The 57,671-nt window shown below is 44.1% G+C and carries 56 protein-coding genes and 1 other RNA gene (2 of these 57 cut by a window edge); 45 read left to right on the forward strand and 12 right to left on the reverse strand.

Going from position 1 to position 57,671, the window contains the following annotated elements; translation table 11 throughout:
- Positions 1-1,940: the 3' portion of a DEAD/DEAH box helicase gene (locus ACFPTP_RS08640; RefSeq protein ID WP_381443640.1), read on the forward strand. It extends 325 nt beyond the left edge of the window; only the last 1,940 of its 2,265 coding nucleotides appear in the window; the start codon falls outside the window, past its left edge; its stop codon occupies positions 1,938-1,940.
- Between the two features lie 138 nt (positions 1,941-2,078).
- On the opposite strand, the gene ACFPTP_RS08645 is transcribed toward ACFPTP_RS08640, so the two are convergent.
- On the reverse strand, positions 2,079-3,014 hold the full coding sequence (locus tag ACFPTP_RS08645; RefSeq protein WP_381443642.1) for a hypothetical protein: 936 nt from the start codon (positions 3,012-3,014) through the stop codon (positions 2,079-2,081).
- Positions 2,995-3,519, reverse strand: a complete 525-nt coding sequence (locus tag ACFPTP_RS08650; RefSeq protein ID WP_381443643.1) for an RNA polymerase sigma factor — start codon at positions 3,517-3,519, stop codon at positions 2,995-2,997. Before ACFPTP_RS08650 ends, ACFPTP_RS08645 begins: the two co-directional genes overlap by 20 nt.
- Before the next feature lie 173 nt (positions 3,520-3,692).
- Between ACFPTP_RS08650 and ACFPTP_RS08655 the strand changes: the two genes are divergently transcribed.
- From ACFPTP_RS08655 to ACFPTP_RS08695, 9 genes are all read left to right on the forward strand, one after another.
- The gene (locus tag ACFPTP_RS08655; RefSeq protein ID WP_381443644.1) at positions 3,693-4,319 is read left to right on the forward strand and encodes a histidine phosphatase family protein; all 627 of its coding nucleotides are present in this window, start codon (positions 3,693-3,695) and stop codon (positions 4,317-4,319) included.
- A gap of 110 nt (positions 4,320-4,429) precedes the next feature.
- Positions 4,430-5,686 carry a ribonuclease H-like domain-containing protein gene (locus ACFPTP_RS08660; RefSeq protein WP_381443646.1) on the forward strand — a complete coding sequence of 419 codons (1,257 nt, stop codon included), beginning with the start codon at positions 4,430-4,432 and terminating at the stop codon, positions 5,684-5,686.
- A 107-nt stretch (positions 5,687-5,793) separates the two neighbouring features.
- Complete coding sequence (gpsB, locus tag ACFPTP_RS08665) at positions 5,794-6,090, forward strand: cell division regulator GpsB (protein ID WP_381443647.1); 297 nt, start codon at positions 5,794-5,796, stop codon at positions 6,088-6,090.
- 72 nt (positions 6,091-6,162) lie between these two features.
- Positions 6,163-6,547: RNase P RNA component class B (gene rnpB / locus ACFPTP_RS08670), an RNA gene on the forward strand.
- Positions 6,548-6,866: 319 nt separating this feature from the next.
- The gene (locus ACFPTP_RS08675; protein WP_381443649.1) at positions 6,867-7,994 is read left to right on the forward strand and encodes a THUMP domain-containing class I SAM-dependent RNA methyltransferase; all 1,128 of its coding nucleotides are present in this window, start codon (positions 6,867-6,869) and stop codon (positions 7,992-7,994) included.
- 67 nt (positions 7,995-8,061) lie between these two features.
- The gene (locus tag ACFPTP_RS08680) at positions 8,062-9,978 is read left to right on the forward strand and encodes an ATP-dependent DNA helicase (RefSeq protein ID WP_381443650.1); all 1,917 of its coding nucleotides are present in this window, start codon (positions 8,062-8,064) and stop codon (positions 9,976-9,978) included.
- A gap of 141 nt (positions 9,979-10,119) precedes the next feature.
- Complete coding sequence (locus tag ACFPTP_RS08685) at positions 10,120-13,710, forward strand: dynamin family protein (protein ID WP_381443651.1); 3,591 nt, start codon at positions 10,120-10,122, stop codon at positions 13,708-13,710.
- Positions 13,711-13,725: 15 nt separating this feature from the next.
- Positions 13,726-14,547 (forward strand): sulfurtransferase, encoded by an 822-nt coding sequence (locus ACFPTP_RS08690; protein ID WP_381443652.1) that lies wholly within the window; start codon positions 13,726-13,728, stop codon positions 14,545-14,547.
- Positions 14,548-14,569: 22 nt separating this feature from the next.
- On the forward strand, positions 14,570-15,166 hold the full coding sequence (locus ACFPTP_RS08695; protein WP_381443653.1) for a metallophosphoesterase family protein: 597 nt from the start codon (positions 14,570-14,572) through the stop codon (positions 15,164-15,166).
- Positions 15,167-15,202: 36 nt separating this feature from the next.
- On the opposite strand, the gene ACFPTP_RS08700 is transcribed toward ACFPTP_RS08695, so the two are convergent.
- Positions 15,203-15,595, reverse strand: a complete 393-nt coding sequence (locus tag ACFPTP_RS08700) for a ribonuclease HI family protein (RefSeq protein ID WP_381443655.1) — start codon at positions 15,593-15,595, stop codon at positions 15,203-15,205.
- Between the two features lie 79 nt (positions 15,596-15,674).
- Between ACFPTP_RS08700 and ACFPTP_RS08705 the strand changes: the two genes are divergently transcribed.
- The gene (locus ACFPTP_RS08705; protein ID WP_381443656.1) at positions 15,675-15,863 is read left to right on the forward strand and encodes a zinc-finger domain-containing protein; all 189 of its coding nucleotides are present in this window, start codon (positions 15,675-15,677) and stop codon (positions 15,861-15,863) included.
- 51 nt (positions 15,864-15,914) lie between these two features.
- Here ACFPTP_RS08705 and ACFPTP_RS08710 read toward each other — a convergent pair whose 3' ends face one another.
- Positions 15,915-16,118, reverse strand: a complete 204-nt coding sequence (locus ACFPTP_RS08710) for a cold-shock protein (RefSeq protein WP_381443657.1) — start codon at positions 16,116-16,118, stop codon at positions 15,915-15,917.
- 275 nt (positions 16,119-16,393) lie between these two features.
- Here ACFPTP_RS08710 and ACFPTP_RS08715 point away from each other — a divergent pair, with 275 nt between their 5' ends.
- Positions 16,394-17,029 carry an HD domain-containing protein gene (locus ACFPTP_RS08715; RefSeq protein WP_381443659.1) on the forward strand — a complete coding sequence of 212 codons (636 nt, stop codon included), beginning with the start codon at positions 16,394-16,396 and terminating at the stop codon, positions 17,027-17,029.
- Between the two features lie 29 nt (positions 17,030-17,058).
- On the opposite strand, the gene ACFPTP_RS08720 is transcribed toward ACFPTP_RS08715, so the two are convergent.
- Entirely contained in the window at positions 17,059-17,598 is a 540-nt protein-coding gene (locus tag ACFPTP_RS08720) for a transcription repressor NadR (protein WP_381443660.1), read from the reverse strand.
- An 89-nt stretch (positions 17,599-17,687) separates the two neighbouring features.
- Between ACFPTP_RS08720 and ACFPTP_RS08725 the strand changes: the two genes are divergently transcribed.
- From ACFPTP_RS08725 to ACFPTP_RS08770, 10 genes are all read left to right on the forward strand, one after another.
- Complete coding sequence (locus ACFPTP_RS08725) at positions 17,688-18,791, forward strand: branched-chain amino acid aminotransferase (RefSeq protein ID WP_381443663.1); 1,104 nt, start codon at positions 17,688-17,690, stop codon at positions 18,789-18,791.
- Between the two features lie 75 nt (positions 18,792-18,866).
- The gene (gene menC, locus ACFPTP_RS08730; protein WP_381443664.1) at positions 18,867-19,976 is read left to right on the forward strand and encodes an o-succinylbenzoate synthase; all 1,110 of its coding nucleotides are present in this window, start codon (positions 18,867-18,869) and stop codon (positions 19,974-19,976) included.
- A 144-nt stretch (positions 19,977-20,120) separates the two neighbouring features.
- The gene (locus ACFPTP_RS08735) at positions 20,121-20,921 is read left to right on the forward strand and encodes a DUF6612 family protein (protein WP_381443665.1); all 801 of its coding nucleotides are present in this window, start codon (positions 20,121-20,123) and stop codon (positions 20,919-20,921) included.
- 188 nt (positions 20,922-21,109) lie between these two features.
- Positions 21,110-22,363 (forward strand): Y-family DNA polymerase, encoded by a 1,254-nt coding sequence (locus ACFPTP_RS08740; RefSeq protein WP_381443667.1) that lies wholly within the window; start codon positions 21,110-21,112, stop codon positions 22,361-22,363.
- Between the two features lie 18 nt (positions 22,364-22,381).
- Positions 22,382-22,714 carry a YolD-like family protein gene (locus ACFPTP_RS08745; protein WP_381443668.1) on the forward strand — a complete coding sequence of 111 codons (333 nt, stop codon included), beginning with the start codon at positions 22,382-22,384 and terminating at the stop codon, positions 22,712-22,714.
- A gap of 74 nt (positions 22,715-22,788) precedes the next feature.
- The gene (locus ACFPTP_RS08750; RefSeq protein WP_381443669.1) at positions 22,789-24,543 is read left to right on the forward strand and encodes an ABC transporter ATP-binding protein; all 1,755 of its coding nucleotides are present in this window, start codon (positions 22,789-22,791) and stop codon (positions 24,541-24,543) included.
- A 5-nt stretch (positions 24,544-24,548) separates the two neighbouring features.
- Positions 24,549-26,330 carry an ABC transporter ATP-binding protein gene (locus ACFPTP_RS08755; protein WP_381444228.1) on the forward strand — a complete coding sequence of 594 codons (1,782 nt, stop codon included), beginning with the start codon at positions 24,549-24,551 and terminating at the stop codon, positions 26,328-26,330.
- 155 nt (positions 26,331-26,485) lie between these two features.
- On the forward strand, positions 26,486-27,196 hold the full coding sequence (locus ACFPTP_RS08760; RefSeq protein ID WP_381443670.1) for a cytochrome c biogenesis CcdA family protein: 711 nt from the start codon (positions 26,486-26,488) through the stop codon (positions 27,194-27,196).
- Between the two features lie 44 nt (positions 27,197-27,240).
- The gene (locus tag ACFPTP_RS08765) at positions 27,241-27,597 is read left to right on the forward strand and encodes a thioredoxin family protein (RefSeq protein WP_381443672.1); all 357 of its coding nucleotides are present in this window, start codon (positions 27,241-27,243) and stop codon (positions 27,595-27,597) included.
- Entirely contained in the window at positions 27,590-28,102 is a 513-nt protein-coding gene (locus ACFPTP_RS08770; RefSeq protein WP_381443673.1) for a CcdC family protein, read from the forward strand. Before ACFPTP_RS08765 ends, ACFPTP_RS08770 begins: the two co-directional genes overlap by 8 nt.
- 223 nt (positions 28,103-28,325) lie before the next feature.
- On the opposite strand, the gene ACFPTP_RS08775 is transcribed toward ACFPTP_RS08770, so the two are convergent.
- Positions 28,326-28,748, reverse strand: a complete 423-nt coding sequence (locus ACFPTP_RS08775) for a DUF2621 domain-containing protein (protein ID WP_381443674.1) — start codon at positions 28,746-28,748, stop codon at positions 28,326-28,328.
- Between the two features lie 118 nt (positions 28,749-28,866).
- Here ACFPTP_RS08775 and ACFPTP_RS08780 point away from each other — a divergent pair, with 118 nt between their 5' ends.
- The 5 genes from ACFPTP_RS08780 (at position 28,867) to ACFPTP_RS08800 (ending at position 31,135) form a co-directional block, all read left to right on the forward strand.
- Positions 28,867-29,085 carry a DUF1659 domain-containing protein gene (locus ACFPTP_RS08780; protein WP_381443676.1) on the forward strand — a complete coding sequence of 73 codons (219 nt, stop codon included), beginning with the start codon at positions 28,867-28,869 and terminating at the stop codon, positions 29,083-29,085.
- 20 nt (positions 29,086-29,105) lie between these two features.
- Positions 29,106-29,324 (forward strand): DUF2922 domain-containing protein, encoded by a 219-nt coding sequence (locus tag ACFPTP_RS08785; RefSeq protein WP_381443677.1) that lies wholly within the window; start codon positions 29,106-29,108, stop codon positions 29,322-29,324.
- Between the two features lie 286 nt (positions 29,325-29,610).
- A complete protein-coding gene (locus tag ACFPTP_RS08790; RefSeq protein ID WP_381443678.1) occupies positions 29,611-29,739 on the forward strand; it encodes a YvrJ family protein in 129 nt (42 codons plus the stop codon).
- Between the two features lie 109 nt (positions 29,740-29,848).
- Positions 29,849-30,448 carry an SCO family protein gene (locus tag ACFPTP_RS08795; RefSeq protein WP_381443680.1) on the forward strand — a complete coding sequence of 200 codons (600 nt, stop codon included), beginning with the start codon at positions 29,849-29,851 and terminating at the stop codon, positions 30,446-30,448.
- A 27-nt stretch (positions 30,449-30,475) separates the two neighbouring features.
- The gene (locus tag ACFPTP_RS08800) at positions 30,476-31,135 is read left to right on the forward strand and encodes a lytic transglycosylase domain-containing protein (RefSeq protein WP_381443681.1); all 660 of its coding nucleotides are present in this window, start codon (positions 30,476-30,478) and stop codon (positions 31,133-31,135) included.
- A gap of 172 nt (positions 31,136-31,307) precedes the next feature.
- Here ACFPTP_RS08800 and ACFPTP_RS08805 read toward each other — a convergent pair whose 3' ends face one another.
- Positions 31,308-31,562 (reverse strand): GlsB/YeaQ/YmgE family stress response membrane protein, encoded by a 255-nt coding sequence (locus ACFPTP_RS08805; protein ID WP_381443682.1) that lies wholly within the window; start codon positions 31,560-31,562, stop codon positions 31,308-31,310.
- A 108-nt stretch (positions 31,563-31,670) separates the two neighbouring features.
- On the reverse strand, positions 31,671-32,219 hold the full coding sequence (locus tag ACFPTP_RS08810; protein WP_381443684.1) for a cysteine hydrolase family protein: 549 nt from the start codon (positions 32,217-32,219) through the stop codon (positions 31,671-31,673).
- A gap of 280 nt (positions 32,220-32,499) precedes the next feature.
- Between ACFPTP_RS08810 and acnA the strand changes: the two genes are divergently transcribed.
- The 13 genes from acnA (at position 32,500) to ACFPTP_RS08875 (ending at position 48,090) form a co-directional block, all read left to right on the forward strand.
- Complete coding sequence (gene acnA, locus ACFPTP_RS08815; RefSeq protein WP_381443686.1) at positions 32,500-35,214, forward strand: aconitate hydratase AcnA; 2,715 nt, start codon at positions 32,500-32,502, stop codon at positions 35,212-35,214.
- 145 nt (positions 35,215-35,359) lie between these two features.
- Positions 35,360-37,591 (forward strand): YcdB/YcdC domain-containing protein, encoded by a 2,232-nt coding sequence (locus ACFPTP_RS08820; protein WP_381443687.1) that lies wholly within the window; start codon positions 35,360-35,362, stop codon positions 37,589-37,591.
- Positions 37,592-38,176: 585 nt separating this feature from the next.
- The gene (gene thrS, locus ACFPTP_RS08825) at positions 38,177-39,379 is read left to right on the forward strand and encodes a threonine--tRNA ligase (RefSeq protein WP_381443689.1); all 1,203 of its coding nucleotides are present in this window, start codon (positions 38,177-38,179) and stop codon (positions 39,377-39,379) included.
- A gap of 253 nt (positions 39,380-39,632) precedes the next feature.
- Complete coding sequence (locus ACFPTP_RS08830; protein ID WP_381443690.1) at positions 39,633-39,935, forward strand: DUF3221 domain-containing protein; 303 nt, start codon at positions 39,633-39,635, stop codon at positions 39,933-39,935.
- Positions 39,936-39,979: 44 nt separating this feature from the next.
- Entirely contained in the window at positions 39,980-40,822 is an 843-nt protein-coding gene (locus ACFPTP_RS08835; RefSeq protein WP_381443691.1) for an alpha/beta fold hydrolase, read from the forward strand.
- A gap of 5 nt (positions 40,823-40,827) precedes the next feature.
- Entirely contained in the window at positions 40,828-41,250 is a 423-nt protein-coding gene (gene fosM / locus ACFPTP_RS08840; protein WP_381443692.1) for a FosM family fosfomycin resistance protein, read from the forward strand.
- Between the two features lie 94 nt (positions 41,251-41,344).
- A complete protein-coding gene (locus ACFPTP_RS08845; protein WP_381443693.1) occupies positions 41,345-41,914 on the forward strand; it encodes a DUF2441 domain-containing protein in 570 nt (189 codons plus the stop codon).
- A 15-nt stretch (positions 41,915-41,929) separates the two neighbouring features.
- On the forward strand, positions 41,930-43,066 hold the full coding sequence (locus ACFPTP_RS08850; RefSeq protein ID WP_381443694.1) for a DUF4362 domain-containing protein: 1,137 nt from the start codon (positions 41,930-41,932) through the stop codon (positions 43,064-43,066).
- A gap of 284 nt (positions 43,067-43,350) precedes the next feature.
- On the forward strand, positions 43,351-43,776 hold the full coding sequence (locus ACFPTP_RS08855; RefSeq protein ID WP_381443695.1) for an acyl-CoA thioesterase: 426 nt from the start codon (positions 43,351-43,353) through the stop codon (positions 43,774-43,776).
- Positions 43,776-44,093, forward strand: a complete 318-nt coding sequence (locus ACFPTP_RS08860; RefSeq protein WP_381443696.1) for a hypothetical protein — start codon at positions 43,776-43,778, stop codon at positions 44,091-44,093. Before ACFPTP_RS08855 ends, ACFPTP_RS08860 begins: the two co-directional genes overlap by 1 nt.
- Positions 44,094-44,159: 66 nt before the next feature.
- Complete coding sequence (locus ACFPTP_RS08865) at positions 44,160-45,374, forward strand: ATP-grasp domain-containing protein (protein ID WP_381443697.1); 1,215 nt, start codon at positions 44,160-44,162, stop codon at positions 45,372-45,374.
- 35 nt (positions 45,375-45,409) lie between these two features.
- Positions 45,410-45,820: a hypothetical protein gene (locus ACFPTP_RS08870; RefSeq protein WP_381443699.1), complete on the forward strand. Its 411-nt coding sequence runs from the start codon at positions 45,410-45,412 to the stop codon at positions 45,818-45,820.
- Positions 45,821-45,924: 104 nt separating this feature from the next.
- Positions 45,925-48,090 (forward strand): YheC/YheD family protein, encoded by a 2,166-nt coding sequence (locus ACFPTP_RS08875; protein ID WP_381443701.1) that lies wholly within the window; start codon positions 45,925-45,927, stop codon positions 48,088-48,090.
- A gap of 38 nt (positions 48,091-48,128) precedes the next feature.
- On the opposite strand, the gene ACFPTP_RS08880 is transcribed toward ACFPTP_RS08875, so the two are convergent.
- Positions 48,129-49,346, reverse strand: coding sequence for an ATP-grasp domain-containing protein (locus ACFPTP_RS08880; RefSeq protein WP_381443703.1), 1,218 nt, complete (start codon positions 49,344-49,346; stop codon positions 48,129-48,131).
- Between the two features lie 178 nt (positions 49,347-49,524).
- On the opposite strand from ACFPTP_RS08880, the gene ACFPTP_RS08885 reads away from it, so the two are divergent.
- From ACFPTP_RS08885 to ACFPTP_RS08900, 4 genes are all read left to right on the forward strand, one after another.
- Positions 49,525-50,910: a Mur ligase family protein gene (locus ACFPTP_RS08885; protein ID WP_381443705.1), complete on the forward strand. Its 1,386-nt coding sequence runs from the start codon at positions 49,525-49,527 to the stop codon at positions 50,908-50,910.
- Between the two features lie 126 nt (positions 50,911-51,036).
- Positions 51,037-51,480 carry a hypothetical protein gene (locus ACFPTP_RS08890; protein WP_381443706.1) on the forward strand — a complete coding sequence of 148 codons (444 nt, stop codon included), beginning with the start codon at positions 51,037-51,039 and terminating at the stop codon, positions 51,478-51,480.
- Between the two features lie 70 nt (positions 51,481-51,550).
- Positions 51,551-52,849, forward strand: a complete 1,299-nt coding sequence (locus ACFPTP_RS08895; protein ID WP_381443708.1) for a YheC/YheD family protein — start codon at positions 51,551-51,553, stop codon at positions 52,847-52,849.
- 29 nt (positions 52,850-52,878) lie between these two features.
- Positions 52,879-54,261, forward strand: a complete 1,383-nt coding sequence (locus tag ACFPTP_RS08900; protein WP_381443709.1) for a UDP-N-acetylmuramoyl-tripeptide--D-alanyl-D-alanine ligase — start codon at positions 52,879-52,881, stop codon at positions 54,259-54,261.
- 50 nt (positions 54,262-54,311) lie between these two features.
- Here ACFPTP_RS08900 and ACFPTP_RS08905 read toward each other — a convergent pair whose 3' ends face one another.
- From ACFPTP_RS08905 to plsY, 3 genes are all read right to left on the reverse strand, one after another.
- Complete coding sequence (locus tag ACFPTP_RS08905) at positions 54,312-55,709, reverse strand: C40 family peptidase (protein WP_381443710.1); 1,398 nt, start codon at positions 55,707-55,709, stop codon at positions 54,312-54,314.
- A gap of 203 nt (positions 55,710-55,912) precedes the next feature.
- Positions 55,913-56,206 (reverse strand): HesB/YadR/YfhF family protein, encoded by a 294-nt coding sequence (locus ACFPTP_RS08910; RefSeq protein WP_381443712.1) that lies wholly within the window; start codon positions 56,204-56,206, stop codon positions 55,913-55,915.
- A gap of 38 nt (positions 56,207-56,244) precedes the next feature.
- Positions 56,245-56,847, reverse strand: coding sequence for a glycerol-3-phosphate 1-O-acyltransferase PlsY (gene plsY / locus ACFPTP_RS08915; RefSeq protein WP_381443714.1), 603 nt, complete (start codon positions 56,845-56,847; stop codon positions 56,245-56,247).
- A 254-nt stretch (positions 56,848-57,101) separates the two neighbouring features.
- Between plsY and parE the strand changes: the two genes are divergently transcribed.
- A protein-coding gene (parE, locus tag ACFPTP_RS08920) for a DNA topoisomerase IV subunit B (protein WP_381443716.1) crosses the window boundary here: on the forward strand, positions 57,102-57,671 show its 5' portion. 1,401 nt of this gene lie beyond the right edge of the window; the window shows 570 of its 1,971 coding nt (coding positions 1-570); its start codon is at positions 57,102-57,104; its stop codon lies off the right edge, out of view.

The following is a 57,671-nucleotide window of genomic DNA, read 5'->3' on the forward strand; positions in this document are numbered from 1 at the left end:
TGTTTCCGACAAAGGCGCTTGCACAAGACCAGTTGGCGGATTTGCATGAATTAATCGAGGCGAGCGGGGAGACGATCCTCAGCTACACATATGACGGGGATACGGCGCCTGGATTGCGTACGAAAGTCCGGAAATCGGGCCATATCGTTTTGACCAACCCGGATATGCTGCACTCGGGCATTTTGCCACATCATACGAAATGGGTTTCCCTTTTCGAAAATTTGAAGTATATCATCATTGATGAATTGCATACGTATAAAGGGGTTTTCGGAAGCCACGTTGCCCATGTAATCAGAAGACTGAAGCGCATTTGCAATTATTATGGATGCGATCCGACCTTCATTTGCACATCAGCAACGATCGCCAATCCGAAAGATCTTGCCGAGACGTTGACTAATTCACCGATGCGTCTCATTTCCAAAAACGGCGCTCCTTCAGGCGTCAAGCATTTCATTTTCTACAATCCGCCGATTGTCCATAAAACATTCGGTATCCGGCGAAGCGCAATTCTTGAAGTGAGGGATATCGCGTCGTTTTTGTACCGGGAAGGGGTTCAAACGATCATCTTTGCAAAGAGCAGAGTGCGCGTTGAAATGCTCGTTACGTATATGAAGGAATTGACGAAGAAAAAACTGTTTGATCAGACGATAATGGGCTACCGGGGCGGCTATTTGCCATCAGAACGGAGGAAAATCGAAAAAAGGCTTCGGGATGGGGAGATTAAAACTGTGGTGAGCACAAATGCGCTTGAGCTCGGCATCGATATCGGCCAATTGCAAGCTTGTATCATGACCGGCTATCCGGGGAACATCGCAAGCGCCTACCAACAGGCAGGAAGAGCGGGAAGAAGGCAGGATGATGCACTAATCATCTATGTCGCGCAATCGATGGCACTCGACCAATACATTATTCAGCATCCTGAATACTTGTTAGGCCAAACGCCGGAAGAAGCGAGGATTCATCCTGACAATATGCTCATCCTCATGGATCATCTGAAATGTGCGTCCTTTGAATTGCCGTTCACGATGACGGAAACATACGGGGAATTCGAAGTCCAAGAGCTGCTCGCTTTTTTGGAAAGCGAAGGGGTGCTCGTCAAAACATCCGACAAATGGCATTGGATGACGGATCGATTCCCGGCTAGCGAGATCAGTCTCCGTTCGGCTTCCCAAGAAAATGTCGTAATCATCGACAAAACGATTCCAAAAGGAACCGTTGTAATCGGGGAAATGGATCGCTATAGCGCAATGACGTTGCTGCACGAAGAGGCGATTTATATTCATCAAGGCAAGCAGTACCAAGTCGAAATGCTTGATTGGGAAGAAAAAAAGGCATACGTCACGGAAGTCGATGTCGATTATTATACCGATGCAAATTTGGCTGTGGAATTAAAAGTGATCAGTGAAGACGAAAGTATGCAATTAGGGGAAGCAGAAGTTGCGTTTGGAGATATTGCAGTTTTGGCGATACCTACGATTTTTAAAAAGATCCGTTTCGATACACACGACAATATCGGATCGGGTCCAATTTCGCTGCCCGCTGAGGAATTGCATACATCATCGACCTGGTATTCATTCGAGGCACCTGACGGATGGAAGGAATCCGATCTGACGGACGCGCTGACGGGCGCTGCTTATGCAATCCAATCATTCATTCCGTTATTTGTCCGTTGCGACCGGTCGGACATCCATGTCGTTCCACAAGTGAAAGCGATCCATACGGGCAAACCGACAATTTTCATTTATGACAGTTATCCTGGAGGCATAGGGTTAAGCGAGAAGCTTTACGGTAGGTGGAGTGAGCTACTAAACCGAACTGCTCAACATGTTGCAGGCTGCGTCTGTGAATATGGCTGTCCGGTGTGTATTGGCGCCCAAGAAGAAGGTGTTAAAACGGTTAAGAAGAGCGTTAGTGCATTACTGCACGCATTCGCGAATTAAAAAGGGGGATTGGAGCTCTGTCACCATGGCTTCAATCCCTCTTCTTCATTTAATTATGTTTTTCTACTATAAGATAACCGAACCCCTAACCAGGTAACACCGCCTTAACTTAATTTACTAATATGCAGTAGGCAAAGATTACTTCACGTCAATCTGTACTGATTGATTTAGAACGGTAATTCGATATTTACCGCTTTTCTTCAAAACGATGTCACCTGTAAAAATACTTACTTTTTTTGCAGTTGAGGACTCTATAAAATCTGTTCTATCAGAAAATGTAAATACTTTTTCAGTACCATCTTCTAGATTATACAAGCTAAGCTCTACTTGCTCAGGCAGATTTTCTCCTTCAACTTCAAGGTTCACATCCTCAAAAGTCCCTGCCACCAAATCTTCCTTCGATATCATTAGTGTGGCCTTATCAATCTCCACATAAGGTTCCTTCACATAGACTGAGAATTCTCCAAAGGTTTCATCCTTGTATATGAACTTCAGATTCCAATATCCTTGCTTCACAAAAGGCTTAAAACTTGTTAAAGCGTGAGCATCAGAGCCGTACATTCCATTACTTAATGTGAAAGAAGCCATTTCCTGAGTATAGCCGCTGTCAACATGCACACCCTCAATTTTCATATCCTTATTAACAAGATCATCCGGATTGCCCCAAAGATAAACCATTATTTTTGCTACACCTCTATAATCTTCTGCAACCAAGTCAACTGGTAGTAATAAACTCACTTTTCCAGGTATCCCATAGTTTGAATCTAGATATATTGGCTGTCCTGCTTCGTTAAATAGAGCGAAATATTCACCGATCTCGGCTTTTTCAACACCTGCCGAGAAATGAGTTTCAGGCAGTTCCATATTCACTAAAAATAACACAGGAGCAATCATCAATATTGTAAATAGAGCCCCCAACAAACCAACCCGCTGAAAAGGAAAGCTAAATCTTCTACTAGGATCTTTTTGCTCCCGAATCCTCTTAATAATGTTGTTTTTTTGCTCCCCGTTCAGTTCATAAGCAGGGAATTCCTTTATCTTCATAAGAAGCTCTTTATCTGAAAGATGGGTCAACTGGTTCATCCTCCTTTAAAGTTAAATTTAGTTTCTTCAATGCACGATGAAAAGTGACATTTACTTTATTATCAGTCCATCCCAATACTTGGGCCGTCTCCTGGGCAGACAAATCGGCAATCCCTCTAAGGAGGATCACATCACGGTAATTTTTTTTCAATGCATTGATAGCCTCTAATAATCGGGCGGATTCTGCCTTTTGGATAATAATCTCTTCCGTGATTGCTAATTCGCTTCCGGAAGTTTGCCGTAACAGCTTATCCTTAAGGTTATGCCAAACACTTCTTTTTCTAGAAAAATCAATAGCTGTGTTACGAGCAATACTGATTAGCCATGTCTTTGGGTTAGATTCGAACTTAAAGCTCACGAAGGACTGAAAAGCCTTTAAAAATGTTTCCTGTACTAGATCCTCCACATCTTTAGATCCTGTGTAATACACCAAATAATTGGTAATGTCTTTTTCATATTCATGAAACCATAGTTCCACTTGCCGGCCGGCATCCATCGCTTTACCTCCTTTTATAATAAGACGGAGTTTTAAAGTCTATCTTACAGTTTTACTGAGAGTATTTTAAGATAATTCGATCACATAGATATAATGAAAAATCACTATTGGATTAATAGTGGTATAGTTTAGGAGTAGCGTTTTAAGTGATTATTAAGTATATGGAGGAAATAATGAGTACACATTTGTATTTAACAAGACACGGAGAAACTGAGTGGAACCAAAAAAGGCTTATGCAGGGGTGGAAGGATTCGCCGTTAACAGATAAGGGAATAGCACAAGCAAGTCAGTTAGCGCGAAGATTGTCTACTGTGAGATTCCATGCTGTCTATTCAAGTACAAGTAAAAGAGCCATCCAAACAACTGAAATAGCAAAAGGTGAAAAAAACCTTGAGGTTATTAAATATGATGATCTAAGAGAAATGTCTTTTGGCAAATGGGAAGGCAAGACTCAGGAAGATAACGAAAAGGAGAATCCGGCAGAGTGGATGACTTTTTGGGAAACTCCACACTTGTTCAGTAATGAATCAATAGAGCCTTTTTTAAAAGTTCAAGAAAGAATGGTTGCCACAATCAATAAGATAGTGAAACAGCATCCATGTGAAAATATACTTGTCGTTACACATTCTATTGCGCTCAATTTACTGATGGATTACTTCGAAAAAAACGAACTGAAAGATTTATGGTCAACTCCAGCTATCCCTCCAACAAGCTTAACTTTGGTAGAATTTCAAGAAAACAATCAGCAAGAGGTAATATTTAAGTATGATACCTCACATTTAGACGAGTTCTCGCGTTAATCTATTGATCATCGTAATCGTCGTAAAAAGTCTCAAATCAATACTTCATCCAAATAATTTATTTCTATGTTACGATATCGATAAAAGAAAGAATAGAAGGGGGGAAACCGATGTCGTATGAAGCGAAGATGATGGAAATGAAGAAGCTGCTGAAAAAGAAAGCACCTAAAGCCGAAGAAAAGGCCCAAGCTCCGAAGCGTGAAACGCCTCCGTCGCCTCCTTATGAAAACAGATGGCTCGCAGCTGGACTGACAAAGGAAGAAAATGAATTTGGCGTCGTCTATAAAAAGACTGTCGTCTATGAACCGGATCATCGACATGGAAATTATGCACTTTCTGGTTTATTGGACACAGTGGAAAGATGGCGTGAATCAGAGGAGATCCATCCTCTTGCGCCGGATTTTACGCGACCTCTCGTATTTTTCGATACAGAGACGACCGGCTTGAAAGGCGCTGGCACGCTCATTTTTCTTATGGGCTTCATTGAATATACGGACGAAGCGTTTACATTGACGCAATATGTGCTGCCTGGACCTGATCATGAAGCGGCGTTCCTCTATGCTTCCGACCTGTGGAAGACACCGATGTCGATTGTCATGTATAACGGAAAAAGCTTCGATATGCCGCAAGTGCAGACGAGATGGACGATGAATAGAAATGTGCTGCCGCAATTGCTGAAGCATACCGAAATCGATCTGCTGCATGGATCGAAAAGGATCTGGAAAAATGAAATGGACACCTTTAAATTGACGGCGGTTGAGGAGGAGCAGCTCGACTTCTTCCGTGAAGGCGATATTCCCGGACATATGGCGCCGATCATCTACCAAGATGCAGTGAAAAACGGCCGGGCCGAGTTGCTGATGAAAGTCTTGCTTCATAATGAATGGGATATCCTTTCCCTCGTCACTCTGTATATTCGTTCAACGGATCTTCTATTACAAGGCGATACGCTTTCATCTGCAAATGCGCAAACGAATATCGGGAAATGGTATACGGACTTGAAATCGTTTAGCCGAAGCAAAGATGTCCTTATGGATGTCATAGCAGAATACGGGTCGGAGGAACCCAAGGCGCATTTTCATATCGGTTTCCTTCTGAAAAAGGAAGGGCTGCATGCGGAAGCTATCGAATCATTTACAATTGCCGCTGATGGTTTGGAGGGAAGGGAAAAAATCATCGCCTTTGAGGAATTGGCGAAGCTTTTCGAACATAAAATGAAAGAGCCGGAAAAAGCCCTTCATTACACAAAAGAAGCAATCCGCAATCTGTATCAAGAGGAGGACGTGACAAACCGTTTCAAAGTACGGATGGGAAATGAATTTGCTCATAGGGAAATAAGATTGAATAGAAAGCTATTTCCCGGGTAAGCGCAGTAACCGACAAAATCCTGCTTTACAGCCGAAATAGAAAGACAAAGTTGTACAAAATATGCTATACTTGCGACATGTAAACATAGATGGAAGGGCGTCATTAGATGGAAATAAAACTTGATTCTAAATCGATACTTGAAAAGGAATTTAAAACAGGTTTACGCGGATATAATCAAGAAGATGTGGATCTTTTCCTGGATCAAGTCATCCAGGACTATGAAGCTTTCAAAAAAACGATATCAGAGTTGCGTATGGAAAATGAGAAGTTGAGGGATGAACTTGCTTCAGCCTCCAAACGTCCAGCGGCAACGAATGCCAATACTACAAACTTTGACCTGTTAAAAAGGATTTCCAATCTGGAGAAGCATGTATTCGGCAGCAAATTGTACGACCACGAATGATTTCATCAATTGCGTAGAAGAAATACGTTGATATTTGTCGAAAATTGCAGTATACTATTATAACCATAGCGTGAATTCAGGTAATCGCTGCAACGACAGTTGTAGAGGAAAGTCCATGCTCGCACGGTTCTGAGATGACCGTAGTGTCCGTGCTCGGTGAAAAAATAAGCCGAGGCTTTGCGCATTGCGCATTGACGGCGGGGATAAGTCCTAAGTGTGCTTTGCACATATGGGCGAGGTCCCCTGAAAAGTGCCACAGTGACGTAGCTGATCCGGAAACGGATCAGGTGGAACGCGGTAAACCCCACGAGCGAGAAACCCAAATTATGGTAGGGGCACTCTTCTGAAGGAATTGAACGGATGAAGGGACAGACATTGTCTGTAGATAGATGATTACCACCCTAAGTACGAGGCGCAAGCCGTTTGAGTACACGGGAACAAAACATGGCTTATCGAATTTACGATGGTTCAACATAACAATCAATGCTCTCCTACTCGTTTGGAGAGCATTTCTACGTTATTGGGATATGAATTGATTATTAAGTCATAACACAAACTACATAAGATTAGATTACTAATTGTGGTTGCTGTTGCTTGGAGTGAAAGCGCGAGACTCCTGCGGGAATAGCGTTAGTCGAAGACCCCGCAGGAGCGTAGCGACGAGGAGGCTGAGGCAACGCCCGCGGAAAGCGAGTGCTGGAACGGAAAGCAACAGCCTTTTCCATTAAGATATTCAGACTACATATAGACATGATCAGAATTGGAGTTGGTAATGCATGACAAATTATAAATTGGTCGCCACATCCGCCATGGGGCTTGAATCGATTGTTGCGGATGAAGTGAAAGAACTCGGCTTCCAGACGAAAACCGAAAACGGGAAAATCTATTTCGAAGGCGATGAAACAGCAATCGCCAAAACAAATATGTGGCTTCGTGTTGCGGACCGCGTACGCATCATCGTTGGCGAATTCACAGCGACTACATTCGATGATCTTTTTGAACAGACGAAATCCCTTCCGTGGGAACAATATTTACCCGTAGACGCTAAATTCCCTGTATCGGGCAAATCGGTGAAGTCGACATTGTACAGCACACCGGACTGTCAGGCAATCGTAAAAAAAGCAATCGTAGAACGGTTAAAATCAGCATATAATCGAATCGGCTTTCTCGATGAAACAGGTCCTCTTTTCAAACTTGAAGTATCCATATTGAAAGATAAAGTCACATTGACTATCGATTCAAGCGGAGCGGGCTTGCATAAACGCGGCTACCGAGTCGGTCAAGGTGATGCGCCAATCAAAGAAACGATGGCTGCAGCACTCGTTAAATTGACGCGTTGGAATCCCGACAGACCGTTCGTTGATCCGTTTTGCGGTTCCGGAACGATTGCAATCGAAGCGGCCATGATCGGGCAGCAAATCGCGCCTGGCTATAACCGCGATTTCAGCAGTGAACAATGGCCTTGGATGGAACAGGCGATTTGGGACCGTGTCAGGGAAGAGGCGGAAGATCTTGCGAAATATGACCAGCCTCTTGATATTCAAGGTTTTGACGTTGATCCGAAGATGATCAAGATTGCCCAGCAAAACGCAGTGGAAGCGGGCTACATGGATTTGATCCGGTTCGAACAGCGCGATGTTAAAGATTTGACTGTTGAAGGTTTGAACGGCGTGCTTGTCGGAAATCCTCCTTATGGGGAGCGATTGGGTGAAATTGAAGAAGCCGAGGAACTTGCACGGGTCGTCGGCCATATAATGGATAGGTATCCATCATGGTCTGTCTACATGCTTTCTTCATTGGAAAACTTTGAGACGATGTACGGGAAAAAAGCGACGAAGAAACGAAAGTTGTTCAATGGTTTCATCAGAACGGACTTTTATCAGTTTTGGGGTCAGCGAAAATAAGAAACAGATTTGACGGAAGAGGTCCTGCCTCTTCCGTTTCCATGTGCGAAAGGAAAGGGGAGCGCAAATGAAAAGGAAAATGCCATTTTCATTAACTAAAGAAAAATCATTCTATGAATCCTTGAATGACTGGATTGGCGATACATTATATGACGATTTGACCGAAAAGGGATTCGAATGCAGAGATGAACAAATCTATATGGCATTTCAAATTGAACAAGCGCTGAAAGAAAAAAAGGTCTTGCTTGCAGAAGCAGGCGTCGGAACAGGGAAGACAATCGCCTATTTATTGCCTGCAATTGCTTACGCGAGATATACAGGCAAACCTGCCCTCATTTCCTGTGCGGATGAAACGTTGATCGATCAGCTTGTGAAAGAGGAAGGCGATATCCGCAAAATCAGTGACGCATTGCAAATTGATATTGACGTCCGTCTTGCTAAAGCTAGGGATCAGTATTTATGCCTGAAGCGATTGGATGAGGCTGTAGATGCCTCAATGGAGGACTTTGCAGAAAATGTCCATAGCAGCTTGCCGGATTTCGTCAACGGCAACGTCTCGCTGCAATCGGTCTTCCCGTATGGAGAACGATCGGACTATCCTCACTTGAACGATGAACAATGGAAAACGATGAATTTCCATCCTATTCAACAATGTGCGGCATGCGATATCCGAAATCGATGCGGCCAGACGATCCACCGGAATCATTATCGCGAAGCGGCAGATTTGATCATTTGCTCGCATGACTTCTATATGGAGCATATTTGGACGAAGGAATCGCGGAAGCGCCAAGGCCAATTGCCATTGCTTCCAGATGTATCGATGATCGTGTTCGACGAAGGGCATCTGCTCGAGTATTCCGCTCAGCGTGCGCTAACGTATGAAGTGCAAAATCATACGTTGCTTAATTTATTGGAGAGGATTATGGTCGACGGTGTCCGGGAAGAGACGTTGCAGTTGATGGAACGACTAATAGATGTTCACGAACATTTTTTCCGTCTGCTGAAATCGGCAACGAATGATAGCGCGGATGAACGGAAAGCGATCCGGAAAAGCGGGGAAATCCTTTCTGTCGGTAGGGAAGCGATCTCCATCTCGACCGCTTTGCTGGAAGAATTCGTGTTTGAAGGCGAATTATATATCATTCCGGAATATGATTTGAAAATGGTCGAAGAATACTTGGAGCAGTATATATATTCCATGGAATTATTCGTGTCTGAGAATGATGCTGTCGACTGGCTGGAAATGGGCAAAGATGGGATGACACTGATCATCATGCCGCGTCTCGTCACGGATATTTTGAAAGAAAAGCTGTTTTCCGCCAATATGCCGATTGTTTTCTCGTCAGCCACACTTTCAGTCGGACAGGATTTCTCCTATATATTGGATAGTCTTGGCATCGAAGACTTCCTTTCGTTTTCAGTGGAATCGCCTTTCGATTACGAAGAAAAAATGGAAGTCATCGCCGCTGATCTCGGCGAAGGAGAAAAGCCGAACTATGTGCTCGACTTGCTGAAGGACGGCCAACAGACTTTGCTGCTGTTCAAATCGGAACAATCGATGAAGGAATTCCAAGCAGAGTTGAATGAAGAACAAAGAAAAGGAATCGCATTTGAAGGCGAACGGGAGTTGTCGTCAATCATCCGTGAGTTCCAACAGAAGGAAATTTCCGTGCTTTGTTCGTATCATCTATGGGAAGGCCTGGATATTCCGCAAGATGCCCTGACTCGGGTCATCATTTACGATCTGCCGTTTCCTCCTCACGACCCTTTATTCGACGCACGCAGGAAACATGCGGAAAATCCATTTGAAGAAGTGGATTTGCCGTTCATGCTGCTTCGACTGAGACAAGGGGCCGGCCGACTCATTCGGACTTCGGAAGACTATGGTAGTGTGCATATCCTGTTGGAAGGCCTTGAACAGGAAATGAAAGAAGTGATCGACGGAATTTTTCCGGTAGATCTTCAGACGTTCGTTAAGAAATAATAACTATAAGCTGTCTTTTTCATCGGGAATCCTCGATTAAAGACAGCTTTTCGTATACATAAACTTCGAATTTTCAATATAAATCGATTGATTAAGAAAAATGGTATAGTGGATAGAGAATGTTAGGAAGGATCGAATATTATGTTTGATAATAAAGAGATTTTGGAACGAACAGCTATTTACGGTCATTTATTCAACAATAATCACGATGAAGAACGTTTAAGAAAAGCAGCTTCTTTAGCTCGGAAATTAGTGGATGAAGAGTTTGTCATAGGATTCGCAGGTCATTTCTCCGCCGGCAAATCCTCTATGATCAATGCGTTGACAGGCGAAGACTTTTTACCGACAAGTCCAATCCCGACGAGCGCCAATATTGTCAAAGTGAAGAAGAGCGATGAAGAATTTGCGATTATCCATCGGACAGACGGCTCTTTAGTGAAATATAAAGGCCCTCACTTCTTCGATGCCATCAAGTCTTTCAGTAAAGATGGAGCAGAGATTTCCCTTATCGAAATCGGACATCCAGCATCCAAATTACCAGAAGCGATAACGGTCATGGACACACCTGGAGTCGATTCGACGGATGATGCCCACCGCCTGTCGACGGAATCGGCTCTGCATCTCGCCGATCTCGTTTTCTACACGATGGACTATAACCATGTCCAATCGGAGCTGAATTTCAAATTCACGAAAGAATTATTGCGTTATAACGCCAATGTCTATCTGATTATTAACCAAATTGACAAGCATCGGGAAAGCGAATTGCCTTTCGAGGACTTCAAAAAATCCGTTGAAGATTCTTTCAAGCTATGGGGCGTCGAGCCGAAAGGGATCTTCTACACATCCTTAAAGTCCGATCACCTTCCATTCAATGATTTTGAAAAGGTGAAAGGCATTGTCGAAGGCTCGATTGTCAATTGGCAGGATCATTTTCTGGAAAACGCCGAACAATCGCTTTTGAAATTGAAAGAGGAACATATGGCATTTTTGGAAGAGGAGAAAGCCGATTGCAAATCGGCCTATGCCGACATCGTTTCGGACGTTGAATGGAATGATTACGAAGAACTTTCCGTGGAATTGAGCGAGCTGAAGAAGCGTGCGTCCCTTCTTTCGGGAGATGAATTTTATGCCACTTTCGAACGGGAACGAAATGATTTGCTGCGCAACGCTTCCGTCAGCCCTTTTGAAACGAGGGAGCTGCTGAAGGACTATTTGGAGTCGAAATCTTCGCGATTCAAGGTTGGCCTATTATTTGGCGCCAAAAAGACTGCGGAGGAGAAAGCGAGGAGAAGGGATTCCCTTGCTTCCAACCTGTCAAACCTGATACATACACAGATTGAAGTACATTTGAAGGCACTAATGAAAAAGTCGCTCAAAGATGCCGGGCTGATGACGGATGAGCGTTCCATTGAGATCGACGAGATGGATATGGCAATGCCTTTCGAAGTGATTGACGCTCAGTTCAATGTTTCGGATGTTGTCACGGGAGAAACTGTTTTAAATATGGCAGACCAGATGAAAACAGCCATCCAGCAATTTTTACGCAAACGGACCGATGATTGGAAACAAGAAATGTCCGATTTGGCCGCATCCGCAGGCAATGAACAATCGGAGCCGCTGCTTCAAACGATTCAGTCGCTTGAACAAAAGTTGTCTGCCATTGCCCAAGTGAATGAGATCGAACGTAAACAGGCTGAATTTATTGATAGCCTAGCCGCTCCAACTGCCAAACTGAAAGCGGCAAGCGAATCTTTGCTTAAGCATTGGGAGAAAAAAGCGGATATCGAAACGATTGAACTCGATGACCTGGAAACGGCAGCAAGCGTCACAGAAACAGTGGCGGTTAAACAAGAACAGACAAATGATCGTGAAGTTCATCCGACCCGGTCTGACGCGGAAAGTGTCATCGAAAATGCATTGCATATTGCGCAGTCGGTAATGGATATCCCTGGATTTTCAGAGATGGCCGATTATTTGCGGAATAAAGCGGAACGTCTTTCCGATCAGGAATTCACAGTCGCTTTATTTGGAGCATTTAGTGCTGGAAAATCATCATTCTCCAATGCCTTGATTGGCGACCGGGTATTGCCGGTTTCACCTAATCCAACGACAGCTGCCATCAACCGGATCAGACCTGTAGCGGCAGGGAAAGAGGATCGAACAGCGGATGTTCATTTGAAAACGGCCGGCCAGATGACCGAGGACGTTGCATTTTCATTCGAAGCGCTCGGAATGCCGATTTCATCGTTGGAAGAAGCGTTCAGGAAAGCTCATGACGTCTTAGGGAAAGAGCTGGAAAACGAAGGCCTGCACATCCATAAAACATTCATCCGTGCATTCCAGACGGGCTACCCGGTCTATAAGGATAGACTCGGAACCGTCATGAACGTCGAACAAACCGAATTCACCCGATTCGTGGCGGAGGAGGAAAGAAGCTGTTTCGTCGACTCCATCGATTTGTATATCGACTGTCCTTTGACGAGGCAAGGCATCACTTTGGTCGATACACCGGGAGCGGACTCCATCAATGCCCGGCATACCGACGTTGCGTTCGATTATATTCGGAATGCGGATGCAATCCTTTTCATCACTTATTATAATCATGCCTTTGCACGAGCTGACCGTGAATTCCTGATCCAGCTCGGTCGGGTGAAAGATGCATTTGAATTGGATAAGATGTTCTTCATCGTCAATGCAATTGATTTGGCGAATAATGAAGAAGAAGCGCAAACGGTCCTTTCATTCGTTGAGCAGGAATTGGCTGCTTTTGGAATCCGCCATCCTCGTGTTCACGGTATTTCCAGTTTGCAGGCATTGGAAGCGAAGCTTGGTGGCCGTCAGGATAGCTCCATGGAAACTTTTGAACAGCACTTCAGCCATTTCTTGAAGGATGACTTGAAAGGGCTTGCCGTCCAGGCATTGGAAGAAGAGGCGGCTAAAGCCGTCAATCGCTTATCGATATTGATTGAACGTGCGGAAGTGAACAGGACACGTAAGGCAGAGCGCCTAGTGGAGCTTGATCGCTTCGAACAGGAGGTACGGGCACGTTATGCAAACGGTTTTGCAGAAGTGATCCGTAAAGCTTCCAACAATGAATTGAATGAATTGGTTTACTATATTTTACAGCGGGTATTCCTTCGTTTCGGGGACTTCTTCAAGGAAGGCTATAGTCCTTCGACATTCGCCAATCATCCTGCCGACAAGGCGCTCATGATGGCACTTTCCGAAACAGTACAGATGGTCGGCTTCGATTTGACACAAGAATTGAAAGTGACCAATTTACGTATGCTGAATTTCATGAATAAGTTATTGAAGGAGCGGGAGCGTTCGGAAGTGCGGTTCCTTTCGGAAAAAGACAGTTCCATTTCCCCGTCTCCGTATGAGCCGGACGATGCTGAGATGCTGTCATTTGCTGCACCTTTTGATAATCCCGCCCATTATAGAGATGTCAACCGTTCATTCAAAAACCAGAAGTCGTTTTTCGAAAAAGGGGATCGTCTCGTATTGAAAAACAATCTGGAAGAACGTTTGAAACAAGATGCTTCTATCTATTTGGGCAAGGAAAAAGAACAAATCGAGCTTTGGGCGGAGCAGTGGATCGAAGCGGAAGCGGAAGGGCTGAGGCTGCATTTATTGAAACAAAGCATCAAACAGATCGATTCAGAACGATCTCTCCTGCAGGATACGGAGCAGCTGGACGAATGGCGCTCAATTCATGAAAAAATCAACTAAAGGGGATGAGTTGAAATGAGTGAAGTTTTCAAGTCGATCAATGAAGTAGATGTTCAAGACATAAAATGGATCGATGCACGTTTTTCATTACAGGACAACGAATTGGGGAGAAAAAAGTTTGAAGAAGGGCATATTAAAGGTGCAATGTACTGGGACCTCGAGGATGACCTTTCTGATATGACGAAGAAAACCGGAAGGCATCCATTGCCCGATAAGGAGACGTTGACAGCATTATTCCGGCAAAGCGGTTTGGAGCTCAATGACCGGATATTTGTCTACGATGATGGCGGCAGTCCTTTTGCGGCAAGGGCATGGTGGGTGCTCCAATACGGCGGATTCAAAAACTCCTTCATTCTAAAGGAAGGCTTTGCGGAATTGGCAGCGATGGGGATTCCAGTCTCTGAAGAAGCGGATGTCCCTGAGCAATCGAATTTCGTCCCCATCTGGGATGAATCGATTTTTGCTCCCCGAGAATACGTCGAAAAGACGGTCGCCGGGGAAACCGGCACCGTATTGTTAGACGCTCGTTCTGCTGAACGGTACCGCGGCGAAGTCGAGCCGATTGATCCGATTGCTGGTCATATTCCGGGAGCGCGAAATTTCGACTGGGAACAGTTAAAAAAAGATGGCTCCTTCAACTTGGATAGTGAAGTGGGCAAACAATTATCAGAAGTCGTTCAGCATGATGATGCAGTTGTCGTGTACTGCGGAAGCGGTGTAACAGCCGCTCCGTTATATGCGATGCTGAAGCAGCATGGCTATGAACATGTGAAGCTATATGTAGGTAGTTACAGCGACTGGCTTTCAAGGGAAGTCGTTGAAGTGGAAAAAGGGTAAACGAAGGCGGTGCGGCAGTACAATGCAATATGCAATTTTTGGGGATGTTCATTCTTCCAAAGCGGATTTGGAGGACGTTCTTTCCGATATTAAAGAACGGGCTCCCGAGGCTGTTTTGATCAGTACCGGGGACCTGTTCGAATGCACGATCAGCAAGCGCTTTGTGAATGAGCGCACGTATAGCAGTTTTGACGAAGTGATGATATTGCCTGAAGGTTTTGTGGAGTTGCTTACTTTCCCGTCAGTGAAAGGGAACCAGGAAGAACGGATACTGCTCATTACGGAAACGGATGACCCTTTGCTCGGAATGCTTTCCGCAATGCCGGAAAGAATCGAACTTGGCGAAGTGGAAGTGATCCATGGCCATCAGTGGAAGTGGGGAGGGGAACCGTGGTCGTTAATAGAAGCGGAAGTATCGAAAAACCTGACATTTTACGGTCACAGCCATCGTTCGGGGATGCTGCGCAATGGCATTGAAAATGAGACCATCCTTTTTGATCAACCATATGATGTGAAGGACGGTCAAACGCTTATCAATGTCGGTGCTGTCGTTTTCGATAAGGAATGGGTACTCTACGACGACATGCAGGATACTGTTACTTTTATGAAGGTGAAGTAGGATAAGGAGCATTTGCCGGCCGGTGAATGCTTCTTATCAATTCCCTTGTTTTTGAATAGCTTCCCTGGCAAGGGCATCCGCGGCGCGATTTTCGGTGTCCGGTATCCACTTAATGAAAAAGAAGTCGAATGTTTTGGCGATGGATAGGATTTTATCCAAATAGACTTTATGGATTTCGTTTTTGACATATTCATTTTCCACTGCGGAGACGACGGCTTTTGAATCCGAACGGGCAGAAACGATTCCCGTTGTCAGTTTTGCTGCTTCCTCCATTCCGCGTAGAAGGGCAAGGAATTCAGCTGTATGGTTGTTCGTCGGCTCGATTGGTTCGGAGAGTTTGACTATTTTACCCTCACCTTTGATGTATATTCCGATGCCGCTTTTGCCCGGATTTCCGGCACTTGCGCCATCTACGTACAATTCGATCATATCCCATCTCTCCTTATGTTTGTTGCAACCCGCTGAAAAGCATATTAAAATGAATAAACGACTTTACTGGGAGGCTGCTATGGATAAATTGACAGTCATGAATGAAATCAATGAAGTGCTTGATACGTATTGTGAAGGATGTTTTGTCAAAAGGCAACAGGCGAAGGACCTCGGAAAAACCGGGGCTCATCAGTTTTGCATTCAGACATGCACAATCGGGGAACAACTTCAATTTCTAGGAAATGAAATGAATAAATTGACAAAATAATATCCCGCCAGGATTACCTCGGCGGGATATTGCTCGTATACATATTCATATTCATGTTATAGTCAAGACATTTGCAGCTTGGGGTCCGCGGTTACCTTCCACGATTTCGAAGGATACGGTCTGGCCTTCATCCAATGTCTTGAACCCATCTGACATAATGCCGGTATAGTGGACAAACACGTCTTCGCCGTTATCCGTTTCAATGAAACCATAACCTTTTTCATTGCTGAACCATTTTACTTTACCTTGGTACATGCTTATTCCTCCCTCGGCATTTCAATGTCTTTCCCATTATTAACATGGTTGCATTAACTATACATGAATCGACATTATACGTCAATGACATGCCTAAATTTTCAGTCGAATCAGGTATACCGGATTTCCGCTTCAGGCGACGCTTTCCGCGGGCACGGCTTCAATCTCCTCGCCACTTCGTGTCTGCGGGGCTTTCAGCTCGCGCTATTCCCGCTGGAGTCGCGCCTTACGCTTCAATCCTTATATAGGTAAATTAAAAATGAGAAGGTGTTCAAATGAATAAAATAATTGAAAGATGTACAGAGCAAGTGATCGAAATATATGAGCGGTTCGATGCGAGCCATGATTATGATCATATTTTGCGGGTTATGAAAAATGCCGAGGATATTGCGCGGGTGATGCCAGATGCGGATATGACCGTCGTTCGGCTTGCCGTCCTCTTGCATGATATCGATGACCCGAAATATAAAGAGGCCGGCAGCGTGTCCGCTCTTGAGCTGCTTGATGCAGCTGGAGCAGAGGACGGGTTGGCGACTAAGGTTCTTGAAACGATCAAAAGCGTTTCATTCAATGGCGGAAACGAAGAAGAGATCGTTTCGATTGAAGGGGCGATTGTGAGGGATGCCGATCGGCTTGACGCTATCGGTGCAATCGGCATTGCTCGAACTTTCGCTTTCGGAGGGGCAAGGGGAAGAAAATTATATGATGCGGATGAAATTGCAAGAACGCAAATGTCCGAGGATGAGTACCGTTCCAAAAATACGGCTTCTGTGACACATTTTTATGAAAAACTCCTTTTGTTGAAGGATTTGATGGTGACCGAGGAAGGAAAACGTCTCGCGAAGGAACGCCATGATTTCATGGTCTCTTTTTTAGATCAGTTAAATGCGGAAATCGGAGCTGCAAAATGAGCATTGAAAAATAGGAAAGCGGGCATCCTTCACTCGACAAGGATACCCGCTTTTTTCAATGCAATTTCTGCATTGTCAATTTGATATTGGTCGTCGGCGATGACTGTGTGAAGATGGATGCCTCCCTCAGCTAGATTGGAAAGGTATACCGCATTCGCTTCATTGACCCGCCTTATGAATTCCTTCACTTCCAGACGGTTTGCCACCATGATGGAAGCACTCAAGTCGCCGTAGACAGGGTGTTCGACTTTCACATCCTTCACAGTCAGTCCATGATCGACGAGAATATTCAACTCTTCCTCCGTCTGTTCGGGAGTATGGTAGCAGACGAGCACCTTCTCGATCTTCTCCGGTCCAGCAGACGTGTGCATATAGATGTACCCTTGACTCGTCGCAAGGATTGGTTCCTTCTTCGCTTTTAATAAGGTAATATCACCGACGATGACTTGGCGGCTGACATTCGTCATTTCACCAAGCTCTTTGCCTGTCAACGGGCTATCGGCTTTCTGCAATGTTTCCAAAATCACTTGCCGGCGCTCTTCTCCGGGCATTTTCTCAGTTCCAGTCAATATCATCACTCCATTTCAACCATTTTAACATATCTGTCTTCACAGTTTCGTGTATAATGAAAAAATACATAACAGAAGGGGGATTTACAATGACAAATTCAGTAGTCCAAGTTGAAAAGACCTTGAATCCGAAAATGAAGCCGGCGTTCGATCAGCTTTCATTCGGAACTGTTTTTACTGACCATATGTTTACGATGGAGTATACGGAAGAGCAGGGCTGGCATGACCCGAAGATTGTTCCGTATGAACCGATCTTGCTCGATCCCGCGGCAATGGTATTCCACTACGGACAAACAGTGTTCGAAGGGTTGAAGGCATATGTGACGGAAGATGAGGAAGTGCTTCTTTTCAGACCCGAAGAGAATATGAAAAGATTGAACCGTTCGAATGACAGGCTTTGCATCCCGGCTTTCGACGAAGAACTTGCCCTTTCCGGCCTTCGGAAACTGATTCAAGTCGATAAAGATTGGATTCCGAACATCGAGGGGACGTCCCTTTACATCCGTCCTTTCATCTTCGCGACACAGCCGTATCTTGGGGTTGCTCCGTCAAAAACATACCGCTTCATGATCATTCTTTCACCGGTCGGCGCCTATTACAAGGAAGGCATCAACCCTGTCAAGATTGCGGTCGAATCTGAATTTGTCCGTGCAGTGACAGGCGGGACAGGCAGTGCAAAAACGGCAGGAAACTATGCCGGTGCGATGAAAGCTCAGGAAGTGGCGGAAGCGAAAGGCTATTCACAAGTACTCTGGCTCGATGGGAAGGAGCACCGATACATCGAGGAAGTCGGTGCGATGAACGTCTTCTTCAAATTGAACGGGGAAGTTGTCACACCCGAACTCAATGGAAGCATTCTGGAAGGGATCACACGAAAATCCGTCATTGAATTGCTGCAGCACTGGGACATCCCTATCACAGAACGGAAGATTTCGATGGAAGAACTATACGAAGCTTATCAGTCCGGGAAATTAGAGGAAGCTTTCGGGACGGGCACAGCAGCGGTCATCTCTCCAATCGGGGAACTTTATTGGAACGATAAGAAAATCACTATCAATAACGGAGAGATTGGCGAATTGGCGCAAAGGGTGTATGACACGATGACGGGCATCCAAACTGGAAGAACGGAAGATCCGTTCGGATGGCGGATGACTGTGGACATCGATACAGCAGTCGCACCAAGTCATAATTGATTTGTGCAGGCATCCTGTCGGCGACGGCAGGGTGTCTTTTAGGTATTTATCGAACTGCGGGAAGGTGAATCGATTTTGCAAATTACAGACGTGACAATCCGCAAGATGAAAATGAGAATGAAGGAACCTTTTTTAACAAGTTTCGGGACGATGCAGGACAAGCAATTTCTGTTGCTGGAAGTGCATGATGAATTGGGGAACATGGGCTGGGGCGAATCAGTCGCTTTCGATGCTCCATGGTATACGGAAGAAACAGTGGAAACGAATTTGCACATGCTCCGTGATTTCCTAATCCCCCTGCTGCTTGGGAAGGAAATCCTGCATCCCGATCGGGTTGGCAGCCTGTTCGCGCCTATCCGTGGAAACAATATGGCAAAGGCCTCCCTTGAATGCGCGGTCTGGGATCTTTATGCAAAACGGGAAGGGATCCCATTAGCCGAAGCGTTAGGCGGTCAGCGTCAACGGATTGAAGTAGGCATCAGCATCGGAATTCAAAAAGATCTGGTCGATTTGACCGATCACGTGCAACGTTATTTGGAGGAAGGCTATAAACGCATCAAAGTGAAAATCAAGCCGGGAGCGGAAATGGATATCCTGCGCGGTTTGAGGGAGGCTTTCCCCGACGTGCCGCTTATGGCGGATGCAAATTCAGCTTATTCCCTGGATGATATCGACCTGTTAAAGCGGTTGGATAAATTCGATCTTCTGATGATCGAACAACCGCTTGCACATGATGATATTGTCGACCATGCCGTCTTGCAGAAACAGATGAAGACGCCGATCTGCCTCGACGAAAGCATCCATTCATTGGAAGACGTGCGGAAAGCGGTCGAACTTGGAAGTACAAAAGTCATCAATGTGAAAATCGGGAGAGTCGGAGGCTTGTCCGAGGCGAAGCGGATCCACGATTATTGCATGGAAAAAGGCGTTCCCGTCTGGTGTGGCGGCATGCTCGAGGCTGGAATCGGACGCGCTCATAATATTGCATTGACGTCTCTTCCAAACTTCGTCCTGCCAGGCGATACAGCGGGTTCATCCCGTTATTGGGAAAAGGATATCATTGAACCGGAGGTGGTCGTGGAAGATGGGTATATCACTGTGCCGACTGCTCCGGGAATCGGTTTTACTCCAGATCTCAGTACCATTGAGGAATTCACAACAGATATCTGGCAATATCGGGCGTGAATGAGAACTTCATCGACAGGAATGAGAACTCTTCCGCTGTTCGTGATAATGCAACTTCTCTATCGCAATATCCGTCCAATGGATTGATGAAGTGCGCTTATTCCAGTAAAATGATTGTAGGTTTTGTAGAGAGGAAGTTTTCATGTGAAAAAAATAATTAGTGCCCTTGCTGTCGGATCGCTTGTTCTTCTTTTGGCTGCTTGCAGCAATTCAGGAACAGCTCAAAAGAAAATGACGGCCGGAGATTTATTGGATAAATCCCAGGAAGCGATGGACAACTCATTGAAAGCTGTCCGTTCACATATCGTCTTTGATGATTACGCGGTGACGGTCTATGATGGCGATATCGAAAATAACGAGAAAGCCGGAGTGAAATTCGATATGAAAGTCGATGCTTTCCTTGACCCTGCGAAAGTTCATTTGCAGTCGAATGTCCAGCCGCGCGGCGCGAATGCTTGGAATATGGACTTGTATCAAGTGGGGGATCGGGTATTTGTAATTGACGACCGCACAAACGAATGGGATGAATTGCCATCTGGTTCAGTTGATGAACTGTTTGGCACATTAGTGGCGGAAGCATACCCGGCCCTTGACTTGTCCAAGTTCAAAGAATTCGAGGACGAATTTATATTGGAACCGATCGAGTATGGATATGCATTGAAGTTAGCGTTGGACCGCGATGGATTTAAACGGCTCAAGGAACTCTTCCCGGACGTCGGCCCTCGAGAGGACGGATTCAGCATCGTCGACAAAGTGGAATTGGTCATCACGTTCAATAAAAAGACTTCATATGTGACGAGCTTTAAATTATCCTCAGATATGAGGAACTATCGTGACGGGAACTCCTATCGATCACGCCAGAAGCTGAATGCCACATACAGCTATTTCAATGATATCGAAGATTTCAAGTTGCCGAAGGAAGTCAGTGATATGGCAGCGGAATGAAGTGAAGAAGCATCTATCCTTGAACCGGGTGGATGCTTTTTCATTTACACAACAAGGGACTAAAAGACTACACCATAGCACTTCGCTTTCCATTTTTCCCAATTGGCAATAAGGACCATTGAATATGAACATCTGTTCCGGGTATACTATACAGAACGGATGTTCTTTTATTTTCGGGAGGGATATGCATGTATGAAGATTTGCCGGACCGCAAAATCGTATGTCTGGATATGCGAAGCTTCTATGCCAGTTGTGCGGCTGCAATCGAAGGGCTCGATGTCATGGATACGCCGATCGCCATCATCGGCAATAAAGAACGGAAAGGAGGCATCGTCCTAGCGGCTTCGCCTGCCTTGAAGAAGGAATTCGGCGTGCAGACCGGAATGCGGCTATATGAAATCCCTGATGACCCGTCCATACGGTTGATTGAACCGAAAATGCAGTTTTACATCGATGTCTCGATGGAAATCGCCAAAAATTTGAACCGCTACGTACCGAAAGAGGCAATCCATGTGTACTCCGTCGACGAAAGCTTCATTGACTTAGGAGGGACGGAACGATTATGGGGGCCTCCGGAACAAACAGTCGAACGGATCCAAGATGAGCTTGTCAGCCAATACCAGCTCCGATCCGCCTGCGGAATGGGGCCGAATATGCTGATGGCGAAGCTCGCTCTTGACTTGGATGCGAAAAAGACCGGCTTCGCCCGATGGACGTATGAAGATGTGCCGAAGAGGCTATGGCCGGTCGCACCGCTCAGCCGCATGTGGGGAATCGGCAGCCGGCTGGAAAGGACGCTGAACAATATGGGGATCTTTTCAGTGGGTGATTTAGCTCACACGCCTCTCGAGCGGCTCGAAACGAAATTCGGCGTCATGGGCAATCAATTGTATCATCATGCGCATGGCATCGACTTATCCGATCTCGGTGCACCGCTTGTCGAAGGGCAGATTAGCTATGGAAAGGGGCAGATCTTGTATCGCGATTACCTGAAGAGGGAAGACATCCTCGCCGTCATTCTTGAAATGTGTGAAGACGTCGCATTGCGTGCAAGAGTAGCGGGCAAGGCGGGGCGCACCGTCCATCTGTCAATCGGTTATTCGAAAAATTCGCTCGGAGGAGGCTTCGGGCGCTCTCGTTCAATGCATGAAGCGACGAACGATACGATGGCCATTTACCGGATTTGCACGAAGCTGCTCGATGAATTCCACGACGGCCGCCCCGTCCGGCGCATCGCCATCAGTCTGGCGAACCTCGAAAACGAATATGCCATGCAGCTCAGCCTTTTTGACCAGCATAAATGGCGCAACCGCCAGCTCGGGGCAGCAATGGATTCATTGCGAAAAAAATATGGCTCCACAGCTATCCTCCGCGCCGTCTCCTACACAGACGCAGGAACCGCCGTCCATCGCTCCAAACTCATCGGCGGGCATTACAAGTAAATCAAAGGAGATGATCTGATGATCCGTGACCGAGGACGCATCAAATGGACGGCAATGATGCTGCCCGAGCATGTCGAGCAACTGCGGGAATGGCAAAAGGAAGATGAGCATCAATTAAGACAGCAGCCCGACGAACAGCAAATCGAACAGTGGAACTACCAGATTCAAGAAGCGGCAGAAAGAAATTTGCAACTATCCGTCCACTATTGGGACAACGAAAAAGTAGCGGAGAGCAAAGGCTGCATCCAAAAAATCAACACGCTGGACGGAACGTTGCACATCATTTCCGACAACGGCAGGACATACCGGATCCCATTTGTCCACCTAAAAAGTATTTCAGAAACCGAATAATTTAGGAATCGTACCTTTTCTATTGTTCAGACTTTTGATAGACTATTCAAAGATAGAGAAAAAGGGGGATTACTTTGAAAGTCTTACTGCAGCTTGGCTGGTTTTTCAAACAACGGAAGAAACAATATGGACTTGGCGTCGCAGCGCTTGTGTTCGTCTCCTTATTGCAATTGCTTCCTCCGAAAATCATCGGCTTGATCGTCGATGATATTACGGAAGCCACATTGACAGCTTCCGAGCTGACGAAGTGGCTCATCATCTTGGCGGTTGCGGGAATTCTCATGTACGTGTCCCGTTATTACTGGCGCGTCATGATCTTCGGCTCCGCGGTTCTATTATCGCGCACAATGCGTGAGAAATTATTCAATCATTTTACAAGGATGTCGCCTTCTTTTTATCAAAAGAGAAGGGTCGGGGATTTGATGGCACATGCGACAAATGACATCAACGCCGTTCAACAGACGGCAGGAATGGGGATTCTAACATTAGTCGATTCCATTTCCACGGGCGGTTTCGTCATTTTGACGATGGCGCTGACTATCAACTGGAAACTGACAATCATTGCACTTATCCCGTTTCCATTCATGATTTTCCTGACAAGTTATTATGGAAGATTGCTGCGCAAACGTTTCCGTTTCGCGCAAGAAGCGTTCTCCAATCTGAATGACAAGACGCAAGAAAGCATTTCTGGCATTAAAGTAATCAAAACATTCGGACAGCAGAAGGAAGATATTGAAGATTTTACGGATCTATCGACGGATGTCGTTGCGAAAAATATGCGGGTGGCGAAGGTCGATGCACTTTTCGATCCGACGATCACAGGTATCTTTGCGGTATCCTATATTCTATCTTTCTACTTCGGAACAAAATTCATCATTGCAGGGGATATGTCCATCGGGGACATGGTGGCGTTCAGTACATACCTTGGGCTGCTCGTATGGCCAATGCTCGCATTCGGATTCCTCTTCAATATCGTGGAACGCGGAAATGCTTCGTATAGCCGTATTACGGAACTATTGTCCATCGATCCGGATATTAAAGACGTCACGGGAGCCATCGATCGCCGTCCGGAAGGCGATCTCCACTTCGACATCGAAGAATTCAAATTCCCGGACGATGAAACTCCGGCGCTTCGCGATGTCCACTTCACGTTGAATCGCGGGGAGACACTCGGCATTGTCGGGAAGACCGGTTCAGGAAAAACGGCCATCCTGAAATTATTACTGAGGGAATTTGAAGGATATAAAGGAAGCATTGTCTATGGTGGGCATCCGATCAATAAATACAAACAGCAGCGTTTACGCGAGTCGATCGGATATGTTCCGCAAGATCATTTCTTATTCTCGACAACGATTGCAGAAAATATCGCGTTCACGAATCCGAAGATCGATCGGGAAAAGATTTATGAAGCAGCAAGGCTTGCGCATATCCACGATGATATTGAAGGGTTTGCGGAAGGCTATGAGACCATTGTAGGAGAGCGGGGCGTTTCATTGTCCGGCGGCCAGAAGCAACGGGTATCCATTGCACGCGCGCTGATCATGCAACCGGAGTTGCTCATTTTGGACGATTCGCTGTCGGCGGTCGATGCCAAAACTGAAGAAGCGATCCTTGAATCGCTGAAACAGACGAGGACAGGCGAGACGACCGTCATTACGTCGCATCGATTAAGCGCCATTCAGCATGCCCATAAGATAATTGTCATGCACGAAGGGACGATTGTCGAAGCGGGTACGCATGAAGAATTGATTGCAATGAACGGAAGATATAAAGAAATGTATGACTTGCAACAATTGGAAGTACTTGTCGAGCAAGGAGGGGAAGAGTGATGCAGATGGAAAAACAGCCTAAATTGACGGCAAAGGACCAATGGAAAGTGTTCAAGCGGTTGATGCGCTATGCCATTCCGCATAAGGCAAGCATCTCGATTGCTTTGTTCTTCCTTGTGTTGACGATAACGGGCAGTATAGTCGGCCCGCTCATCATCCAGTCATTCATCGACGATTATTTGACGCCGCTCAACTTTCCCAAAAATGAAGTGATGACGTTAGCGCTCGTTTATATCGGGCTGCAGATATTCATTGTCGTTGTATCGTATTTTCAACTGCTCCGTTTCCAGGACATCGCCTTGAAAATCATTCAACAAATGAGGATTGATGTGTTTACAAAAGTTCAAGGACTCGGAATGCGCTATTTTGATAGGACGCCGGCAGGCAGCATTGTGTCGCGCGTGACAAATGACACGGAATCGATCAAGGAAATGTTCGTCAGTGTCGTCGTCACGTTCCTGCAAGCGATCTTTGTCATTATAGGTGTCTACATCGCGCTCTTTTCCCTCGATGTGAAATTATCATTCGTTTCCATGGTTCTTTTGCCGTTGTTCTTGGCAATTATTATCGTCTATCGCCGTTATAGCGCCGATTTCTACCAGGACATCCGGGAGCGTTTGAGCCAATTAAATGCCAAAATCGCCGAATCATTATCCGGTATGGGCATGATTCAGGCTTTCCGGCAGGAGGAACGGTTGTCGAAGGAATTTGATGATATCAATGAAGGGCATTATCGTGCAGGAATGCGGAACATTAAATTCGATAGTATCCTTTTAGGACCGTTCATCGACTTGCTCTATGCGTTCGCCATTGTTTTTGTCCTTGGCTATTTCGGTTTCATGTCATTGGACAGCGCAGTCGAGGTGGGGATCATTTATGCATTCACAACGTTGATCGGCCGTTTATTCCAACCGGTCCAGCAAGTGATGCAGCGGATGTCCATCTTCCAACAGGCGCTCGTTTCAGCGTCACGTGTGTTCAAATTGATGGATGATCCGGATATGGAACCGGCGCAGCAGGAAACAGAGCATAAGGAAATCCAAGAAGGGACAATCGAATTCCGGGATGTGACGTTTTCATACGATGGCAAAAACGACGTATTGAAAAACATCTCCTTTACAGCAAATGCCGGCGAAACTGTTGCATTGGTCGGTCATACTGGAAGCGGAAAGAGTTCCATCATTAACTTGCTCATGAGATTCTACGAATATGGCAAAGGGGAGATCCTCATTGACGGCGTCTCCTTGAAAGACTTGCCGCAAGCAGAACTGCGGAAGAAAATCGGGCTTGTTCTTCAGGATCCATTCCTGTTCTACGGGGATATCGAAAGCAATATCCGTCTTCATAATAAAGACATGTCATCTGAGGAAGTACGAGCAGCAGCTGAATTCGTTCAGGCGAATGAATTCATTGAGAAGCTGCCGGATAAGTACTCGCAGAAAGTGACAGAGCGTGGATCCACGTTCTCGAGCGGACAACGTCAACTTGTCGCGTTCGCCCGGACAATCGCAACGAATCCGAAAATTCTCGTATTGGATGAAGCGACTGCTAACATCGACACGGAAACGGAAGTTGCCATCCAGGGGAGCTTGGAAAAAATGCGACGGGGCCGTACGACAATTGCCATTGCCCACCGGTTGAGCACAATCCAGGATGCGGAGCTCATCCTCGTCCTTCACCAAGGCGAAATCGTCGAACGCGGAAACCACCAGCAACTGCTGGCACAAAAAGGGCTTTACTTCATGATGTACCAATTACAAAATGGTCTTATGGAAGACGCCATGTAATGAACTGGTTCGCCAACGCATCCATTGCGAAGGCGAACCACTTTTTTATTGTACAGCGCTTTTCGTTACGTTCATTAATTGTTCACAGTTAAAATAAGCGAATTATAGCTTGGGATTTGTTACGATGGGAGTAGAAAAATGAAGGGGAGAGAATGATGGCAACTGATTTAAATATTTTTCTAGCATTTGGCGCAGGTTTTCTCAGTTTCATTTCGCCTTGCGTCCTGCCATTGTATCCGGCATTCATATCTTACATTACGGGCATGTCGATCGAGGATCTAAAATCGGATTCGAAGCGGATGAACCGTAATGGCATGCTCCATACGATTTTCTTTTTACTCGGATTTTCGGTCGTATTCGTCTTTTTAGGTTTCAGTACTTCATTTGTAGGTAATTTCTTTGTGCAGTATAAAGATCTACTCAGACAAATTGGTGCCATTTTCATTGTACTGTTCGGACTAATGGTCATCGGATTGTTTACACCGAAGTTTTTAATGAAAGAACACCGGCTGCAATTTAAAAACCGTCCCGCGGGCTACTTGGGGACAGCTTTGATCGGGCTTGCCTTTTCGGCGGGATGGCAACCTTGCATGGGACCGATCATCGGAGCGATCATCGGACTGGCAGCAGCGAACCCAGGTTCAAGCATGTTGTATATGATGATGTATGTGCTCGGTTTTGCGATTCCGTTTTTCGTTTTGTCGTTCTTCATCACACGACTCGGCTGGATTCGCAGAAACAGCAATCTGATTATGAAAATCGGCGGCTATGTTATGATTGCATTTGGACTATTGCTGTTCTTTGACGGCATTACGTTCCTAACAAGCTTACTAAGCCCGATATTTGGAGATTTCCAAGGGTTTTAACGAATAAATCCAAAGCCTCCGAGCATTTTGCTTGGAGGCGTAATTTGATTTTAGAAGTGGAGGAGCTGCCGATGAAAGAGATCGGATCATTTGAACAATGGCTGGACATCACGGCAAGTGAGCCACGGCTATTACTGTTTGTCAAAACGGATCATTGCTCCGTCTGCGAAGGGCTTTATCCGCAAGTGGCCGAACTTGAAGAGGAATATCCATTCCCTTTTTATAGAGTGAATGCGGCACAAGTCCCTGAAATGGCGGGACAGCTCGCTTTATTCACCGCCCCAGTCGTCCTTCTATTCCATCAAGGAAGAGAAATGGCAAGATTCGCGAGGTTCGTCCAAATGGAGCAGTTGAAACACCGGCTGGATGAACTGGTGGAGTGGGGGGAGGAACATGCTTAAGCTTCATGAGCTCATAAATTTCATTTTCGAAGAAATCCCTTCCGTTTATCTGATTGTCGGCTCGACCGTGTTGTTTCTATTCATGGGGACGATGGCGTTCATCGTTCGGACAAAAGCGGCGAAAAGACCGATTTCACCCAAACGAATCATCTTGCCGCCATTGTTCATGTCGACAGGAGCGCTGATGTTCATATTTGAGGAATTCAGAGTGCCATGGCCACAAGTCATCGAATCTGTCTTTGTCGGAATGTTATTTTCCATTGTATTGATTAAGACGACGAACTTTGAAAAAAAGGATGGAAAACTCTATGTGAAAAAGTCGAGAGCATTTCTGATCATCCTTTTCAGTTTGCTCCTTGTACGTTTTGTCGCGAAATTGATTTTAAGCAGCTCCATCGATGTCGGTGAACTCGGGGGCATGTTCTGGATATTGGCATTCGGCATGATAGTGCCTTGGCGCATCGGGATGCTTGTGAAATATTTCAAACTGAGAAATGCCTATTGAAAAAACCTCCTGATTTAGGAGGTTTTTTTATTTACCGTCTAGACTCCGGTGACCAGCCCCTCAAGTCGCTTCAGTCTTGAAGCATAAGGCAAAGAACGCCTTATGTTCAAGCCTTCCAGCGAACGCTGTTACGAAGAACGGCGTTTGGGAGTAAAAGCGAAGCGTTACGAGCACATCTGTGCCCTAATTGTCGGGACTAAACGGTCACCTCCGCTTTCGCTAATTAAAACAGGTGTTCGTAAGGGGTAATATCGATTTCCATCGAATCCAATTTCCTGCGTAGAAATTTATGATCGCGTTTTGGTGTAGCTAGAATGTAACCGCGGATAATATGATCGAAGCTTACCGCCTTAGCACGGTCTTCCAATGCAAGCTGGCCGATTTTAGCCCCGATTTTCTGTTTGGCGACGTCACGGAATAATTCCGGAACGGGGCTGACGAGTTCATTCAATAATTCTCTCGCTTCCTCATTCCAGAGATGAAGGGATTCATTCACATAATGTTCTTCCCAGTCAAGCGTCGATTTGCCATCCGCCTTAGGAAACACTTTCAGGAATTTGCGGAACATGAAAAAGCCCCCGATTCCGAAAAGCCCGATCAGGACGACACACCAAAAGATGATGAACCATATAAAAAAGTCTTGCAACTGACTTCACCTCTTCCATTCTATTCCCCATTATAAGAGCTATTTCAAAAAAATTCACGGACAAAGTATCCTTTCTTCCTTTCAATCCCTATATAACGTGTGAAAGGAGGGGAAGCAAATGGCGACAATTGAATTCAGACATGCAGTCGGGAGAGTGTATTTCGACGGTGGAATGACAGAGGGCGGGAAAATGATCCGCAAATCAAAAACGTATCGCAATCTGGTGGAAGCGGCAACTGCAGAAAATCTGTATGACGCACTTTCACAATTGGCACAGCTGTCCAATTATCCGTTTATCGGAGCGGAAAAAGTTGAAACAGCAGACATTATGAATTAATGGAAAAGGGGGAATGAGAAATGGCAAAAACATTACAATTGACCTTTATCACAACAGAGGGGAAACAGACGTCGCTTACCGTTGATGAGCCGAAGGAAGGGTTGACACCTTCGGAGGTGGAAGCCGCCATGCAGCAAATCATCAGTTCCGGTGTATTCCATGTGGACGGCTACCCGCTTGAAACGGCAAAAGGCGCCCGCATTGTCGAGCGGACGGTCACTGAACTAGTAGAGGCATAACGTGTAAACGGCTCCCAGTCCCGAACTGGGGGCCTTTTAATATTTCAAATCAATCCAGCTACGGGCGCCAGAAGCTCGGGGTCATAAGTCAAAGCTAGAGCCGTTACGAAGAACGGCTTTTGCGAGTAAAAGCACAGCGTTACGAGCAGCCTTCGCATCTTTGCCTTATGCCTGAGGCCGGCAGGATGCCGGTCATGCAGTCGTTGCCGCAGGACGCGGCGTTTTTAGACTGCGAACATTCACTAGGCAGGCGCCCTACGCTTTATAGAAAGGAGGGAGTTTCAAAATGGAACAATGGCTAGAGCTCATACAGCAGATCGGATTTCCGATCTTTGTATCATTTTACCTTTTGCACCGTCTTGAAACGAAACTGGAAGCTATTCACAATGCGCTTGTTTCATTAAATATGAAATGAACTTCACTGAAACGTCAAAGATTGGACAAGAACGATTGGACTGTGCGGTTGTTTGATTAGCATCTATCCACTATGATAAACTAAGTACTGAAAGTGGAGGAGTCTGCATATGAGAAAAAAGTTATTTCTATCATCCATCATGATGCTTATGCTATTATTGAGCGCATGTTCAATGGGTGGATTCAAAGCGGATCATAAATATAAAATTGACCCGTTTGAATTTACGAATCAACATCATGAGCAAGTATCCCTCGACGATTTGAAAGGGACTGTATGGATTGCCCAGTTCGTCTTCACTAACTGTGAAACGGTCTGCCTGCCGATGATGGCGAATATGACAGATTTGCAGAAAATGCTGCATGACGAAGGCGTCGAAGATTACAAAATCGTATCTTTCAGCGTTGACCCTAAAAATGATACGCCTGAAGTTTTGCAGGAATACTTGGATGCATTCGATCCTGTCGATCAAAGCAAATGGGAAATGTTGACGGGCTATAGCCAGGAAACGATTGAAAACTTGGCAATCGGCTCTTTCAAGACATTCGTCAGTAAAACACCTGGCGTGGACCAAGTGACGCATGGCACTGCATTCAGCTTAGTCAATAAAGACGGAGTGTCTGTAAAGACTTACAGTGGTGCAGAAGAAGTTCCTTACGAGGAAATTGTTAAAGATATAAAAGCGCTCATCAAAGAAGAGCCTAAATCGTAACAAGAATGAACAGAAAAGGGTGGTGCAGTGAAGAAGAAGAAAAAGGGGTTATCCATCAAAACGAAAATATTCATGATCGTTTTGCTGATCCCTGTTGCTGTAACCACCTTCACCATATCGGCTATCATTTGGACAGGCATCCAAAATCCCGAACTCATTAAAAAATCTGCAAGCACGTTGCTGGAGTTCCAAGACCGGCATACTGCATTGGCCATTCCGGAAGAGTATATTCCAATCTATAAAGCCGCAGCAGAGGAGTACGGCATTCCTTGGACGCTTCTCGCTGCCCATCATCGGATTGAAACCCGCTTTTCTACGATGGATCCTTTATTATCCCCGGCAGGTGCCGAAGGGCATATGCAATTCATGCCTTGCACATTTGTAGGCTGGGGTTATCCGGGTTGCGAAGGGCTCGGAAAAGGGACCATACCGGATAAGGACAAGACCAATCCTGCCATTATTCAAAAGTATGGAGGATATGGCGTCGATGCCAACGGAGATGGAATCGCCGATCCTTATGATATTGAAGATGCCATTTTCAGCGCAGCGCATTATTTGTCTAAAAGCGGGGCGGCCGATGGGGAGATTGAAAAGGCAATATTCCATTATAACCATAGCGACAAATATGTCGAAGACGTCTTATGGTTCTTCAATGAATTTGAAACCCAAAGACTTAATAACGATTGAAAAGAGCGCCAAGAGGGAAAACCCTGGCGCTCTTTTTTCATCCGTTCATCCGTCTAGACTCCGGGTGGCAACTGCTCGGGTCATAAGTCAGCTCTGCTGTACGGCAAGGAGCGCCGTTTCGCAGATCTGCCTTATGCCTGTCGCAGCTGAACGCCACCCTCCGCTTTTGTATTTAAGTCGCTCTACGCATTGCTTTCATGATCAAGCTCACAATAAAGACGAGGATGATCGCACCGAGTAACGCAGGCAGGATGTAGAAGTCCGAAACCCTAGGACCCCAAGATCCGAGCAGCATTCCACCGATCCAAGCACCGATAATACCTGCAATGATGTTACCGATGACTCCGCCTGGAATGTCTTTTCCTAAAATAAGGCCTGCGAGCCAACCGATAATTCCACCGATAATTAAAAACCATATAAAGCTCATTTGTTCCATCTCCTTTTTTAGTGATTCATAATTGCTTATGTAGTATTTGAATATCCGTAAATTCCATACCTTAAACATCCTTCGCAATTAAATCACTAAAAAAAATGGTTATGAGCGGATGACTTTGGCTCCCAATGTCTTTTCAAAATGACGCAACGCCCATTCATGGCCGGCAGGATCGAAGCTTGTTACACCTTTTTCATGGATAACGATATCGAAGCCACGGTTGTAGGCATCTACCGACGTATGGAGGATGCATATGTCTGTACAAACCCCGACGAGATGCAATTCAGTTATCCCTCTTGAACGAAGCTGCAATTCAAGGTCAGTTCCTGCGAATGCACTGAAACGTGTTTTATCCATCCAAATAATCCGATCCCGATTCTCTTCATATAAATTATGAAGTTCTCCATAAAGATTCCGTCCAGAGGTCCCTTTTATATTGTGCGGTGGAAACATTTTTGATTCAGGATGATACGGATCATTTTCCTCGTGAAGATCGACAGGCATAATGACAAGGTTCCCATCTGCCAAGAACTCCTTTGTCAATTCGACAATGTACGGTTCCAGATCAATACCGGGCTGACCACATGACAACGCCCCATCCTCCGCAACGAAATCATACGTGTAGTCAATAACCAACAATGCTTTATCCAACTATCCCACTCCCTTTTATAAATCTTCCTTCTTATCATGCCATATATTTAGAAAAAATTCAGTAGAGTTCCAACATATGAATCCAAAACTTTGCATACAAGAGTTTTTCAGAATATACTTGACAGTGAGCGGCTTCTTTATGCCTTCATACATATGGTCATCATGTTTTCTTATGAAAGACTATAATTTTTAAGTATTTTACTTATGAACTTAGCTGTACTATGATGGAGTAGAGAAACGCTTACACACAACCTTTTCAATCGATAAAGGAGGAACAACAATGGCAAAAAGCAATTTGCACAATAGCCGCCAATCATTTGAATTGAATGGCAAGACGTATAACTACTATCGTCTAAAAGCCTTAGAAGAAGCCGGCATTGCGAATATTTCAAGACTGCCTTATTCAGTAAAAGTACTACTTGAATCCGTCCTGCGCCAACATGACGGTTATGTGATCAAAGACGAACACGTTGAAAACTTGGCAAAATGGGGCAAGGATGCGGATAAGGATGCAGAAGTTCCATTCAAACCATCCCGCGTCATCCTACAAGACTTCACTGGAGTTCCAGTCGTCGTTGACCTTGCATCCCTTCGTTCAGCTATGGCTGAAATGGGCGGAGACCCGAACAAAATCAACCCTGAAATTCCAGTTGACCTTGTTATCGACCACTCCGTACAAGTCGACCGTTACGGTACAGCGGATGCACTTCGTTTGAATATGGAACTTGAATTCGAACGTAACGCTGAGCGTTATCAATTCCTAAGCTGGGCGCAAAAAGCATACGATAACTACCGTGCTGTGCCTCCTGCAACAGGTATCGTTCACCAAGTGAACCTTGAGTACCTTGCAGCAGTTGTCCATGAAGTAGAAAACGAAGACGGCACATTCGAAACATATCCGGATACACTTGTAGGGACTGACTCCCATACAACAATGATCAACGGTATCGGTGTTCTTGGATGGGGTGTAGGTGGAATTGAAGCTGAAGCGGGAATGCTTGGACAGCCTTCATACTTCCCAATCCCTGAAGTTATCGGTGTGAAATTGGTTGGCGAACTTCCGAACGGCACAACTGCGACGGACCTTGCGCTAAAAGTGACACAAACACTTCGTGCACATGGCGTTGTTGGTAAATTCGTCGAGTTCTTCGGACCTGGCGTATCCAAATTGCCGCTTGCGGATCGTGCCACAATCGCGAACATGGCTCCTGAGTACGGTGCGACTTGTGGATTCTTCCCGGTTGACGAAGAGTCACTTGACTACATGCGCTTAACGGGCCGTGAAGAAGATCATATCCAAGTCGTCAAGAAATATCTTGAAGAGAACGATATGTTCTTCACTCCGGATAAAGAAGATCCGACATATACAGAAGTAATTGAAATCGATCTTACAAAAATTGAAGCGAACCTTGCTGGACCAAAACGCCCACAAGATTTAATCCCACTTTCCGGACTACAACGTTCGTTCAAAGATTCCGTTGTGGCTCCTGAAGGGAACCAAGGCTTCGGTCTTACTCCTAAGGAATTCGAAAAGAAAGCTACAGTCGAGTTCGCGGACGGCCGCACTGTCGGCATGACAACAGGCGACCTTGCAATCGCAGCGATCACTTCTTGTACGAACACTTCCAACCCATACGTTATGTTAGGTGCTGGACTTGTTGCGAAGAAGGCTGTTGAAAAAGGACTTACACCTCCTGCATACGTGAAAACATCACTTGCACCAGGTTCAAAAGTCGTTACAGGCTACTTGGAAGACTCCGGTCTATCAAAATACTTGGATCAAATCGGATTCAATACAGTAGGTTACGGATGTACGACATGTATCGGAAACTCCGGTCCACTTCTTCCTGAAATCGAAAAAACGATTACGGAAAACGACCTGTTAGTTTCTTCCGTACTTTCCGGTAACCGTAACTTCGAAGGACGTATCCATCCGCTCGTAAAAGCGAATTACTTGGCTTCACCGCCACTTGTTGTCGCTTATGCGCTTGCTGGAACTGTCGATATCGATTTCGAAAAAGATCCAATCGGCAAAGCGAAAGACGGCACGGATGTATACTTCAAAGATATCTGGCCATCTTCGGAAGAAGTGAAGGAAGTCGTAAAAGCGACAGTAACGCCTGATCTATTCCGTAAAGAATATGCTCGCGTATTCACAGAAAACGAAGCGTGGAATGCAATCGAAACGACAGACGATTCATTGTATGATTTCGATGAGAACTCCACATATATCCAAAACCCTCCGTTCTTCGAAGGTCTATCAAAAGAGCCTGCTGATATCGAAGCTCTTTCCGGACTTCGTGTCATCGGTAAATTCGGTGATTCCATTACGACGGACCATATTTCTCCTGCAGGTGCAATAGGTAAAGATACACCGGCTGGCAAATACTTGCGCGAACACGGCGTAGAGCCGCGTTACTTCAACTCATACGGTTCCCGTCGTGGTAACCATGAAGTTATGATGCGCGGTACATTCGCGAATATCCGTATCCGTAACCAAATTGCAAAAGGCACAGAAGGCGGCTTCACAACCTACTGGCCGACAAAAGAAATCTGCCCGATCTATGACGCAGCTATGCGTTATCAGGAAGATGGAACCGGTCTAGTCATTCTTGCAGGTAAAGATTACGGAATGGGCTCTTCTCGTGACTGGGCTGCCAAAGGTACTTCATTGCTTGGCATCAAAACGGTCATTGCAGAAAGCTACGAGCGTATTCACCGTTCAAACCTTGTCATGATGGGTGTTCTTCCACTTCAATTCTTGAATGGGGAAAGCGCTGAAACACTTGGCCTTACAGGCGAAGAAGAAATCAGCGTAAACATTGCGGAAGGCGTAAAACCACGCGATATCCTTAAAGTGACAGCAACTGCAAAAGACGGTTCTGTTAAAGAATTCGACGTATTAGCACGTTTCGACTCTGAAGTTGAAATCGACTACTACCGTCACGGCGGAATCCTTCAAATGGTTCTTCGTGATAAAATGAAAAATAACTAATTAGCATAACAAAGGCGTCCGATCTAATCGGGCGTCTTTTTCATTTTGGCATTATTGTAAATCACGTTCTTTTCTCCATTGGACAATCATACATTCTAAAGATTGCTATCAAACACAAAATGAAATGGAAACTAGGAGGGTTATTTTGGCGAGTTTGAAAAAACTAGGGATGGTATTCACTTCTTCTGTTTTGTCCCTTGGAATGTTTGCATCGTTTGCGAATGCATCAACGACACTAAACGGACAACCAGAAAAAGTACGTATCCAAGTCGCAGCCACTGATACGCTTATTACGAAAGAGGAATTGATCAAGAAATTCCGGAAGTTGTTCCCCAATCGGTTTGATTTTTTAACGAACAGTGATTTTCAAGTAAGCAGTTCGCATATTTTTCCTGAAGATGCAACAGTGCGTCATGATCTATATTTCAATAAAACCATTAATGGTAAGAGAGTGTACGGGAATATAGGATTTGTCGGAGAGGAACTGGACGTTGAATACTTTTCTTATCAGCCACCTAACGTCACGGATGCTTTGTTCCCTGCAAAAGTTTCCAAAGAAGAAGCAAGGAAAATAGCAGATGAATTCATGAAGAAATTTCTCGACGGAAAAGATTATCAGTTAGAAACAGACACATACAACTATTATCCGCAACAAATCCTAACAGAGCCGGTACGCTACTCATTTTCATTCGCACGTACGAAAAATCAGGTTTCCATAGCTGACCAAAGAATGGAAGTGTCAGTTCTAGGAAACGGGGAAGTCGTCAGTTTTTATAAGATGTTTTCACAGTCTGCATCTTCCACATTCGACGATGTCAAACAAGTAAAAGATAAGGGTGAGATGTTAAAGAAAGTAAAAGAAAATCTTTCTGTAGATTTGAACTACCAAATTAACTACGATTACCAAACGGGCAATCGCAGCGTGGAGCTCGTCTACAAGCCAACGGCAAAATTGCAAGGGGTGGAAGCATCCACAGGGAATTGGATGTCTGCAAAAGGATATTCAAAAGATTTTCCGGGCAAAACAAAGATTGAACCGATAACTGCAAAGCCGCTGCCCGCAAAACAGGGTGGAATTACTGTGGAAGAAGCGAAGAAGATTGCAGAAAAGTTCCTGGCAATCGATTCTGATAAAATCACCTTAAGGATTGAATCAATCCAAGAAATGGAGAACTATAACGGGCAAGCGGTTATATATGTCCAATATATGTATCAACATGCGAATGGCGGATCTGGATCAAGCTTAGAAATCAATAAAAACACAGGTGAGATCATCCAATACTACAATATGGTCGACTATCTACTGTCGGAAATTGGGGAAAATCCTAAAAAAGAGAACACTATTACCCAAGAGAAAGCACTCACCCAAGCTGTGAAATATGCAAAAGAATGGATCCCATCCTATCTGCACAACTATGCAATGCCTATAGAAGAACCTTATTTTGATGAAAGAATGGGTTCGTATCAATTTGTTTTCCCGAGGATCGTCAATGGTATTGTCGTTAATGGTGATCAGATCAATGTCGGGATTGCAGCTGACGGTTCTTTATATAGCTTGAGCGTCAATTATCAAAAGATAGAAAATTGGCCATCAAGCGATGCCCGGATTTCTGAGAAAGAGGCAAAAACGATTTTCGAGAAGGCGCTTAGCCTAAAGCTTACGTATTTGAAACATGGTGAAAATATAAAGGAAAATCATTATGACCTTGTCTATTTACCTGTATTTAACGAGGAGCCGTTCACTTATGTGAATGCTGCAACAGGGGAATGGAATAACTTGTTCGGTATCAAAAACTCAATTAAAGTTTCGCATCCATGGGCGGAAGAAGAGCTTAATTATCTGATCAATGCCAAAATGATAAACGTAAAAGATGTTAAAAACTTTGATGGGAATGCAGCGATTTCAAAAGGGGAAGCATTGAAAGTGCTCATGAACTCACTCACCTATTTCTATTATGGCGGCTATTATTTCGGGCAGGAAGAAATGAACCAAACGTTCGATAATATCGATCCAAAACATCCATTGTACCAGGAGATCGAACGTGCGGTGGAAGCGGGCATCCTCAAAACGAATAGTAAAAGCTTCGATGTCGATGCGCCCGTCACAAGGGAAGAACTTTCAGTGTGGATGATCCGTGTGCTGGGGCTGGAACAGGCAGCGAAGAATAGCAGTATATTTAAGCTTGGCTTTGCAGACGCCGGTAAAGTGAAATCCGCGAATGCTGGTTATGTAGCGCTAGCGAATTCAATGGGCTTAGTAAAGGCGGAGCAAAATCGGTTCAATCCTTCACGTGAAGTGTCGTATGCAGAGTTGGCGGTATCGACAATTCGCCTGGCGCATGCAATCGCTGAAAGTGGAAGAGGTCTGCGGTATTAGTCATTGCCTATTGACATGAACAAAATGGTCACATATAATACAATACAATTAATTATCAATAAACAAGCATTGAGAAGGACATGAATCATTTCGGAAGATTTGCCAGAGAACAGGACCACGGCTGGAAGTCCTGTAGCGAAAAGATGATTAACCACCTTCGAGCAATCATAGAGGACTGCGCCAAGCAGAAAACTATGATCGGGAGACCGTTATCAATTGAGCGCCGTATTTATATATATGGCGAAATCAGGGTGGCACCACGACCGCATTCGTCCCTTTATTGGGGAGAATGCGGTCTTTTTTAATTTTCATATTAAGCGTTGAGAAGGACATGAATCATATCGGAAGCTTCCCCAGAGAACAGGACCATGGCTGGAAGTCCTGTAGCGGAAGAGATGTTCTACCACCTTTAAGCTGTCATAGGGGATTGCAGTTTGCAGGAAACTATGATCGGGAGACCGTTATCAATTGAGCGCCGTATTTGATATGGCGAAATCAGGGTGGCACCACGACCGCATTCGTCCCTTTACGAGGGAGGAGTGCGGTTTTTTATTTATATACAACTAATAAATAGGAGGAATTACAATGTCAGTACAAATGGATATCGAAGAAAGGAATCATCGTAAATTAGGGCAGGAGCTTGAATTGTTCATGTCGTCGGAGGAAGCTCCAGGCATGCCGTTTTATTTGGCGAAAGGGATGATTGTACGTAATGAGTTGGAGCAATTTTGGAAACGGAAGCATCAGGAAGCGGGCTATGAGGAGATCAAAACGCCGATCATGATGAAGCAGGAGCTTTGGGAGCAATCCGGCCATTGGGATCACTATCACGAAAACATGTACTTTTCCGATGTAGATGAACAGCATTATGCATTGAAACCGATGAATTGCCCGGGGGCGATGCTCATCTTTAATCATAAACGGAGAAGTTACCGGGAATTGCCGATCCGTTATGCTGAATTAGGATTGGTCCATCGCCATGAATTATCCGGATCATTGAATGGGCTGTTGCGAGTACGAGCATTTACACAAGATGACGCACATCTATTCGTCCGGAAAGATCAAATTAAGCGGGAAATAGATGGCGTATTGGATTTGATTGACGATATCTATTCGAAGTTCGGGTTTAGCTATGAGGTTGAGTTATCGACAAGGCCCGAAAATTACATGGGCTCCATCGATTTATGGAACGAAGCGGAAAAATCGCTGGAAGCAGTGTTGAAGCAACGGGGAATGGACTACAGGGTAAACGAAGGAGACGGAGCGTTCTACGGACCGAAAATCGATTTTCACATTTTGGATTCATTAGGTCGGAGCTGGCAATGCGGCACAGTTCAACTTGACTTCCAAATGCCAGAGAAGTTCAATTGCCGATACATTAATGAACAGAACGAACTCGAACTGCCGATCATTATCCATCGCGCAATTTTCGGTTCAGTAGAAAGGTTCCTTGCCATTCTTGTTGAGCACTATGCGGGAGAGTTTCCATTATGGCTCGCTCCGGAACAAGTTAGAATCATCCCGATTGCCGATAAGCATGTTTCCTACGCCGAACAAGTGAGGATAGAGCTTGCTGCAAAGGGATATCGTGTGAAAGTGGATGACCGGGCTGAAAAGATGGGGTTGAAAATTAGGGAGTCAGAGAAGCTAAAAGTACCTTATATGATGGTTGTTGGAGATCAGGAAGTAGAGCAACAAATGATTTCCATAAGGAAAAGGAAGGGGAGCGATTTAGGACAGTTGAAACTTGTGGACGCGTTGGAAGTTTTAAACGGAGAATTGAAATGAAGAAATGGACCAGGCGACATTCCGCTTGGTCCTTTAATTTCCTATCAATTCATAAACAACAGATATATAATTGACTATAATTAGAAAATAAAGAATCCGGCATACACAAACAAATCGATTGGAAGTGCATTCTTATTGAAGAAAATTGCATACCCGTTTCTTTTCTGCTTGTTCCTATTTATCCTTGCTGCAATAATGTATTCGGCAATTCTTGTAAACTTTGTAGCTCCAGGGCTTTCATCACCAGTCTGAAATGAAACAAGATGAAAATCCCGAAATTATCATCCAAGGATACATCCTTCAAGTAAATGGTGATTCAATGCTAATCGGTGTTGACTTGAATCGTATGGATTACGAATGGCTAAAAGATGAAATACAACAAATCGACTTTAGCAAGTATGCCATTGAGTTTATCAGGTTAGAAGGGGTTATCAATGAGGAGTACAAAATTGGAAATAAAATTGAAGCGATTATAAAGGGAGGCATAACAGGTTCAAATCCGGGAAGGGCGCAAGTTAAGGATATTAAGCGGCTGGACATTCCAGAAGCGCGCTAAATCTTAATTATTGATAGAAAATAAGGGAAAATGGGGGATTTCATATGTGGATACAACGTTTAGTTGACACAGAGAGAGGAACGTTCGAGGTTTTTGAAAAAGGGGAAGGGGAGCCGTTAGCCGTCACTCATCTATATAGTGAATACGATGAACGGGGAAATGCGTTCGCAAATCCGTTCACAGAGCATTATCATGTTTACCTTATCAATTTGCGTGGAGCAGGGAAATCGGAAAGTGCACAATCAGAAGAACAATATAGCATGAGAGAATCCGTTTTTGATTTGGAAGCAATCCGCGAAACGCTTCATTTATCAAAATGGGGATTTGCAGGACATTCGACAGGAGGCATGTTGGCTCTCGTGTATGCTGTGATGAGAGAAGAGTCATTAACGAAAATCATCGCTGGCGGCGCTGCAGCTAGCATTGAGTATAGTGCGGATCCAGGCAGTATTTATTGCAGGGAAAACCCGAACTTCAATCGTATGATTGAAATAATGAATCGACTTGATACGCCAGATGTGTCATTAGAGGAAAGACGAATTTTAGGCCGTGAATGGAATTTGATGTCTTTTCATTCCGAGGAGAAAATGGAATCGGCTTTCCAGAAGCCGAACAGCGGCAAGACGGTCGGGGATCGATTGACGTATTTCAGAAAAGTGGACTGCAAGACGTATGATGTAAGGGATGATTTAAAACGAGTTGACTTGCCTGCTTATATATATGCAGGGAAACATGATGCCCAATGCCCGTATAAATTCGGTGTTGAGATAGCGGAATGCATTCCAAATGCCAAATTCACTTCGTTCCTACATAGCAACCACTATCCGTTTTTTGAGGAAGAGGATGTATTCGCTGAGTTTGTTAGAGGTACTTTGATTTCGGGGTGAAAACGATGTTTGTAAAAGGATTAAATCATTTATTATTTTCAGTTTCCGATTTGGAACGGTCGATAAAATTCTACCAAGATGTTTTTGAGGCTAAGTTGTTGGTCAAAGGGACAACCACAGCATATTTCGATTTGAACGGTATTTGGTTAGCTCTTAATTTGGAAAAAGATATTCCCCGTAATGAAATTAGTCAATCATACACTCACATTGCCTTTTCAGTAGACGAGTCAGATTTTGATAATCTATATAACCAGCTAGAAAGATTAGGTGTAAATTTTTTAAGTGGTCGTCCAAGAGATAAAAGGGATAAGAAGTCGATTTATTTTACCGATCCTGATGGACATAAGTTTGAATTTCATACGGGTACTTTACAAGACAGACTAAACTATTATAAAAAAGACAAACCGCATATGGAATTTTACGAGTGAACTTTTATTTAGCTTAATTGCTCTGTTAGGTAACGGGAGGCGAAATAAGATAGATAATAAAATATTTGCATACCATATCGTCACAAATAAGAAAATGGAACTAGGACAGATCATCAACTTTGATGACAATCAACACAACACATTGTATCGCTTCTTTTTTGAAAAAGAACAATTGAATGCCAAAGGGGAAGACTCACTACGGATTCTACAGAACCACTATATAATCGATGGCTTGAATTTGAATAAGGAAGATGCCGAAGTTGTCAGCAGGTATATGAGCCAAACAATCAGAGCCATTAGAGAAGTAATAACTGAAATGGTGAGATTACAAGACTATCCCCATTTTCCATCCAGATTATCATGCTTATACGCTGCCAAAACATATGAAGACGCTTTGAAGTGGAAAGAATTATTTGACTCCTATAATCGAAAGGTTTTACAGATTGTGAAATTACAAGTGAAAGGAAGTTATTTTGAAGGAGATGCCAACCTTCTACCAAAAGAAGATGGTGTCCCTTTCGCCCAAAAAATTGCCCAAGCGAAAGAGTATTGGAAAGGTAATATGAAAAACGAACTTCCTGAGCTATTGATTAATGGGAAAATTGAAGTCGTCGAGATCATTGATGATTTTTCATTAGCCAAACCAGGATCTAGGAATGATTAGATTGGATGTGAAAACATGATGAAGAAAATGGGCTGCACAATTTTGCTTTTGACATTTCTTTTCATCTTAACCGCCTGTAATACAACTAATGAAGAAAAAAATCCAGTTGATAAGGGAGCATCGCACGCAACCAGTATAGATAGTGACAAACCGATTGTGCAAGGTGTTGACAATGTGGATGTGGTGAACACACATGGAAGCATCAATGGATTGGAGAGAATGAAGGATTTCTATAATAATTTCCAGAACGGCATTTCATCTGAATTACGAATTGTACACTATACAATTGAAGGAGATCCAATCATTTCAGATCTAAATTATAAAGAAGATACTATAAAAGTGACCTATGATTCAACACGTGACAACTTCGGAAGTGGTGAAATAACGACTGTTACATGCAACGATTTGTTGGAGGAAGTCAATCCCACAAATATCAGCTATATTGCCACAGGATGCTCAGACGGCTTTTTCGGAATGACAGAGATTTTGTCTGTAGAATATAATGTTGGGCGACAAGATCTTTTTGAACTAGAATTACAATTCGGCGATAAACTGGAAAATGAACTAAATTCGAAAACAAAAGTAGCCACACGCACCAAAAATAAAACGAAAGCGACAAATGATTTTATACTTTCTACACCTGTGAAACAAGAGATCTTTAAAAGGTTAATCTTGGCAAATTATTTAGGTGATCTCAATTTAAAAACTACATGTCAGTCAAAAGACTTCAAGGACTATTATCTAAAGGTATATATTAACGGCGGAGATCGTGAATATCATTGGTCTAGCTGCGATCGCGGTCAAGATGGTTTGAAATTTACCGAGATTGCTGAATATATTATTTTGCAATCTCAAATGGAGCAAACCGAGAATCCCGAAACTGTCATTCAAGGGTATGTATTACAAGTAAAAGATGATACGTTATTAATCGGAGAAGATTTGAATATCATGCAGTACGAATGGCTCAAAGATGAAATAAAACATACTGGCCTTGATGCATACGCTTTTAGCTTTATCAGCTTGGAAGGCGTTAAAACCGATGAATTCCAGATTGGCGATAAAATAGAAGCAATTATCAATGGGAGTATTACTGGATCAAAGCCAGGTAAAGTGATTGTAAAAGATATTAAGAAAATAAATATTACAAACTAATGTAAATGAAGTAATTAGCGGGCACACTTGATTGAAGCGTAAGGCGGCGACTCCTGCGAAAGCCGTCACGGAGAACGGCTTTTGCGACCAAAAGCGAAGCGTTGGGAGCAGGCTGCCTTAATTTCTGCAAAGTGCGCAGAAATACGGAAAATCGAACCCTTCGCAGTTCGATTGGAAAGCGTCCGCCTGAAACGGAAATCAACATTATTTGCACTATCATAACAAGTTACATAAACAGCAATGTCCCCATCTCTTTTGTATAATGGACAACAGAGGTGATTATAGTGTTTATCAGTGAAAAAGAAGTGGAAATCCGGTATGCGGAGACGGACCAGATGGGAGTCGTCTATCATGCCAACTACTTAGTATGGATGGAAATTGGCCGAACAAGCCTAATCCAAGACTTAGGCTTTACATACGCCGGTCTCGAGGCGGAAGGCTATCTTTCTCCTGTTATCGACTTATCCATTCAATATAAGGCAGCCATGAGATACGGACAGAAAGCAACTGTACGGACGTGGGTCGAGTCCCATGGGAAACTTCGCACAGTGTACGGCTACGAAATCCTTCATGAAGACGGCACGGTTGCGGCAACCGCCACTTCCGAACATATTTTAGTGAAAAAGGAAAACTTCCGTCCGGTTTCATTACAGAAAATCGATCCTGCATGGGATGCCAAATATTTGGAAATCCGCCGGGTGACGGACTAATGGCATTCGGAATCAATCGGGCAGAATTGAAAGCTTGGAAAGAAGCGGTCACTGCCGGAGAAATCGCCTTCCTCACCCACTATTGGCTAGATGAGCGTTTCCCCGGCTGTAAGACCGTTACCAAAGCAGGCTGTGCGGATTTGGATAAATTGATCGAATGGGGAAAAAGATACGAGTTGAAGCCTGAATGGATTGATCATCGTGAAGATTATCCTCATTTCGACCTTTTCGGTAAAACAGAGATTCAAGCCTTACTAGATGCCGGTTTGGAAGAACAAGTGAATCGATTCAACCTTTTGAGTAAGCATGAGGGATAGCCCTTCATGCTTATTTATTTTGCCTAAAGCATTCTAGTGCATTCGCATACAATTGAAAGAAGAGGATTGTCTTCGTGGAAGGATGAAGAATTGGGGGCAATTGTATTTATCGGATCAGCCAAAACTGGATCGAGCATGGATGCATTGGCGGCTGTTGGCCGTTTAGGCTATACAGCCATTTTGATGACGGATCGAAAAGCATTTTCGCGGAGGCAGCTTGAAGGTGTTCAACTCATTTATATGAAGTCATTGGAAGAGAATAGTATCCGGAAGCAAATTGTCCAACTTTTGCAATCAGGTCACGATATAAAAGCCATCATCAGTTTTATCGATCCTTATGTCTCCATGGCAGCGAAACTATCCAATGAATTTTGTGGATCCGGCATTTCCTCCGAAGCATTGCAGCTAATGGAAGATAAAATGATGGCTCGCATTGCATTACGAAATAATGAGGCGACTTGTGAATTTGAAATAAGTTCCCCAGGGAAACGATCGACCATTATGTATCCCTTCATTTTGAAAGATCCGGTTTCCAACGGTTCCAAAGATGTCTATTACATCGAGGATGAAGAGGGTTATGAAATTGCAGTAAAGAAACTGACAAATCGTTTACTTGGAAAGCAACTTCTTGCCGAAGAATTCATAGAAGGTACCCAATATGTCATTGAAGTGGTCGTCGTCGAGACAATCCCAATTATTGCGGCGGTCGTTCAGCAGGAAATCACAAAAGAATATACGTTCATTGTCACTGCGTACGATGTTGTCTTGCAGATGGATGAGGAGGACTACCGAAACCTATGGAAAACGGTCACTGCCATCCTTCAAGATATCGGTCTTCATCACGGTGCATGTCATCTTGAAATGCGTCTTTCTCAAGATGGTTGGAAATTGGTAGAACTGAATCCCAGAATTTCCGGCGGAGCAATGAACCGTATGATCGAAGAGGCTTTTGGCATTAATCTCGTCCAAGAAACGATAAAGCTTTATCTTGGCGACGAGCCGGATTTGATCCGCAGGAAACAGCAGTCCGTCCATACCTCTTATATAACGATCAATAGTACTGGTTATTTACTGGACATTGACGGAATCGAAGAGGCTGCATTATGTCCGGGAGTAGTTGATGTCCATGTGAAACCGTCAATCGGTGCGACGATGATGCCGCCACTGTCAATGGGTCATCGATATGGATATGTGATGGCAGTCGGCGAGTCATCGGAAGTGGCAAGGGAACGGGCAGAACATGCCGTAAGATTGATAAAGTTCTATATCGAGCCGTTTTAAAGTGAAAGTATATGCACAGAAGGGAGGGGAAAGCGTTGAAGATGTGCCGCTTATGCGAAGAGATGAAAGAATTATGGAAAGAGCAACAACTGCTTGCGGAATTCGGAAAAGGATTCCGTTTCATTCATATGTCCGATTCTAAAGAAACAATCCCCTTTATGTTGCAAATTCCAAAGCGAACCACTCCTTTCACCGCTCTTGTCAATGGACATTCAACCCCTTATTTCAGTTTGGAGAACATCGATGAAGAAAGCTGCATTGCGCAGTTATCCTTGCTTCAGCCGGTTGATTTAAAAGGGGATCCCGCACTTATTGACCAAGACCTTTACTCTTTAAAAAAGACCTCTCATAGTATCTTCGTGAAAATTTGCAGCTTCAGCTCAATCATCCCCCTATCCCACGAACTTGTCGGCCGTACGTTGCCGATCATCGAATCAAAGTCATAGAAAAGGAAAACAAAATCCCCCCCTTGTAAACTCTTGTCCTTATCAATTCGAATGCACATGAATGTACTAGAGAGAACCGTCAAAAAGAGTAAAGGAGAATGTTCATGACGATCATAGGCATGTTGCATCATCGGAAAGATCCTGAAACGGTCATGAAGGCATATGCATTTGCAGCGGTAGCCCAAGCGGAAGGGGCAAAGTTTTTCTATTTTTCGCCTGGAGAAGTGAACTTTTCAAATCGTACGATCAAAGGACAAGTGTACGAAAAGGGAGGGTGGCAGACGAAAATCATGCCGTTTCCAAATGTCATCTATAATGCAGGGAGTCCTGAAAAACTAGCGAAGTCGAAAGAGACAATCGATAAATTAAAGAAGGAAATCCCTTTTACGACATATTCAATCGGCAATAAATGGAGTGTGAATCGCCGATTGAAAGAAGCAAAGGACTTTGCAAGTTATTTGATACCTACAGAAGTCGTGAAGAATGCTGATCATTTCTTTAAATTCCTATCGACTTTTGAAAAAGTGGTCTTCAAGCCGATCGACGGACGAAAAGGAAAAGGGATTTTTTTTATTGTCCAAGAAGGAGGCCGTTTTACAGTTAAGGGGGAAGGGACGAACAGTTCGTACGGAAAATCCCAGTTGAACGGATTCATCAAACAGAAATTATCGAAAGAGACGTTCATCGTCCAACCGTACATCCAATCGGTTACGAAATCTGGGCAAGTTTTCGACTTCAGGCTGCATGTTCAAAAAGATGGGAATGGTGAATGGGTCATTACAACTATTTATCCGCGGATTGCGCCGCAAGGTTCCATCATTGCGAACATTAATAGCGGCGGCTATACGAACTATTTGGATCCATTCTTGGAGCATGAATTCAAGGAAGAGGCCTTCAATATCCGAAAGAAGTTGGAGTTCTTTTCATTATCGCTTGCCAAGCATTTAGATGAGCTGCAAATGGAGAAATTCGGCGAGATGATTGATGAAATCGGAGTTGACATTGGAATGGATGGTCAGCTCAAACTATGGATTTATGAAGTGAACTGGCGGCCAGGCTGTCCGCCGGCATTTTATTTGGAATTGGATGTTGTTAAAAATACAATTAAATATGCGATGTACATTGCGAAAAACCAAATAGCAATTCAAAAGAAAATAAGGGAAATGAAGAGAAAAAGGACTGCAAAAGAAAAAAAGACACCAATCATTGCCATTACGGGCAGTGCAGGAAAAACAACAACAAAAGCCTTTTTATCATCAATTCTATCCAAGAAGTGGAATGTATTCGAATCGAAGGATTATTGGAATACGACCGAACATACGAAAAAACATGCAGCGGAAATCAATTCATCACATCAGGCAGTTGTCCTCGAATACGGCATGGCTTATCCAGGTGTCATTACTGAACATTGCAGAATCATCCAGCCGAACATGTCCATCGTGACAAATGTCGGGTTGGCGCATGTCGGCAACTTCAACGGAGATCCGAGAGGGGTTGCTAAAGCCAAGTCGGAATTGATTCATGGGATGGATCAATACGGAGTGCTCTGCCTTAACCGGGATAATGACAATTCACGGTTTTTGGAAACACAGAATTTCAAAGGGAAAAAGATAACGATCGGCATTCAGAAACCAGCAGATTACCGTGCATACGACGTCCACTACACCGACCAGGGAATGGGCTTTAAGATGAAGCTCCAAAATGAAGAAGTGGAGCTGTTCATCCCAATTTTCGGAGAGCATCATGTATATAATGCATTATCAGCGATTGCCATCGCAGACCAGCTTGGATTCTCACCTATGGAAATCAAGGCGGGACTCCTCTTCAAGAAACCACCGCGGCGATTGACGATCTATAATTGCAAAGATAATATTACTGTGATTGACGATACGGTCCACTCCCATCCGGAAGGGGTCCGTGCAGCAATTGATGTACTTATGAACCTTGCAAAGCACCGGAAAATCGCCATCATCGGACAAATGAGGGAACTTGGCGATATCCGCGAGAAGGAATACAGGAAACTTGGAGACTATATTCAGCAGCAAGGGATCGACCTGTTGATTACCTATGGATTCCGGACGGAGGAAATCGGTGCCCAAGCGAAGAAAAGGGGCATGGCTGCGGACAAAATTCACCATTTCACAGACAGGGAGAAATTGCATGCATTGCTATCGAAATTAATCAGTAAAGATGACACGATCCTTATTAAAGGAGCTAGTAAAACGAATATGTTCGAAACTGTTAAATTCATTGATCAAAACTACAGTTGAATATAAAATGAGGACTCCATTTGATGGAGTCCTCTCTTTTATTGCTTCAAATGAAATTGGATTTCTTCCGCAGCCTTTTTCGCCAATGCTTTTGCAGTCTCAAGCGTCCTACCTTGTGCGATTACATAAGCATATCGATGACCCATTGATAGTGGCGGCATTAGTTGCGTCCCTTTTCGTGGCTTGACGTACACCTCGACGACACCGGGAATCTTTCTTGCCCTTTTTTTACCGGTCACTTTTTCCAAAATCCCTTTTTTATCGATGATGACATACTGTGTGAAGACAAAATTCCGCTGTTTTTGAATTAAAGAGGGTTTTTCACCTAAGTATAATTTTAATGTTTCTTCAACCAAGTCAAAACCGAATGCTGCTTTCAGCATATTATTCATTGCCCCGCCTGAAATCCTTGGATTGATTTCGATGAGACGCCATCCATTTGCCGTCTGACGCATTTCGACGTGCATCGCTCCGTTTCGGATATCGAATTTCTCGATAATGGAGTTCAGCACTTCCATGATGCTGTCATTCAATTGTTTCGGCACAAATGCAAGCACACCGTAACCGGTGATGATGAACCGTTTACCATAAGTGATTTCCTGTTGGATGACGCCAGCGATTTGAACCTTCCTGTCATGGATTATCGCTTCGACTAAGTATTGCTCCCCATCGATGAATTCTTCGATAATTATTGACTCATCCGGATCCTTTTCATTCAACTTCCGGATATGCCGCTGCAATTGTTCCAAATCAGTTGCTTGTAAAACATCTTTTGATCCGGTTGAGGAAGCTGATTTTACAATGAGTGGAAAACCGGGTAAATCCTCAATTGTTGACGGTTCCAGCTTCGCTTTTGGAGGAAGCGTCAAGAACTTCGGGGAAAAAGGGAGTCCATTTAATGAAGCCCTTGTCCCTGCTTTGTTCTCCATAATATCTGCCGCTTTTGAAGAGGTCCCGTTCGGACAGAATTCCTCACATAGCTTCAAGGCACGGGAAATATTGGAATCGACAAAACTGGAAATTGTCATAATTTCGTTTCCCTTGGATTGCAATGAAAGGATTTCTTTCCGCATAGCCTTCAGATTGGTCGTGTCGACGAGTATCATTTCGTGGACATCTACATATTCTTTCCGTTGCTTGATCTGCTTATCGTTATTTGTGAATAGCACCGTGAAGTAACCGAGCCGCTCGGCAGCTCTGATTGCCTCCCTGCTCGAACCCGATTTGTTTGTTCCGATAAAGATGATCGTTTTCAACAAGTCCAACTCCTTCATATAAGACAACTCTATATAGGTTATGAGGGAATCGTTTTTCGACATGGTTATACATCATATAGGTAAGTAACTATCATCAATTTGGTTTACACAGGTTTTTCGTACAGGCTCTTCAAAGAGTCGGGGCATACGATAAGAAAGGGGGAAGGGAGGGAACCAAATGAAACCTCTGACAGCAGCATATATCCGGCAAATCATCTCCGGCAAATTAGTGCATGGAAAAGACGATTTGCTTATACATCATGGCGCATATCGCCTTAAGCAAGTGAAGCATCCCCATACAATCCTATTTTTACAGCGAAAAATTGTCAGATGGGAACGTCTGAAGCCTTTTTTCCCGCTGGCCATTGTGACAGATCGCGAGTTGGAAGTCAGCGAAAGAAATGAGAATTTGACGATAATCAAAGTAGAGAATTTGCAAGAAGCGTATTGGAAGTTCATCAATAACTACCGGGCTTCGATCAATATCCCTGTCATTGCCGTGACAGGAACATCCGGAAAAACGACGACAAAGGAGATGATCCGTCACCTGTTATCTTTCAACCGTAAAGTTGCCCATACGAACAGTACAAATAATTCAAGGACAGCCCATTTGACATATCTTCTCGGAATGGATGACACGACGGAAGCGGCAGTGTTCGAAACAGCAGTCGGTGCGCCTGGTGACATTACGAATGCTGCTGCGTATTTGAAACCGACCATCGGCATTATTACAAACATCGGCGAACATCACCTCAATTATTGTAAGACGTTGGAAGGATATATCGCTGCGAAAGGGGAAATGTGTACGGCTCTTCAACCAAACGGTGTTCTGATCATTAATGCGGATGATCGGAATACGAAGAAACTGGATTTGAAAAGCTTCACAGGAACCATTATAACTGTCGGCATTCATGCGAAAAGTGACTTTCGGGCAAGTGACATCTGCTTTTCACACGAAGGCATGTATATGACGCTTGAACACCAACAAAGGAAATATAGAATGTTAGTTCCAGGGCTCGGAGAACATCAAATTTACAATGCCCTTGCTGCGATTGCAGCAGTTCATCAGATCGGCATGGGACTTGCTGATATTGCCGTTCATTTCAGGACTTTCCCAACAATCAACAAGCAATTGCAAGTAGTGGAAGGGGTAAACGGCGCTACAATCATCGATGACACATGGAGCATAACAACGACATCATTGCAGGCTGCATTGCGGGTGTTGGAGAAGCTCGGATCCAACAAAAAAAAGATTGCAGTCGTCGGGACGATAACCGACCTCGGCTCATGGGGATATGTCATTCATGAACGGGCAGGTGAAATCATAGCGGAAAGTAAAATCGATGTCCTATTCACAATTGGGAAGCATGCAAAAATAATGGCAGAAACGGTTTCGAAAAAAGGTGCTGCAATTGAAGTTCATTCATTCACGAATCATATTCGTGCATATGAATTACTGAAAAAGATGGCTACAGAGGATACGATCATCCTGATAAAAGGTGATATGTTCAGCGATGCTATCAAACAGCTTTCCACACTCTCTAGAAAAAGAATATCTGGCTGATTGAAAAAACGCTCAGGAAATAGTATTGGAAATATTTTAACTACCCGATTTAGGACAAACACCAAGCCGTCCCCAAACATTTATCAATATAGTAGAGTAGTTCAAATAGAAGGGAGGGGTATCATTATGGGTATGGAATGTACGTGTGGAGTATTAGTCAATGCAGTGTCGCGAAGAAACAATGTCCGTTTTCAAGGACAGATGGGGACTGTCAAAGGTGATCTTACTTACATGGCGAACATATGTGTCACTTCGTTGGATACATCATCTTTGTCCCTGCAATTCACAGATACAGAAACGATGAGCGGTAAGAACAGCTTCACATTTATCGCAAATTCGATCACTTGTGTTGAATGCAAACGGGAAGGTCAAAATTGTGTTGTGACCGTAACCGGCACTGGACTCGTAAACAATGTTCAGTTCCCCTTTGAGGCGGTCTTCAGAGACCAGGTCGCATCGGCGAACGTGGACATCGTACAAAGTTTTGTCATAACCGGTTTCTTCAACCAAAATGGAGCAGCACCGGTTGCACAAGGTTCAATTGTGGCCCTTGGCTGCGGGGAAGAATAACGTTTTATGAACTGCCGATTAAAGTCGGATATTCCCGTTCAATTGGATAAGGAATGAGGGAGGGTAGTCTGTGAAGGGCATTCGGGGACGTTATGGCCAACATAGGATTTTGGAATCGGAAAATGGAATATCGATGCATTTATTGGAATTAAAATTAATGTCAGCATCGACATTCTTCTATTTTATTGAGAAATATACTTTTTTCATCATCAAACCATTACTTGGTCCGCAAGAAATAGGCGTAGCAGTCAATGAAGTGGCAATTGAAGTGGCAACAGGGAGCGAGTCCATTCAATTTTCAACCAAAGAAAAAGCCTACGATTATTTGAATGAGCATATTTGCATTAGAAAACACTACGTCATCCAAGCCATCCCGGTCAATCCATCAACTCTTTCCCATTGCCGATACACCCTTCACAGAAAATCCCCTACTGCAAGCTGGAAAATTGTCAATCACTTACTAATAAATACAAACGACATTTCAGATTTTAATATTTTTCTAAAATGGAAGTTGAATAAATTCCTAACTTCTGCAGTAAAAAGGTTAGGGGCGGCTTTTCCTAGCTGCCATACAATCGTCATCGAGATTGCCAATAACGGAGCAGGGGAATTTTGGCTCACAGACTCGATTTTGCATGAACGGAACAGTAAATGGAGCCAATATCATGCACTTTACCGAAAGAGGTCAATCCGTCCGATGTTGCCAGCAACAGAGCTTTGCACAAAAAATACATTGCTTGCATTTTTGAACATCTATCCAGAGGTGATCATCAAGCCGTGTGTCGGGCAGCAAGGAAGAGGAATTGTAAAAATATCGGTAACCGCAGATTATGCATACGAGGTGCATGAAAAGCAGAACAGATTGGTCAAAGATGATTATGATCAGTTATTCGGATATATAGCTGAGCATTATCTATCAATTAAAGATTATATTGTTCAACAAAGAATATCCCTTAGTGAACTGAATGGATGCCCTTTTGACGTTCGAGTAATTACACAACTCGATGGTGAAAGATGGCTTGCAACAGGAATGGTAGTGAAAGTGGCGGCGAAGGATTATTTCGTATCGAACAGGGCAAGTAAACTGCTAACAATGGAAAAGGCCATTTTCCAATTGGAAAGTGGAGTTTCATCTGAACAATGTGCCAAATGGATTGAAATGATTTGCAAAAAGGCCTCTAAAAGACTTTTGAAAAACAATGGGGGAATTTCAATAATCGGATTCGACATTGGCATCGACAGCAAAGGGGCAGTTTGGATAATTGAAGGGAATTATGCACCTTCACTCTCGATGTTTTATATGTTCGGAAACAACGAAATCCACGAGAGGATTTCTTACTATATAAAGAAACATAAAAAGAGCGACTGATCGAAGTTTGATGGAAGGGAGGAAATGCAATGAAGCCGATAGCTGTCAACGACATCAGGAAAGTACTTGGAGGAAAAATAATTACCGGACCGGTAAATTGGAAAGTTGAAGATGCCATCTATTACAAGCGGCACGAACATTCAAGACGGAATTCACTTCTTTTTGCAAACAGAGGAGATGTAATCAATTGGGTAGCAATCGACAGGAAAGGCCCTTCCCTCATCATCACCGATAAGTCCTCAATCGACTTGAAGGAAGTCTTGCCGAATACAACAGTTATGCAAGTGACGAGCCTCGTCCAATCCTATTGGAAGTTCATCGATTATTACCGGAACCAATTTCAAATTCCAGTTGTGACAATAACGGGAACTTGCGGGAAGACGACAACGAAAGATATGATCAAGCATATGCTTTCCGGCATTTGGAAAGTGCATGCATCCGTCAGCAGTAAAAACGAGCCAAGGCGGTCTTTCCCATACTTGATGGGGATAGATGAGCATACGAAAGCGGCAGTCTTTGAACATGGCCTAGGCAATTCAGGGAATATTAAACACCAGTGCATGATTTATCAGCCGACAATCGGTATCATCACAAACATCGGCGTACATCATTTGGACGGGTGTGGAAACCTGGAAGGCTATATAAGGGCAAAAGAGGAAATCATCGGCGGCATCAAGGATGGCGGCACACTTATTTTAAATGCCGATGATCTGAATAGTAAAAAACTGAGGATCCATCGATTCACAGGGAAGATCATCTATTTCGGAACGGATGGAAAATCGGATTTCAGGGCTTCCCAGATTACATTTGGCGATGGCGGAATGGATTTCATCCTTCACGCAAATCGTAAGGAGTATAGCGTCTTTGTTCCAGGTTACGGGGAACATCAGGTAAGCAATGCTCTCGCGGCCCTAGCCGCAGTCCATGAAATGGGAATGGATTTGAAAGCTGCGATTTTCCGTTTGCGAACGTATACGAACATGGATCGGCATTTGGAGTTTTCGAAAGGGAAAAATGGCAGCACGATCATCGACGATACGTGGACGAACAACCCGACTTCAGTGGAAGCAGCGTTGAAAGTGCTTGATTCGATCGGGAAAGGGAAAAAGATCATTCTTGTTTTAGGGGATATCAACCGGCTCGGAAATTTCGAAAAGAAATACCACCGGGAAATTGGAAGCATGGTTGCAGATCGAAACATCCATACACTTATCACAATCGGGAAAAAGGCGGAGGAAATTGCAAGGCAGGCAATGCGTGAAGGAAGCAATGCGAATATAAGGATATTCAAGAATGTGAGTGAAATTGGAAATCGGTTAGATCATTTATTCGATGACAGGTCACTTGTACTGATCAAGGGTCCGATGTCGAGCCGCGGTATGATTGAATTTGCACAATCCCTGAAGAAATAAATGAAAAAGAAGTACGTAACAGGCATAACGTTACGTACTTCTTTTCTATTTTAGTTTGATAGAACACGACTTGCTTTAACAAAGTTTTGTGTCGCCCATGTGGAAGACATGCTTTGTGTCACAACTTTACCAGTCGTGGAAAGGCTGATAAATTGGTTGCCGCCGATATAAATGCCCGTTTGATTAATGCGGGTCCTTTTATTATCCAATGAGAAGAAGAGGAGATCCCCTTTTTGAAGATTGGCTTTCGAAACTGTAGTACCAATTTGTGATTGTTGGCTTGCAATTTTGCTTTTCAAATCAATTCCATGATTTTTATATACATAATACGTGAACCCGGCTCCTGTGAATGTCATTGTATTTTCATTATACACATAGCCGAATTTCGCTTTGTCCTTCAAACTGGATGCGAAATTGATGAGCTTGTCCGCAGATGTTGCCGTAGCTGTACTAGACGGTTTGGAAACGGATGGCGCAGTAGTTGCAGGCTTGGAAACTGAAGGCGCTGCAGCCGTATTGTCCGTGAAGACTCTTTTCGCAGTAATAAACCGATCATTATAGTAATCTACGAATAGAACTCTTGTAATGACGCCGCCTGTAGTCGGGATGATAAGACGATGATCACCTGCATAAATGGCAACCATTGTAGGTGTAGTTGAGCCTTTCGAGCTGCCGAAGAAGACAAGATCACCTTTCTTCATGTTCGAACGGGAAACTGTCGCACCTTTGCTTTGGAGCGCTTTTAAGCTAGATGCATTCAAGTTGACGCCATTGTTTTTATAGATATAGTTGACGAATCCTGTGCTTGTGAATTTCTTTGCGCTTTCATTGTTGACGGAGCCAATGACCGCTTCATCTTTAATGTCATAAGCTTGTTTGACGATGTTGTCACCTTTCGTTGCCGAATTAGCTGACATCAGCGTCGGAAGCACACGGCGTGCTCCGATATAGCTCTCTGTATAGTATGGTTTGTCACTTAGGTCGGAAATGATGATATCCTGTTTCGGATCTGCCATATGAATGACTTTATTATCGCCGATATACATGGCGACATGATCCGGAACCTTCGATGCTTTACTGCTGAAGAAGAGGAGATCCCCTTTTTGCCATTGTCCTTTTGCGACTGGAGTGCCTTGCTGAATCATGAAGTCTTCATTGTATGTCGCAAGGTCTACGCCATTTTTCTCGAAAACATACATAATGAAAGTGGCGCATGAAAACTTATATGGATATGTAGGCTTGTATACTGCCGTGCTATATGTCGATTTACCAATCAAGCTTTTCGCTGTTTGGATCAATTGCTCCGCCTTTGCAGCTACAGCTTGCTGGGATGCTTGAGAAGTGATCGTGGCTGCAGAGACTGTCTGTGTTTGACTGTATGAGGGAATGGCGATGGAGCTAACAGTGACACAGCCGATTAACGCTGCCGAAAATAGTTTATGTTTCATAATTTACCTCCGATGATTAGTAATGTCTTGCCTGAGATTGATAGTATCACGGAATAAACTAGAGATTTGTAGGGAATATTTACCTCACGGAATGTTACAATGTGTGACTGCATGCCAGCTATAGATTTATCGGACTTTTTTACAAATACATTACAGATAAAAAAGGAAATTTATTGAACAAAAAAAGCATGAGGCCGTAGCCATCACGCTTTTTCATACGTATATACAAGTTCATTCAATTTCGGGTCGACATTTACATGAAGGTCATGTTCATCGAAAAACCAATAGTCCCTGCGTTCAATATAAAAGTGTACGCCTGCCAATTCCGTTTCGACAGCCAATTCGTCAGGGTGCTCTTTCATTATGCCTAACGAGAATCCGTCATGCAAAGGACTAGATCCACCGTACCTTGCGAAGAATTTAATATAATCGCCTGCTTCGGCTTCCATCTCTTCATAAAACCACTTCAGTGCATCATCCGATAAAACGATTTTCATTTATTTATCCCCGCCTTTCGGTTGCTGCTTCCATTGTATTACAACCAATTCACTTTAGGCTCAGTTCCGGCTTTGATCCTGGAAATATTAGCGCGATGCCTGTAGAAGATGAATACACCCATCAATCCGACAACGATCATTAGATAGAAGTCACCCGTCCAGAAATAGTACCCGACACAATACATGAAACCGACAACTGCTACAATCATCGAAGAGAGGGATACCATTTTCGTTACCTTCAAGGCAATAAGGAATGCCAGCAGGACGATAATGAAAATCGGCCAGTTATAGCCCAGCAAAACACCGCCTGATGTTGCGACGGCCTTGCCGCCTTTAAATTTCGCAAAGATAGGGAACATATGACCGATTACTGCACAAACGCCTAGCAGAAGCGGGTGGATGCCTGCCGAACTGAAAGAAGGCAAGAGAAGAAGCAATACAGCGGCCGTCCCTTTTAAAATATCAAGAATCGTGACGACCATTCCTGCAGTTTTTCCTAGAACCCTGAACGTATTCGTTGCGCCGAGGTTTCCGCTGCCATGTTGCCGGACATCCGTATTGTAAAAAAGTTTGCCGACCCACAATGCAGAAGGAATCGAACCGAGCACATATGCGATTAATATAAGTATGATAATTTCCATGACGTTCCCCTTTATCTTAATGAATAGTTATGTGTTTCAAGTTTAGCAGAACAGACGAATGCCGACAATGGAATGTACGAAGTTGCGAAGATAAGTCGATTGTCTAGATTTTCCTCATCTCATTGCAATCAGCCGGTTTCTTCTATACAATTAATTGAGCGAGCTTCCTCAAACGTTGATTTGACAAGCTTTACAGGAAGCGATACGATAGTATATAAAGAAAAAGAGAACATTCGTTTGATGGGGGTTGCGATTTGACGAAGAAGGAAGAGATTTACACATATGATGATGATTCGATTCAAGTGCTGGAAGGCCTTGATGCAGTACGAAAACGTCCAGGGATGTATATTGGTTCCACGGATTCCCGGGGACTTCATCATCTTGTCTATGAAATCGTCGATAACGCAGTTGATGAAGCACTAGCAGGATATGGTTCTGAAATTGACGTTACGATACACAAAGATGGCAGCATCGGCGTGCGGGACTACGGTCGCGGAATGCCGACAGGAATGCATAAGACGGGAAAACCGACAGTAGAAGTCATTTTGACCGTCCTTCACGCTGGCGGAAAGTTTGGGCAGGGAGGTTATAAGACAAGTGGCGGCCTGCATGGGGTCGGCGCATCTGTCGTGAATGCTCTTTCCGAGTGGCTGGAAGTGACGATTTTTCGCGATGGAAAAAAATATAGGCAACGTTTCGAAAATGGCGGCAAACCGGTCACTACGCTAGAGGAAATCGGAACGACTCGTGAGAAAGGGACATTGATTCATTTCAAACCGGATCCAGCAATATTCTCTACGATCAAATACCAATACGAATTGTTG

This window comes from Sporosarcina koreensis (genome assembly GCF_042655825.1).
Classification (GTDB): Bacteria; Bacillota; Bacilli; order Bacillales_A; family Planococcaceae; genus Sporosarcina; species Sporosarcina koreensis.

Excerpts from the sequence above, each read along its gene's own strand:
- ACFPTP_RS08705 (WP_381443656.1), top strand. The coding sequence starts at position 15,675 with ATGGATAAATTGACAGTCATGAATGAAATCAATGAAGTGCTTGATACG.
- ACFPTP_RS08725 (WP_381443663.1), top strand. The coding sequence starts at position 17,688 with ATGACAAATTCAGTAGTCCAAGTTGAAAAGACCTTGAATCCGAAAATG.
- ACFPTP_RS08780 (WP_381443676.1), top strand. The coding sequence starts at position 28,867 with ATGGCGACAATTGAATTCAGACATGCAGTCGGGAGAGTGTATTTCGAC.
- ACFPTP_RS08695 (WP_381443653.1), top strand. The coding sequence starts at position 14,570 with ATGCAATATGCAATTTTTGGGGATGTTCATTCTTCCAAAGCGGATTTG.
- ACFPTP_RS08745 (WP_381443668.1), top strand. The coding sequence starts at position 22,382 with ATGATCCGTGACCGAGGACGCATCAAATGGACGGCAATGATGCTGCCC.
- ACFPTP_RS08905 (WP_381443710.1), bottom strand. The coding sequence starts at position 55,709 with ATGAAACATAAACTATTTTCGGCAGCGTTAATCGGCTGTGTCACTGTT.
- ACFPTP_RS08910 (WP_381443712.1), bottom strand. The coding sequence starts at position 56,206 with ATGAAAATCGTTTTATCGGATGATGCACTGAAGTGGTTTTATGAAGAG.
- ACFPTP_RS08835 (WP_381443691.1), top strand. The coding sequence starts at position 39,980 with ATGTGGATACAACGTTTAGTTGACACAGAGAGAGGAACGTTCGAGGTT.
- ACFPTP_RS08875 (WP_381443701.1), top strand. The coding sequence starts at position 45,925 with ATGACGATCATAGGCATGTTGCATCATCGGAAAGATCCTGAAACGGTC.
- ACFPTP_RS08785 (WP_381443677.1), top strand. The coding sequence starts at position 29,106 with ATGGCAAAAACATTACAATTGACCTTTATCACAACAGAGGGGAAACAG.
- ACFPTP_RS08900 (WP_381443709.1), top strand. The coding sequence starts at position 52,879 with ATGAAGCCGATAGCTGTCAACGACATCAGGAAAGTACTTGGAGGAAAA.
- ACFPTP_RS08740 (WP_381443667.1), top strand. The coding sequence starts at position 21,110 with ATGTATGAAGATTTGCCGGACCGCAAAATCGTATGTCTGGATATGCGA.
- ACFPTP_RS08860 (WP_381443696.1), top strand. The coding sequence starts at position 43,776 with ATGGCATTCGGAATCAATCGGGCAGAATTGAAAGCTTGGAAAGAAGCG.
- ACFPTP_RS08655 (WP_381443644.1), top strand. The coding sequence starts at position 3,693 with ATGAGTACACATTTGTATTTAACAAGACACGGAGAAACTGAGTGGAAC.
- ACFPTP_RS08845 (WP_381443693.1), top strand. The coding sequence starts at position 41,345 with ATGGAACTAGGACAGATCATCAACTTTGATGACAATCAACACAACACA.
- ACFPTP_RS08675 (WP_381443649.1), top strand. The coding sequence starts at position 6,867 with ATGACAAATTATAAATTGGTCGCCACATCCGCCATGGGGCTTGAATCG.
- ACFPTP_RS08885 (WP_381443705.1), top strand. The coding sequence starts at position 49,525 with ATGAAACCTCTGACAGCAGCATATATCCGGCAAATCATCTCCGGCAAA.
- ACFPTP_RS08685 (WP_381443651.1), top strand. The coding sequence starts at position 10,120 with ATGTTTGATAATAAAGAGATTTTGGAACGAACAGCTATTTACGGTCAT.
- ACFPTP_RS08715 (WP_381443659.1), top strand. The coding sequence starts at position 16,394 with ATGAATAAAATAATTGAAAGATGTACAGAGCAAGTGATCGAAATATAT.
- ACFPTP_RS08710 (WP_381443657.1), bottom strand. The coding sequence starts at position 16,118 with ATGTACCAAGGTAAAGTAAAATGGTTCAGCAATGAAAAAGGTTATGGT.
- ACFPTP_RS08795 (WP_381443680.1), top strand. The coding sequence starts at position 29,849 with ATGAGAAAAAAGTTATTTCTATCATCCATCATGATGCTTATGCTATTA.
- ACFPTP_RS08805 (WP_381443682.1), bottom strand. The coding sequence starts at position 31,562 with ATGAGCTTTATATGGTTTTTAATTATCGGTGGAATTATCGGTTGGCTC.
- ACFPTP_RS08790 (WP_381443678.1), top strand. The coding sequence starts at position 29,611 with ATGGAACAATGGCTAGAGCTCATACAGCAGATCGGATTTCCGATCTTT.
- gpsB (WP_381443647.1), top strand. The coding sequence starts at position 5,794 with ATGGAAATAAAACTTGATTCTAAATCGATACTTGAAAAGGAATTTAAA.
- ACFPTP_RS08700 (WP_381443655.1), bottom strand. The coding sequence starts at position 15,595 with ATGATCGAATTGTACGTAGATGGCGCAAGTGCCGGAAATCCGGGCAAA.
- acnA (WP_381443686.1), top strand. The coding sequence starts at position 32,500 with ATGGCAAAAAGCAATTTGCACAATAGCCGCCAATCATTTGAATTGAAT.
- ACFPTP_RS08755 (WP_381444228.1), top strand. The coding sequence starts at position 24,549 with ATGGAAAAACAGCCTAAATTGACGGCAAAGGACCAATGGAAAGTGTTC.
- plsY (WP_381443714.1), bottom strand. The coding sequence starts at position 56,847 with ATGGAAATTATCATACTTATATTAATCGCATATGTGCTCGGTTCGATT.
- ACFPTP_RS08850 (WP_381443694.1), top strand. The coding sequence starts at position 41,930 with ATGATGAAGAAAATGGGCTGCACAATTTTGCTTTTGACATTTCTTTTC.
- ACFPTP_RS08690 (WP_381443652.1), top strand. The coding sequence starts at position 13,726 with ATGAGTGAAGTTTTCAAGTCGATCAATGAAGTAGATGTTCAAGACATA.
- ACFPTP_RS08890 (WP_381443706.1), top strand. The coding sequence starts at position 51,037 with ATGGGTATGGAATGTACGTGTGGAGTATTAGTCAATGCAGTGTCGCGA.
- ACFPTP_RS08770 (WP_381443673.1), top strand. The coding sequence starts at position 27,590 with ATGCTTAAGCTTCATGAGCTCATAAATTTCATTTTCGAAGAAATCCCT.
- fosM (WP_381443692.1), top strand. The coding sequence starts at position 40,828 with ATGTTTGTAAAAGGATTAAATCATTTATTATTTTCAGTTTCCGATTTG.
- ACFPTP_RS08760 (WP_381443670.1), top strand. The coding sequence starts at position 26,486 with ATGGCAACTGATTTAAATATTTTTCTAGCATTTGGCGCAGGTTTTCTC.
- ACFPTP_RS08830 (WP_381443690.1), top strand. The coding sequence starts at position 39,633 with ATGAAACAAGATGAAAATCCCGAAATTATCATCCAAGGATACATCCTT.
- ACFPTP_RS08680 (WP_381443650.1), top strand. The coding sequence starts at position 8,062 with ATGAAAAGGAAAATGCCATTTTCATTAACTAAAGAAAAATCATTCTAT.
- ACFPTP_RS08660 (WP_381443646.1), top strand. The coding sequence starts at position 4,430 with ATGTCGTATGAAGCGAAGATGATGGAAATGAAGAAGCTGCTGAAAAAG.
- thrS (WP_381443689.1), top strand. The coding sequence starts at position 38,177 with ATGTCAGTACAAATGGATATCGAAGAAAGGAATCATCGTAAATTAGGG.
- ACFPTP_RS08650 (WP_381443643.1), bottom strand. The coding sequence starts at position 3,519 with ATGGATGCCGGCCGGCAAGTGGAACTATGGTTTCATGAATATGAAAAA.